Below are 55,052 nucleotides of genomic sequence, written 5' to 3' on the forward strand. Positions count from 1 at the left end.
GAGGCCTGGTCGCTCGAGCCACGGTTGCGCGGCGATGGCGGCGCGGGCCTTCAAGGGGTTGAGGCCGATGAACAGCGCCTCGGCGTCCCCCGGCAGGTCCTCTGGCGACAGGACGGGAATGCCGAAGTGGGTTGCGCCCTTCATGTTTTCGTTGCGATCCAGGAACGCCACGACATCGACGGCCTGGCCGATGCGCCCGTAAATCCAGCTTCCGTAGAAGCCGGCGCCGTAGATCGCGACCTTGCGCTTGGCGTAGCGCTCAACCCCGTCTTTAAGTTTTACCGATGCCTGATCCCAGAAGGCGCAGATGTCACGCGCCTGTTTGGCCGCCTCAACGGCCGCAGCGGACGTGCCTGGAACGTCGAGCGCCGCCGCGGAGCTGCGCGCGACGACGAAAAAGGCGCCGGGAAACGAGGTGTTGTCGACGGTTTCCACCTCAAAGCCTGCGCTTGTGAGGGCATGGACAATCGACGCCTGGCTGAAATGGTTGAGGTGGTCGGCAACCGCCATGTCACCGGGATTGCCCGCAACGTCGGGCACGGAGAACAGGAAGGTGCCACCCGGGCGCAGCAGGTTGTGCACGTCGCGCATGAAGCCGACGGGATCGGCCACGTGCTCGACGACGAAATGGCACATGACCGCCTCAAACGTCTTCTGCCAGGTCTCGGGCACCGTATAGGTTGCCTGTGCCGCTTCCGGCACCCAGCCCTGCCAGGCGGCCGCATAGTCCGAACTGACATCGAAGACGTGGGGGTGAAGGTCGTCGCGCGCCGCAACCATCTTGCGCAACGTGTCCGCCTTGGCGGCACCATAGTCGAGGATCGAAGCGCTCTTGGGAAGGTCAAGCAGGCGGAGTGACAATGCGGCCTGGTGATCGGTGCGATAGATGATCGTGCCATCTGCCGCGATCGCGAAGAACTGGTCGTGGTTCTCGCTGCTGAGAGAGATCCGATAGCCGGTGTCGTAGAAGGCCTCGATATCAGGAATATCGTCGCTTTGCGCATGTCCGCAGACGCCGCACACGTAGACGCGCGTCGGCACGTCGAGCAACGTGGTGCTCGACGTCAGGGCCGGCGCAGGCACTTCATAGGATGGGGCGCCGATGTGGTCGCCACAAACTCGGCAGGCAGTCATGCCGGCTCTCCTTGCGGAGCGACCAGCTCCGGCAGGACGTCGGCGAACTTCACGCCGGCCGCGAACGAGCCCTTCCATCCGATGCGGATGCCCACCGGTTCGGCGAAGTTGAAGTAGCGGAACTGTATGCTCCAGCGCGGGATCTGCGAGACATTGTGGCCCGACTGGTGCAGAGTCAGGAAGTCCATCAGAATGAGGTCGCCGGGCTTGCTGAGCGGCGCGACATGCTTGTAGCGCGCCAGCCGTTCCTCGCCCTTGTGGAGATGCAGCGCATAGGCACCCGTCTTTCCGGCGCCGGCGTCATCCTCATACACGGGCACGAGCCCCTCGGCATGCGAGCCCTCGGCGATCTGAACCGGCCCCATGTCTGCGCTGACTGGCAGCAACGGTGTCCAGAAGACAATGCCGTCGACGCTGCGCAATTGCGACGGGAATTCCTGATGCCACTGTGCGCGGAACTTTTCCTCGCCGGGATTGTCGATACGCATCCCGTAGCCGCCAGCGGCGATACCGGGAATGCTGCCAGGTCGCAGCGCCTTGAAGACCTCGTCGTTGGCAGCGGCGCTGACGAGGCGCATGAAGGCGGGGATCTGCTTCACCGCATCATAGACCTCGCCGCCCCAGGAACGGTTGACGGCAATGAGCCTGCGGTAGGCGATAGACATCGCTTCCTCAGCGGTCCCAGTCGGCGCGTCGACGCCGTACTTCTTGCAAAGCAGTTCGAGGATCTGGCGGACGCCCTCCTGGATGGGGGCGATCTCAGCCTGGATATCGTAGAAGCCCGGCACCAGATGATAGCCGTCGGTCTCGAACTGTTGGCGCGCGCTTTCGGAAATGATGGTGCTGTTCTTCATGATACGCGATCTTCCTCCTTCAGGAATTCCCGCCAAGACACGGTCGTCGGTGACAAATGCTTGCGCGCATCGGGACCGGTGCGCGCGATGAGGTCCAGTACGGATACATAAGGCGTGAAGGTTTCGCGGGGCTGGGGCCACGGCGTGCAGCTATAGCTCATGTACTCGACGTGGACGCCGGCGGCTTCGAATGCGCCGTGATCGAGATAGTTGGCAGCGCCGTGCCCGGTCAGATAGCGCGTGCCTCCAGCCGAAAGCACCAAATTGAGCACGCGCTGCCACGACGTTCCGGTAATCGCCATTTCACTGGAGCGTTGCACGATGCGTTCAGCGCCGATGCCCATGTAGCGGGCAGAGACCTCGATGCTGGCGATCAGCAGATCGCAAACCGTCTCCTTGGCGTAGACCTCGTCGAAGACAGCCAGCGCATCGTCGATGAAGGGCGCTCCGCTCAGTGACTGGCGCAGCAGCGAGCGGTGGCTTGCGCGCCACTCTTCGCCGGTTCCCGATAGGTCACGGATTTTCTGAAAGCTTCCCTTGCCGGCAAGCGGGATCGTCATCCACGCCCGATCGTTGCCGTTCAGCAGTTGGATGCGATTGGTGAAGCTGCCTTTCGAAAACTGGGCATCGTCCAGATAGATGTATCCGTCGGCAACCATCAGTTGCTCAAAGAAGCCCGGCCAGGGAAAAAGCATCGGCTGTGAGATGACGACAGCTGTCACGAGCCCACCTCGCTCAACACATGCTCCAGCAGCGCGACATCATGTTGGTGCCCTTCGGCGTCGACGAAGTGTTTCTCCATCGTGCCGACAATGCGGTAGCCGAGCCCGAGATGAAGCTTCATGGAGGGGTGATTGTCCACCCTGATTTCCGCAAGGAGCTTGCGTAGCCCCAGCTGGATACGGCTGAACGACATTAGTTGTCGCAGCGCCGATTGGCCAAGCCCACGCCCCCGGGCGTGGGCGGCAAGCACGATCCCGCCATATCCGGTTCCGTTCTTGCGGTGAACTTGACTGACCTGAACGTAACCGACGGCTCTTCGGGAAGCGCCATCTTCAATCACAAGGAAGGCCTCGCCTGGTTGGCTTTTCCGCCGATCCACCCATGCTTCCAGGTCGTCGTCGGTCGTTCCGTCTGGCACGGTTAGCAAGAGCGATTGCAGTTCTCGGTCGCGACGCAGCGCAAACAACAGTGGAAAATCACCGGCATCGACGGAGCGCAGGTTTAGGTTGCCCTCCGCCGTGTGGGCAATTCCCGCATCCTCTATTTGCGTACGCACTTCAGGTAGCCCCCAGGCGAGCTCGATAGCACGAGTTTCCCGTTGAGGACGGGATCGGTCTCGAAGCGATCCGTTTCCTTGAGATAGGTGTTCAGCGCCGCATAGGGCTCGTCGCCCGGATACCAGATTTTGGAGCGCTTTGTCGGCGTTTGCGAGGTGTCGCCCCAGCCAAGCAAGGTATCTGCGACAACGATGTACTGGCCTTCGGTTACCAGCGGGCCATAGGTCCGCAGCTCGTCCAGCACATGGTCGCGGCTGTGGTCGCTGTCGAGCACCACCATGACCGAGGCGCCTGGCGGGATTTCGGCCTTGACCTTCGCCAGCGTTTCTTCGGTCGTTGAAGGGCCCTCGATCAGCGTGATGCGCGAGGACATGGGGTGTTGCTCGATCGAGTCACGGTTGTGGGCGCGGATGTCGATGTCGACGCCGATGACCTTGCCCTTGCCGATCAGCTGCAGCATGGCCGCCATGAAGATCACCGAGCCGCCGCGGGCGACGCCTGTCTCGATGATGATGTCGGGCTTGGTGTTCCAGATGACTTCCTGGGTCGCCATGACATCGGCCGGCATCTGGATGATCGGCACGCCCATGAAGGACCACAGGTAGGAGTAGTCGTACTTGTCGAGCGTCACCAGGGTGTCGAGCGATTGCTGGAATGCGCCTTGATCCTGGCCCAGCGCAAGCGCCATTTCCGTCTTGTGGGCCTCGAATGCGAGACGATCGTCTGCTACTGTCATTGCTCCTGACACCCTTTTGAATGCACTCTATGGATGCGCCAACGGTGGCGAACCGTGAACTGTGGCGGTTTCGCCGATTCGCGACGCTTTTCCTGTGAACGCTTTCATGTCGGCAATTGTAAATACGGTCAAGGCCGGTTTCTTAGGGGCGAAAGGGTCGTCCTTGGTTTCCGGCGGAAGGTTTCATGTCGCGCTTCGATCGAATTTCTACACCCATAGCGGGTCTGATGGTTGTCGAGCGGCAGCGCAGGGGCGACGATCGCGGTTTCTTTTCGCGCTTCTTCTGCCGCGACGCGCTTGCCGACTTCGGCGGAGGTGGGACGATCGCCCAGATCAACCATACGCTGACGCAGGCGGCCGGCACGATCCGCGGGCTGCACTTTCAGCGCGCGCCGCATGACGAGGCGAAATTCGTCTCTTGTCTTTCCGGCGCCGTCTTCGACGTCGCGGTCGACCTCAGACCAGGTTCTCCGACCTATCTGCATTGGCACGGCGAAGTGCTGAGTGCGGAAAACGGACGCTCGATGATGATCCCTGGCGGCTTTGCCCATGGATTTCAGACGCTCGCAGACGATTGCGAACTGATCTATCTGCACGACAAGCCCTATGCACCCGAGGCTGAGGGCGGGCTTAATCCGCTCGATCCGCGACTGGCAATCGCCTGGCCGTTGCCGGTCGGGCAGATGTCGGCGCGCGACCAGGCCCTGCCTGTGCTGCCGATCGCGAGCTGATCGCCGAAGCCTCCATCGTTGACTTCGCAGCGGATGGGAGGAGAATGAAGTCTCCGCGCCACCACGACAGAAGGGGTGTCGACGATGACGATCGCCAGAAAACTTCAGAACTACATCGATGGTGCCGGGGTCGCCTACGACACCGTCGACCATCATCGCACGGCCACCACCAGCCAGACCGCCAGGGCAGCGCATGTGCCCGGCAGCAGGCTTGCCAAGTCCGTGGTCGTCCACCATGAGATGGGCTACGTGCTTGCTGTGGTTCCGAGCACGCACCGGGTCGAGCTCTCCACCCTGCAGGATGTGATGGACCGCCGCCTCGGCCTTGCTTCGGAAGAGGAGGTGTGCACGCTTTTTGCCGATTGCGATATCGGCGCGGTGCCGCCTGTCGGATCGGCCTATGACGTGCCGGTGCTGCTCGACGAAAGCCTGGGTGCCGTCAACGACGTCTATTTCGAGGGCGGCGACCACAGAACGCTGGTGCACATGAGCGGACCGAACTTCCGCAACCTGATGAAGGATGCGCGGATCGCCCGCTTCAGCCACCCGGCGTGATCTCAGTTGTTCAGGTCCTCAGGGTCGTCGGTTTCTTCGGCGGCTCCGACCATGGCGCTTGCCCGGCGATATCTCGGGCTCCAACCAGCGGTCGAGACGGGCCACGGCCGGAATGCGCCGGGGAGATCTTGTCAAAGTCCCAACTTGGTTGCACCATCACCGGGATAGGCACCTTTTGATGGGGGTGGGGGCGATGACGCAGACGACGTCCAGAACTTTGACCAACAGGTCCTTGACCAAATCGCTGGCGGTACTGTCGGTTGCAGCCGCGGCCCAGACCTTCGGCTTGGCGGCATTTGCGCAGGCCAACATTTTCGACCAGTTTCCAGTCGTCGTCGCATGCGAATACAAGGGCACGCAGCACGCCTTCTATCTGTCCAAGGTGACGGCCGACGGTACCGCGACCTATGTGGCTTCGGACAATTTTGCCGGCACGATCACGCTGACGGGTGCGGCCAAGGTGGTCGGCGCCGAAGAGGGTGGGAGCTGCCTTGGAAAGACGATCGAGGAGCTCAGGGCGTCGGGGCAGGCGCGCGATATCAAGTAGTCTGGTCGGCGCGCCCGGGCGGCGCGGCGGCCTGGTCCGTCGCCTGCAACGAGAATAGCAAGCTATTGTTGGTACACTGTAAAATGCCGAACAGGACCTGAACGGCGTTCGCGTTGTAATTCGTGTTTGGTGGCACAGCCCCTAAGGCAAAGCGGCGTCAAAACCTGAAGTCTACGGAAAAAGGCTACTTTTCTAAGGTTCGGCGAAAGAACCGCTGCTTTAGAGTTTTCTGTTGTGGCAATCAGAAAATCTGATCTACTGCGACCTCGTTGCTTGGCTTTCGGGGGATATTGCCGATGGAGTTGACGCGCAGGGACATGATGCTTGGCAGTTTGGCGCTTCTCGGCGCCGGTGCGGCTCAGAGGCCGGCTTTTGCCAAGGCGACATCCTATTTTTCCGGCCCGGCCGTCGACAACGGCGTGACCTACCGCAGCACCAACTTCGCCAAGATCGATCCGAAATGGCGGCGCCAGGTCGTCAAGTATTTCAGCAGCGAGCCGATCGGCACCGTCGTCGTCGATACGCGGCACCACTTCCTCTACCTGATCATGGAGAACAAGACGGCCATCCGTTATGGCGTCGGCGTCGGGAAGGAGGGCTTCAAGTGGTATGGTCGCGCAACGATCGACCGCAAGTCGCTCTGGCCGCGCTGGACGCCACCGCCGGAGATGCGCGAACGCCATCCCGAACTGCCTGAATTCGTGGACGGCGGTTCGCCCAAGAACCCGCTTGGTCCCCGCGCCATGTATCTGCTTCGCGATGGCGTCGATACCGGCTATCGTTTCCACGGCACGCTGGAGCCGGGCAGCATCGGCAAGGATGCCTCCAGCGGCTGCATCCGCATGTTCAACGAGGATGCGATCGATCTTTATCAGCGCTGCCCGATCGGCACCGCCGTGCAGGTCCTGCCGCATATCGCCGACAAAGCCCCCGAGGTCAGTCAAGCAACCCCGGCGGCAGTTCCGGTCGCAACCCCGGTCGAATAAGGAATATCACCCCGATGCCCGCTATGCCCGGATTTACGAGGCTGCTGTCTGCTGCGGCCATTCTGCTGACGCTGACCGCCTGCAACACCACCGAGATTGCCGCGGTCGAAGAGCCGGCCGCAGTCCCGATGACCGGAAAGACCGATGACCCGGCGCCCGGTTTCGAGACGGTTTCTGCCGGCACCGAAGAGGACTTCATCCTCAATGTCGGTCGCCGGACCTACTTCACGCAAGACTCCTCCGCACTCGACAGCGTTGCCAAGGCAACGCTCGACAAACAGGCGATCTGGCTCAACAGCAACCCGCGCTGGCTGGTCAAGCTGCAGGGCTTCTCCGACGACAGCGGTTCTGCCTCCAAGATGGAGACGCTGTCGCAGAAACGCGCCGACGCGGTCATGGCCTACCTCGTCTCGAAGGGCGTGGACGCAAACCGCCTGTGGGCGAAGGGCTACGGCAACGATCGCGAGGTCCGCGACTGCACCGAACGCTCCTGCAAGGTGCAAAACCGGCGGGTGGTAACGAACCTCAGGACGGAACGCGACGAGACTTGAGCACGGATCGGTTCACGACGATTTGCCGGTTTGTGTGGCGGTCGGGAGGAACGGTGAAGTGCGGCCTAGTTGTTGCCGCGGCTCGGCTTGTTTCGCGTGAGATCTTGCCGAAGGGTCGGGATCGCAAGTGGGTTCAAGGCTTGACGGCGGCAAACGTTCCACTCTTCCAAGATGGCGCGGTGTTTTTCGGTCAAGCGCTGAACGATACTCCCTGACCAAGTGGCCTATCGTGCGATCTCCCAAGAAATTCGCGACCAGTTCCAGGAATTCGACGCTGCAACACGTCGCATAGTGCTCGACGCTCGACCTGACATCTTGGCAATGAGAATCGGCGAACGGATTTCATGTCAGTCGAGGGAGGCCATCCGCGCAGGTGCCGGGGCAAGATCCTCGCTGCGGAAAGCGACCGCGGGCTCAGCGAACGTTTGTTTTCATTGAAAAAAATGGCGCACCCGACAGGATTCGAACCTGTGACCTTTGGAATCGGAATCCAACACTCTATCCAGCTGAGCTACGGGTGCATCCGTTGGCGGCAGGGCCGCCGAAGCAGGCTGTGAGCGGTTCTTAGCCTAGCTTGCGTGCGGCTTCAATGGCCAATCGCAAGAGATTGTGGTAGAAACAATGATCCTTCGCTGCGCTGTTGTCGTGGCGCATCGTTTCGGGCAAACGATGCGTCGGCTGAAGCGCATTATTGTGAAGCGGCATAACCCGCTTGGTGTAGCTAGAATTGGTCATGCGATCGTCCTTGCGACGACGGATGTCGCATTATAGATTTCATATTATAGAAAATACTAATTTAGATTGCCCGATGCTCCATTAACGTTTTTTAGCGAGGGGGCAGGTTTTTGGCCATTCGAAACCTCACGACCGGAGAACCGGCGTTGGAGAGGCTGCGCTCCGATCCCGCGTTGATGTTACTTCTCGCCTTGTCGGCAGTGCTCTTCGTGCTGAACACCTGGAACGGCATCGGCATCCTTCCGGATTCGACCCGCTATATGCAGATCGTCAGCACGCCCTACGACGCGCCGCTTTACGCGTGGCTTTTGGGCGCCGGCGGATCCCTTGGGCTCGAACTCGAGCATGTCGCGCTGGGCGCTGCATTCCTGCTCTATCTTCTGAACACCTATCTCGTCTTCTCGCTGTTCAAGACGGCGTTGCCGGACCAGCCGTTCTATGTGACCGTTGGGACGCTGCTGATCATCGTCCATCCGACCTTCCTCTGGACGAGCACCATCGCGATGTCCGAGGCGCTGTTCCTGGCGCTGACGTTTCTCGCCGTCCGTTTTTTCATGCGCTACATGCGGGAGCAGGGGCGGGGGGCTTTGCTAGCGTCGTCGGCCTGCATCGGTCTTGCCATGCTCGCCCGTTTCGTGGCGCCACCAATCGGCGCGGCTTTTGCAACCATTGCGCTGTTTTACAATTCGGCGCGCTCCCTGCGCCAGAAGCTGGTTGACGTCGTCATCCTTTTTATCGGCAGCGCCGGTATCTTCCTCGCCTGGGTGATCGTCAGCAAGCTCCTTGTCGGCCGGGCTGTTGGCCGCGCGGTCTGGTTTTATGGCAACGCTGACGCGGAGCGCTGGCTCGCCGGCCTGTCCCTGCTTGCGAGCTTCCTGTTACCAAGTCAGGTGCCGCAGATCATCCGCATTCCGGTGCTGCTTCTGGCGCTTGTCATTGCAACGGCGGTCCTGGTTTTAACCCTCAAGCGGAACTGGCCCGAACGCAAGCCCGACGATCGCGATCTGATCGTGCTCATCTTCGGTCTGTTTGGATATTTCTACCTGCTGTTCGTCGTGCTCGCGGTGCATGTGGAGGCGAACCTGCAGCTCAACTCGCGCTACTCGCTGCCCTTCTATGTCGGGATCATGTTCGTCCTGGTGATTGCAGCGGCAGACTACTGCGGCCGGCGCGCTTCCGCCCCGGTCGCCCGTCGATCGATCGCCATTATTCTGCTTTGCCTTCTCTCCATCCACACGCTGCGCAGTGCCGCGCAAACCACCGAGGCCTTCCGGGACGGCGTCGGCTTTCAAAGTACTGCATGGAAATCGTCGCCGATCGTCGGCGCCGTGCGGGCGCTGCCGGCGGACGCGGTCATTTTCACCAATGCCTGCGACCCGCTGAATTTTCTTACGCGCCGCTGGACGGATTGGATCCCCTCCTACAGCGAGAGGCGGACCGGCCTTGAAAGCGACGCCGGCCCGCTGGATGCGCAGCTCGTGCGCCTGCGCGAGGATCTGGTGAAAAAGAAGGCCTATGTCGTCTTCGTCGATGCGATCGACTGGCGGTTTTATCTGGTGACGGAGAAGGAGCTGGTCAAGCTCGCCAAGCTGAAGCTTGTGCGCTCGGAGAGGGACGGCCGCATCTACCAGGCGGAAGATGCCATCGCGCCATAGGGGGCGCCGGGACAGGAGCATGTGATCTTAATCCAAGGAGAAGGACATGCCTGCAAACCAGGAAAACACGACAAGCATCGAAACGGTCGGCGTTCTGCCGCAGCCGCAGGGACAGATGGCCGATTACCTGTCCCTTGCCCGCTTCGATCACGTCACAAAGCATGTCTTCATCCTGCCAGGGCTCATCCTTGCCTGTGCGCTCACCGCGCCGGATTTCGCCTCCCTCGCCATCAACATCCCCGTTGGGCTCCTGAGCGCGGTGTGCATCGCGTCGGCCAACTATGTCATCAACGAGTGGCTGGATCGGGAAAGAGATGCGGCGCATCCGACCAAGTCGAAGCGCCGCGCCGTGGTCGTCGAGATGCAGCCCCGCATCGTCTACGGCGAATACCTGCTTCTCGCCATTGCCGGATTGCTGCTTGCGGCGGTCATCGGCAAGCTGTTCTTCGCGACCTCGGTGCTCTTTCTGCTTTCGGGCATTGTCTACAATGTCGAGCCGATCCGGGCGAAGGACAAACCCTATCTCGATGTGCTGACGGAGTGCCTCAACAACCCCATCCGGTTCCTTCTCGGCTGGGCAATCGTCGACCAGGTGACCCTGCCGCCGATCAGCGTGCTCGCCGCCTACTGGATGGCCGGCGCCTTTCTGATGGCCGCCAAGCGGCTTGGCGAATACCGCGACATTGCTTCCCATGCGGGCGTTGCCGTGCTGAAGAAGTATCGACGGTCGTTTGAATACTACACGGAGGAGAGCCTCACGGTTTCCTGCTTCGTCTATGCGATGATGACGGCGTTCCTCTTGGGGGTCTTCCTGGTCAAGTACCGGGTGGAATACATCCTCGTCTTTCCGTTCATCAGCGGGCTCTTTGCCGTCTATCTCTGGCTTGCCACCCGCCCGGGCTCGGTGGTGCAACGGCCTGAACGGTTGTTTCACTCGCGCCGGCTGGACGTGATGCTGGCCTTGACCGTCATCGTCTTCCTGTTCGCAAGCTTCGTCGACGTGCCGATACTTGACTTCATGGCCGCCTCGTTCCTCGTGCCGGTATCGTCGCTGTAATGGTGGGCTCCAGACTGCCGAATGGCGCTGTTGACTGGGATCAATTGCGCCTTGTCGTCTTCGATCTGGACGGCACGCTCTACGACCAGCGGCGGTTGCGCAGCGTCATGCTGCTGAGGCTTCTTGCCGATGCGGTACGCACGCGCAGTCTCGACAAGCTTCGCATCTTGAGGGCCTTTCGGGACTGCCGCGAGGAGCTTGGCGAAGCGATGGCAACGGACATCGCCACACGGCAATTCGCGCTTGCGGCCGAGCGTTGCGGACGCCCGGTCGCAACCGTGAAGGCAACGGTCGAGGAATGGATCGAGCGCCGGCCTCTCGATATTCTGCGCTCCTGCCGCTGTCGCGGGGTCGAGCGAGTGTTCGCGGGCCTTGCGGCTGAGGGAAAAACGCTCGCGGTCCTTTCGGATTACCCGGCTGCAAGGAAGCTGAAGGCCCTCGGCCTCGACGCGGACATTGTCGTCTGCGGGACTGACCCCGAGGTCGGCGTTCTGAAACCGCATCCGGCCGGCCTTGCCCACGTGCTCAACCGTGCGCAGGCAACTCCCGAAACGGCGATCATGATCGGCGACCGGGTCGACCGTGACGGGGCTGTTGCCAAGGGCCTCGGCATGCGGGCGCTGATCCGCAGTGCCCGGCCGATTGCGGGTGTCGATACATTCCGCGGCTATGACGACGAAATCTTTCGTCCCCTGACCGAGCGGCTCGGGGTGGCCGCCGCGGCGTCGCCGTCCTCCGTCACGACATCATCTTGAGCAGCCAGAGCGCGCCCTGCTTGATCGGGGTGCGGTGCGGGCTCTTTGCGGTGACGGCGGCTGCGATCTTGGAACTCTTCAGGTACCAGTCGTAGCTCTCCTGCAGCATGGCTTCGTTGGAGTATTTCGGGCGCCACCCCATGGCAAGCAGCGGCTCGACGTCGAAGTAGCACTCCTTGTGGTAGGTCAGGTAGTGCCAGGGCACCAGGGGCGAGACCCGGAGCCAGTGCAGCGTGCGAAGCGTGTTGATGGTGAGGCCCGTCGGCAGGCTTCTCACCTTCGAGGTGCTGCCCGCATAGCGCACCAGGGCCTCCAGATCGTGGCGCAACGTGCCGAAGCGATCCGTGCCGACGTTGTAGGTGCCGCTCCTGCCGGCGTTCAGCGCCAGCATGTAGAAGTCCATGAGGTCATGGGCGTGGACGAACTGGAACTTGATGTTGCCGGATCCGATGACATAGACCGCGCGGTTCTCGGTGATCCATTCGAACAGGATCTGGAAGATGCCGAGCCGGCCGCTGCCGAGCGTCGCGCGCGGGCGGATGGTGATCAGCGTCATGTCGGCCGCCTGGCAGATTGCCTCGGCCAGTTCTTCGCCGGCGCGCTTGGATTTGCCGTAGGGCTCGACCGGGCGAAGGGGCGTGGCTGCCGTGATCGGGCCGGAGGGCGGGATGCCATAGGCGGCGGTCGAGCTGACATGGATCAGCGACCTGACGCCGGCCCTGGCCGCTTCCTCGCAGACGATGCGCGTTCCCTCGACGTTGACGTTCCAGTAGTCGCGGCCGGCATCCGTCTGCGCCACGAGGGCTGCATTGTGGTGCACGACGTCGACATCGCGCATGGCGGCCCGCACGCCGTCGCGATCGAGAACGGAGCAGTTGACGAACTCGATGTCCTTTGGACGGGTCTGATCTTCCCAGACGTCGAGGACCCGCACCTGGTCGCCCTGTTCGCGCAGCCGCCTGGCGGCAAGGTTGCCGATGAAGCCTGATCCGCCGGTGATGAGATGCCGCATATGTCCCTCCAGGCCCTCTAAGGGGAGTGTCTGATCAGATCGCTCGATCCTCGAGCGCGCGGGTGACGTTGCGATGGGCGACCGCCATGACGGTGCCCTGTGGGTTGACGACCGTCGGGCCGCACAGAAGCGAAGCGTCGGCGATGTAGAGATTGGTGGCGCCGTGCACGCGCCCGAACGAATTGGCCGCACACTTCTCGGCGTTCTCGCCCATCGGACAGGAAGAGAAGAGGTGAAGCGCGGTGGCATTCGCCTGCTTGGGTGGCAGCGTTTCGGGAAGCCTGGCGATGTCTGCCAGCGACCGCAGCACCGGGTAGCCAGGGATGCTCGGATAGACGGCAAGCGCGCCGGCGGCAAAGAGAACCTCGGCGAGGCGCGCAAGGCCGTCTGCCAGTTCCTTCAGGTCCGCAGGCTGAAGGCCGACGCGCACCAGCGGGTCGCGAAAGCCGGGCAGGGAGCGTACCTTGCCGGATCCGCCGGTGCTCTGCACGTAGTAGATCGCCATGCGCCGCCAATCCTGGTCGACCGTGTCGATCATGTCAGGGTGCGCAGCCATGGCGAGCGCCAGTGCCGGCCGCTTGCTCATCGAGCAGCCCATGCTGAAACGCGGGTCGAATTCCTTGATCTGGTGCACCGGCTCAAGTTCGCCGGGGGTGTTGAGTTCGTCCGGGAAGACCGCCACCACCTTCAGCATCGGATGGAAGCGCAGGCTGTCGCCCACGTGGCGGGTGATGCCCGAGCGTCGCAGCAGCCAAGGGGTTTGCACCGCGCCGCCGGCGATAAAGACGGTTTTCGCCTTCAGTTCGATCTGGCGCGGTCCGCCCGCGCCGTTGCTGCGCGCCTGGACCAGCCATTGCCCGTTCGACTGGGTGAGTTTGGTGGCGCAGGTCTCGGGCATCAACATGCCGCCGGCCTGCAGGAAGCGCGGCACGAAGGTTTCCGACATGGATTGCTTGCGGCCGGGCGCGCCGCCCGCCGCACCTGCCGCGTAGGCATAAAGGCGCGGCACTTCGAGAGATGACCAGCCGAGCCGCCGTGCTCCCTCATCGAGCCGCACCGAAAGTTGCGGCGCCGGGCCCGGCAGGTACTCGACCCTTGCCACCGCCTCGCAGGCGTCAAAATGCGGGACGAGCTCTTCAAGGCTCAGCGCGTCCACCCGATAGTCCTTGGCCCAGCGGTCAAGAACCGACGATGAGGTGCGGTGATAGAGGCCCCGGTTGATCTCGCTTCCGCCGCCGACGCAACGCCCTTCGACATAGGCGATCTTGGTGGCGCCGAAGCCGATGTTGACGCCGGCGTTGCGGTACTTCTGCAAGATTTCTTCGCGGGAGAAATGCGGGGCCGAGTCCAGGGACAGATGCGGGCCTTCCTCGAGCATCAGCACGGATTTTCCGGCTTCCGCGCATCGGGTGGCGGTCACCGCCCCGCCCGGGCCGGATCCAATGACGATGACGTCGGGGACGAGCCTCTCAGGGGCCGGCCGGCGCTCCGATTGCGACAGGTTCATGCTGATAGTCCTGGCCGTAAAGGTCTGAGTAAATACCGAATAATGCCAATGAAACATGGAACTCGACAAAGCGCCGCTTGAACTCCAGGCGGGACCGCCGCCATTTGTCGAGTTCGCTCAGCCGATTTTCGAGCGGAAGCTGATGAAAAAATTTGCCTCTGCTGAGCAGGGGCCAGGCATTGAAAAGAAGCACGAGAATATGGAAGGGCGGACGCAGATAGTCCGGCATCTGCCGGTGGACACGAAGCAGAAATTCCGCGGCGCGCACGCCCAAGGCGCCCCGCTTGTCATCGACAGAGCCGCGTTCATGGGCAATCGTCTCGCCGAGCGCCAGGATGGCCTGTTGAAAATGCTGCGACATGACCGAGCCCGTTATCAAACCGGCCCCATCTGCGGAGCCTGAGACTGTTCTGATGAATACGGCTGCCTGCTCTTTACTGTTAGTATTTCTATCTGCTCTTATAAGCAAAAGCTACTAAAACATTGGTTCCGGCTGGTCGCCGGTCGTGATCCTCGACTGCCAAATGCTGAGGCAACCGGATGAGACGCCTTCTGGATACGAGCTTTTTCCGCTACTTCGTCTTCGGCTGCATTGCGGCGAGCCTGCAGGTGGCGACGCTCGCCTTGCTTGTGGAGATCGTGCGCCTGGCCCCCGTCTATGCGTCTACCGTCGCCTTCTATTTCGCTGTCGTCGTCAACTATTTCCTGCAGCGACGCTTCACCTTTCGGTCCGACGAGCCGCACCTTCAGGCCCTGCCGAAGTTCCTGGCCGTGTCGACCCTTGGCGCGGGAATAAACGCGGTCGCCTTCAGCCTGCTCACCACCGTCATGCACTACGTGTTCGCTCAGGCGCTGGCGCTGCTCCTCGTCTTCTCGGTGAATTATGCGCTCAGCCGGCTGCTGATCTTCCGCACGCGGCGTGACGATGAAGCGCCTGACACGGGACAGGCTCAAGCGGGCAAATAAAAATGCCGCATCGCGAGGATGCGGCATCGTTGTGATGGTCGGGTTTCCCGACGAAACCGAGCCTCGTCTTAAGCCATCTGCATGGCGCCGGGGCCGGGGATCGCCTTGGGCGGCACCTTGCCCATGATGATCATGCCGAGCACCTCGTCCTTGGTGACGTCCTCGGTGCGGGCCTGGCCGACGACCTGGCCGTTCTTCATGACCGACACACGGTCGGCGAGGTCGAAGACGTCGTGGATGTCGTGGCTGATCAGGAAGATGCCGATGCCTTCGCGCTTCAGCTGCTTGATGAGGTCACCGACCTGGGCGGTTTCCTGCGGCCCAAGGGCTGCCGTCGGCTCGTCCATGATCAGGATGCGGGCGTCGAAGAGGATCGCGCGCGCAATCGCCACCGACTGCCGCTGACCGCCGGAAAGAGCCTTTACCGGCTCCTTGAAGCGCTGGAAGTTGGGGTTGAGACGCCCCATGACCTCGCGGGCTTTCGCCTCCATCGCCACGTCGTCGAGCGTGCCCCAGGGGGTCCTGAGCTCGCGACCGAGATAGAGGTTGGCGGCGGCGTCGACGTTATCGGCGACGGCGAGCGTCTGGTAGATCGTCTCGATGCCGTATTTCTTGGCGTCGCGCGGGTTGTTGATGTCGGCGGCTTCTCCGTTGATCAGGATCTCGCCGGCATCGCGCTTGTAGGCGCCCGAGAGGATCTTGATCAGCGTCGACTTGCCGGCGCCGTTGTGGCCGAGCAGGGCCACGACCTCGCCGGGGTAGAGATCGACGGAGGCGTTATCGACCGCATGGATGCCGCCGAAGGAGATGGAAATGTTCTTCATTTCCACAAGGGGAGTGCGTTGGTCTTTCATGGATCGTACTCCTTACTTGGCGCGGGCGCGGTAGATAGTGTCGAGCCAGACGGCAACGACGAGGACGACGCCGACGACGATGCGCTGGAACGGGCTGTCAATCCCCAAGAGCACCATGCCCGACTGTAGTGATTGCATGACGAGCGCACCGATCATGGCACCGGCAATCGTGCCGACGCCGCCGGCAAGCGAGGTGCCGCCGATGACGGCTGCGGCGATCGTGTAGAGTTCGTCGAGTTCGCCCTGCGCGTTGGTCGCCGCGTTGAGGCGGGCAGTCGAGATCGCCGCGGCGATGGCGCACAGAATGCCCATCAGCGTGAAGATCTTGACGGTGACCCAGCGCGTCTTGATGCCGGCAAGTTCGGCAGCCTCGGGGTTGCCGCCGAGTGCAAAGACATAGCGGCCGAAGCGCAGGCGCGTGGCGATGAAGGTCATGACGATGCCGACGGTAATCGCCATCAGCACCGGAATGGCGATGCCGTGCGAGATCTGCAGTCCGCCGTCCGGCCAGGCGATGCCGTTGGCGTCGGCGTATTTGCGGGCGATGTTGGTCGGCCAGTAGTAGTGGTTGGCAACCGAGATCGCGCCAAGCACCAGCACGCAGCCGAGGATCGACAGGAAGTATTCGGCCCAGACCGGGCGCAGCGGGAAGCCGAAGCGCTTGCGCTGCTTGCGCGAGTTGAGGATGGCGCCGACGATGGCGATGCAGGCGATGATGCCGACGATCCAGCTGGCCGTGGCGCCGATCGAGCCTTCGGTGCCGCCGCCCATGAGGCGGAAGGTGGTGTTCATCGGTGCAACTGTCTGGCCGCTCGTGACGAACCAGGTGGCGCCGCGCCAGACGAGCAGGCCGCCGAGCGTGACGATGAAGGCGGGCACGTTGAGGAAGGCGATGATCGAGCCCTGGACCGCGCCGATGGCGGCGCCGACGGCGATGCCGCAGGCAAGCGTGATGATCCAGATGGCCGGATGTTCAAGGCCTAAGAACTGCGGCAGGAACTTCACCTGCATGACGCCCATGACCATGCCGCAGAAGCCGAGCACGGAGCCGACCGACAGGTCGATGTTGCGGGTGACGATGATCAGCACCATGCCGGTCGCCATGACGGCGACGGAGGAGGTCTGGACCGTCAGGTTCCAAAGGTTGCGCGGCGTCAGGAACAGGCCGCCGGTCATGATCTGAAAGCCGGCCCAGATGATGACGAGCGCGCCGACCATGCCGAGCAGCCGGGTGTCGATTTCGGTTGCGCGGAAGAACCGCTTCACCGGGTTTTCGTCCGCGACACGGGCACGGTTTGCCTGTGCACTTTGTGTCTTGCCCTGAGTTTTACCTTGTGTGATGTCGGCCATGGACGTGCCTTCCCCCCACGTATGTTGTTGATGTCATCGCGTCAGGCGGCACCAAGAGCCGGAGTGGACGCGACAAGTCCGGTGCGACGGCAAAAGCCGAGCGATCCCCTGAACTGCGGTGGTTACGCATGCGGGCATTGTCCGCCGCGTCCGCACCTTGTGCAAGCGCCGCAACGGGGTGCGTTGCGGCGCTTGTCTCAGTCAGCGCTTGATTTTGCCGATGCGGCTTACTTGCAAGCCGCTACGTCGCCCTTGACGCCCTGGCACGCTTCAGCCTTGGAGATCCAGCCCGCGTCGATGACGACGTTCAGGTTGTCCTTGGTGATCGGCAGCGGTGCGAGGAAGACCGACTGCATGGCCACGCCCTTCGGGCCGCCGTTGAAGGCGGTGACGCCGGCGATTTCTTCCATCTTCTTGCCGCTTGCAAGCTCGGCTGCGATTTCAGCCGCGCGCTTGCCGAGTTCTCGGCTGTCCTTCCAGACCGAAACGGTCTGCGTGCCGAGTGCCACGCGGTTCAGCGCCGCCTTGTCGGCGTCCTGGCCGGAAACCGGAACGGAGCCGGCGAGACCCTGTGCATCGAGGGCAGCGATTGCGCCGCCGGCGGTGCCGTCGTTGGAGGCGACGACCGCATCGACCTTGTTGTCGCTGGCGGTCAGGAACTGCTCCATGTTCTTCTGGGCGTTTTCGGGCTTCCAGCCGTCGGTGTAGGCTTCGCCCACATTCTTGATCTTACCGGCGTCGACGGCTTCCTTCAGCACTTCCATCTGTCCGGAGAAGAGGAAGTCGGCGTTCGGGTCGGAAGACGAGCCCTTGATGAAGACGTAATTGCCTTCCGGCTTCACCTTGAACACTTCGCGGGCCTGCATGCGGCCGACTTCCTTGTTGTCGAAGGTGATGTAGAAGGCGGCCGGGTTTTCGATCAGGCGGTCGTAGCCGACGACCGGAATGCCTTCGGCGGCAGCCTTTTCGATGGCCGGGCCGATGGCGTCGCTGTCCTGGGCAAGCACGATCAGCGCGTTGGCGCCCTGGGCAATCAGCGACTCGATGTCGGTCAGCTGCTTGGCGGCGGACGACTGTGCGTCAGCGGAGATGTACTTGTCGCCGGAAGCTTCGAGCGCTGCCTTGATGGCGGCTTCGTCGGTTTTCCAGCGCTCTTCCTGGAAGTTCGACCAGGAAACGCCGACGACCAGGTCTTTCGCCTGGGCAACGGAATGCAGGGAAACGATGACGGCAACGCCTGCCATCAGCTTCAAAACGGATTTCATTTTATCCTCCCGAGTGACGGCCAGCCGAGCGTGCGAACCTCCCGCACCATCCTCCACCGGCCCTAGAACGCTGTCGTAGATTGCGCCGCAGCAGGGTGCGGAATTATTTTCTCGACAGTCGAGAAAATGAATGTCATGGATTTTTCGGGCTGTCAACACGGCGGTGAACGCGCTGGTTGCGGCTTCAACAGGCGCTGCGCCTGCGGCCTTATCCGCTGGCTCTCGACGGTCGGGATAAACGATGCCACAGAAGGCTGTCGACAAGGCCGGCCGTACCTTGTTTCACCGCTCAACAGATGCTTTGGGAGGGGCATGTGTTTGAAGGATCCGCCACTGACAGGGACGTCTCATGCTGACCAAGTCCAGCACTGAGCTTGTGCGTCAGCAAAACAGCGCGCTGGTGCTGGCGGCGCTCCGGCGTGCCGGAAATCTGTCTCATACGGAGATCTCGACGGAAACGGGGCTTGCTTCCGCGACCGTCTCAGCGATTACGGCCGAACTCGAGAAGGCAGGTGTGCTGGCAAAGGCGGAGCAGCAGGTTCAGGGCGGGCGAGGGCGGCCGCGCGTCCTGTTTACGCCGCGCCGGGACTACGGCCATCTCGTCGTCGTCAGGATCTCGTCCGACATCGTGCAATATTCGCTGATCGACTATGGCGGCACGCTGCTGGACCGGTTTGACGAAACGCGGAACCACGACGAGCGCGGCACGGCGCCGTTTGCCCGTGCCTTTGTTGAGGCGCTTGAACGCCTCTTGCAACGCTCAAGGCTCGACCGGGACCGGGTGCTTGCCGTCTCGATCAGCAGCAAGGGGCTGGTGGACGGCGAGACCGCCAGGCTCCTGTGGTCGCCGGTTTTCGGCCGCGAGGAGCTGGATTTCTCAAGGCTGCTTGCGCCGCAGTGGCGCGCGAAAGTCATGCTCAGCAACGAAACCTTGCTGGTCGCGCAGGCGCTCGCCGCGCAAGCCGCGCGTAAGCCGGAGACCGGATTCAGGGCGCTTGCGGCAATCTCGCTCGGTCACAGCATCGGCCTTGGCGTCGCACGCAGGAGCCAAGGCGGCGAGATGGATGTCAGCGCGCCGAACTTCGGCCACATGCTGCACGCGCCCTCGGCAGGCCTTTGCCGCTGCGGCGCCTATGGCTGCATCGAGGCGGCCGCCGGCTTTTACGGCATCCTGCGTGCCGCCTTCGAAGTGCCGCCGGACACGATCCCCGCCAAATTCGTTCCGGTCACCGAACTCGACAAGATCGCTGCCAGCGCGCGGCAAGGCCACCGTATGGCCGGCTACGCGTTTCGCCAGGCAGGCGTCGCTCTCGGCAACGGCATCTCGCGCATGCTGAGCCTCTACGAGCGCATGCCGGTTCACGTCACGGGGCCTGGCATCCGCTATCTTGATCTTATGCGGCCGGGGATAGACGAGGGGCTCGCGCAGTCCATGCAGGTGCGCCTTCAGGGGGCTCCGGAAATTTCGATCGTGGCCGATGAGCAGCGTCTCGTCTTCGAGGGGCACCTGGAGCGCGCCCTGGGCGTCATCGACGGTGAAATCGCCAGCGCGGGCGCCACGCTCATGCACGGTTGAGGCGTACTCCGTCGCGCAACCATTTTTGGGGTTGTGCCGAAGGCGAACAATTCCAGCAATGCAATTTACAGTTATTTAGCGACTCCTTGTCAATGTGGCGGTGACGCGGGAGACGCTCATGTTTTCAGTGATTGCATGCATACGCGACGATCATGACTGGCGCCTTATCCTGGCTGCCGCGGTCGTCTGCCTTGCAGGCAGCGTCGCGACGATGCTCCTCTTGCTGCGCGCTCAGCGAAGCGAAGGCAGTCAACGCGGTCTCTGGACTGCCGCCTGCGGGTTTGCCTGTGGCATTGGCGTCTGGTCGACGCACTTCATTGCAATGCTTGCCTATGACGGCGGCGTTCCGGTTGCCTATGGCAGCTGGGGCACGGCGCTTTCTGTGGTCGTCGCGATCGCCTCCTCCTGGCTCGCCTTCGCGGTCGGGCTCCATGGGGGCTCCCGCGTTTCGATGACCACCGGCGGGGCCCTGCTTGGTGCCGGCGTTGCGGCGATGCACTTCACCGGCATGCGGGCGATCGAAATCCAGGGGCATATTTCCTACCAGGCCGAAGCGACCGTCTCGGCGGTGCTGGCCGGAACGCTGCTTTCGGGCGCAGCACTCTACGCCTTCCAGGTCCTGCGCAGCGTCCGGCGTCTGGTCGTGTCCACGCTGCTTCTGGTGCTCGGCATTTGCGCCCTGCATTTTACCTCCATGAGCGGCATCACCCTGGTGCCCGAGGCCAATGTCGCGGTTGCCGGAACAATCCACCCGGCCTGGCTGGCTGGAGGCGTGATCGTCGCCTCGACGACGCTGATCGTGCTCGCCTTCGGCGCTCTCTTCCTCGATCGGCACCTGACTGACCTGCGCGGGCTTGCCAACGCCTCGCTTGAAGGCATGGCGATTGTTTTCGACGGCGTCATCGTCGAGGCGAACGAGCGGTTTTGCGATCTGACCGGCCGGCCGCTATGGGAGCTTTCCGGGCGAGGTCCCGGAGAGATATTTGTCTTCGGCGACGAGGGCCTTGAAGGGCACAGGCGCGGCGATGGCCCCGGCGAGATCGAACTTCTGAATGCCGATGGGAAGACGATCCCGGTCGAGTTCATGTGCCGGAGGATCGAGTATCGCGGCCGCGAATGCGAGGTGATCTTCGTGCGCGACTTGCGCGCCCGCAAGGAAGCGGAACGCACCATCGAGCACCTGGCGCATCACGACGCTCTCACCGACCTGCCGAACCGCGCGTTTTTCGACCGGCGCCTTGCCCAAACGCTGGCGGCGACCTCCGTCAGGGAAGACGAGCTGGCCATCCTTTGTCTTGACCTCGACCGCTTCAAGGCGGTCAATGACATCTTCGGCCATGGAGAGGGTGACCGTATCCTGCGCAAGGTTGCCGACATCCTGCGTGAGGCGGCTGGCGAGCACGACACGGTCGCCCGGCTCGGCGGCGACGAATTCGCGATCATCCAGGTCGGCGGCAAGCAGCCGGCGGCGGCGCGCCAGCTGACGGATCGCATCCTGGCGCTGTTTGCCGCCGAGATGGACACCAACCGCGACCCGACAGCTGTGGGGGTCAGCATCGGCGCCGCGATCTTTCCGGCCGACGGACAGGTCGCAGATCAGCTGCGCAACAATGCCGATACCGCGCTCTACCGCGCCAAGCAAAGCGGCAAGGGTACCGCCTGCTTCTTCGATCGAGCGATGGATGAAGCGGTGCGCACCCGCCGGCAGATCGAAAATGATCTCCGCCACGCGGTTCTGCGGCGCCAGTTCTTTCTCGAATACCAGCCGCTGGTCGAGGTGCAGAGCGACCGGATCATCGGCTATGAGGCGCTTTTGCGCTGGAACCATCCGCAACGCGGGCTGATCGGGCCCGACGTGTTCATCCCGATCGCCGAGGAAAGCGGCTCGATCATTCAGATCGGCGAATGGGTGCTGGAGCAGGCCTGCGCGGAGGCCGCCAAATGGAACGAGCCACTGCCGATCTCGGTCAACATTTCCCCAGTTCAGTTCCTCTTGCCCAATCTTTTTGACCACGTCGCGGGCATATTGCGCCGGACCGGGCTCGACCCGTGGCGCCTGGAGCTCGAGATCACCGAAAAGGCGCTGATGCACAATCGCGACGATGTGCTGGCGGTGCTTGTTCGGCTGCGGGTCCTCGGTGTCCGGATCGTCATGGACGACTTCGGCACCGGGCATTCTTCGCTCAGCAATCTGCAGACATTTCCCTTCGACAAACTCAAGATCGATTGCAGCTTCACCGCAGCGCTTGAAAAGGATCCTTCGGCGCAGGCGATCGTGCGCGCGATCATCGCGCTTGGCCACAGCCTCAGGCTCGCGGTCGTGACGGAGGGTGTCGAAACCGAACGGCAGCGGCAGATCCTGACGGAAGAAGGTTGCCTGCAGATACAGGGGTTCCTCCCGGGACGCCCGGGGGCAGCGCCGAGCACCGGTCAGACCGACGCGGCGCACCAGAGGGAGCCGGCGCGGGCCGACGGCTGACGGGCAGCTGCAAATGCAATGAACAAAGGCCGGGCGCATGGCGCCCGGCCTTCTCTTGTTGTTACTGGCGATGCGCGGTCAGGCGACGCTGATCTGCCGCTTTTCGGTGACCGATTTCACGGCGGCGTCGGCCAGCGCCAGCGCGGCCAGGCCGTCCTTGCCCGACGGCGTGATCTCTGCGCCCTTTTCGATCGCAGCGATGAAGCTCTCGATCTCGTTGGCATAGGCTTCGGTGTAGCGGGTCATGAAGAAATCGTGCAGCGGCGGGCGGGTATAGCCTTCGCCGTTCGCGATCTCGATCGAGACCGGGCGCTGGTTCTCGGCCGAAACGACACCCTTGGAGCCGTGCACTTCGATGCGCTGGTCGTAGCCGTAGGTGGCGCGGCGGGAGTTGGAGATGATCGCCTGGCGGCCGGAGGCCGTCTGCAAGATGACCGAGACGCTGTCGTAGTCGCCAGCTTCGCCAATCGCCTTGTCGACGAGAACGGCCGCGGTTGCCGTCACCGAGACCGGCTCTTCGCCGAGCAGGAAGCGGGCCATGTCGAAATCGTGGATGGTCATGTCGCGGAAGATGCCGCCGGAACGCTTGATGTAGTCGACCGGCGGCGCGCCCGGGTCGCGCGAAGTGATCGTCACCATTTCCACATCGCCGATCTTGCCGGCGTCGATCGCCTTCTTCACGGCCATGAAATGCGGGTCGAAGCGACGGTTGAAGCCGACCATCAGCTTGGCCTTGGTTTCAGTGACGACCTTGAGGCAGGCCTTGACGCGCTCGGCGTCGAGATCGACGGGCTTCTCGCAGAAGATCGCCTTGCCGGCGCGGGCAAAGCGCTCGATCAGGTCGGCATGGGTGTCGGTCGGGGTGCAGATGACGACGGCGTCAATGTCCTTGGCCGCTTCGATCGCCTCGATGGTACGGACCTCGCAGCCATACTGCTTGGCAATGGCGTCGGCAGCGGCCGGGAAGGCGTCGGCGACGGCGACGAGCACGGCGTCCGGATTGCCGCTGACGGCTTTCGCGTGAACCTTGCCGATGCGGCCGGCGCCCAGAAGACCAAATCTCACTGTCATCTCTGTTTCTCTCGAATTCCGGTTCGCGACCGGGAAGGGGCGTGATGATTGGCGCTCATCGCGCAAAGGCGCCGCGGAACGCTTTATCCGCGAATGGGTCGAAGAAATGCGGCGATGCGATTGCGCGCTGTAACGCTCGCGCCGGCGTCTCTCCCTTGATACCTCCACCTCCACATCGCGGTCCCGCAGCATCTGCATTCGGAACGAAATAACTGATGTGAAGTATTTCGGAATTTTTATTCCATTTTTGTTGTGCGCGTCAAGGGGGCGAGGCGTGCCTTGGGCTTGCTGTTGGCGATGATCTTCCCGTAAATGGGTCACACAAGAACAAGGCCGCCAGAGGACAGCATGCGCAAGTTCATCGACCCGGACCACCCCTTTTACCGCCCGCTGTGGATCCGTCTGCTGATCGTCATTTTCTGTGCCGTCTGGACGGCGGTTGAATTCTGGCATGAGCAGCCGATGTGGGGAATGATCTTCCTGGCGGTCACAGCCTATACCTCGGCCGCGCTCCTGGTGTTTTACAAGCCGAGCGACAAGGATGCTGAAAAGCTCGAAAACGGCGAAACAGGCGGAGGCAAGGGCGACGAGGGCGGTAGCGCCGGCTGACCGTCACGACGCCATGCCGGCTTCGCGAACCTGGCGCGCAGCTTCATCGATCAGCATGTTGGCAAGTTTCATCCGGATCGTCGCATTGGCGCGGAATTCAGCGGGCAGGCGGTCGGGATGATTGTCTGCGGCGAACATGCGCCTTCGCGCCGCAAGCGTCGCTGCCGTTTCATCGTCGGTGAGGGCCAGTTCTTCTGCCACTTCGGCAAGGCTGGTCCGGTGAAGATGCTCCGGCATGACGGGTGGCGGCGGCGGTTCGACGAAGGCGGCGTCGAAATAGGCGCGCTCAACGGCTCCGAAGGCGGCAGCACCGATGCTCTCGGCGGCAAATGCAGGTGCAAACGCGCGCGCGCGCGGCGCCGCGACGGGCGCGTCGTCCATCGATGTGAGCTCGCCATCCTCTTCCGTCTTCAGCCGTTCGAGCACCGACTGAAACACCGACATTCCAAACATGCGGCCTCCGATTGGAGCGGCACTATGGCGTCCGGAGATTATCCCAGGCTGATCGTTTAGATCATGCCCAGGCTGATCGCTTCGATCATGCTGAGGCTGATCGAGGCGATAATGCCGGGCTGATCAGGCGCGGCCCTGTTTCAGGATCAGGTCGTAGAGCAGCTTGGCGCTCGGCGGCAGCGCGCGGCCTTCGGCGGTGATCAGGCTGTAAGGCTTGATACGGATCGGGATTTCCGTTTTCAGGATGCGGATCTCGCCGGCCGGCGTGCCGTTGCTGGCGATAAGGTTGGCGACGTCGAGTGCCACCGGCGCGATGGCATTGGTGTTGCGCACGATCGACAGGGTCAGGATGATCGACGAGGTGTTGATGACGGTCGCCGGCAGCCTGACGCCGGCCGACATGAAACTGTCTTCGACGGCGCGGCGCAGAAGCGTGCCTGGCGGCTGGAAAACCCAGTCGTAGGAGGGCAGGTCCTCCGCGCCCACCATGGGCTTGTCGAGCAGCGGGTGGCCGTCGCGCACGATCAGGCAGACTTCCTCGTAACCGATCTCAACCATGTTGAAGAGTCGCGGCGACTGATCATCGGGAATGCGACCGATGATGAAGTCGTGCCGTGCGGCGAGCAGTTCTCGCGCCAGCACGTTGCTGTTTTCGATCTGGACGTTGATCTCGATGCCGGGATAGGCGGTGATGACCTGGCGGATCGCAGGGACCGCCAGATTGAGCGCCGGGCCGGTGACGGAGCCCAGCGACACCGAGCCGCCGCTGCCGGTCTTCAGTTCGCTGATCTCGCGCGACGCTTCCCGAAGCTCAAGGAAGATGGTGCGCGCGCGCCGCGCCAGCGCCTCGCCATAGGGGGTCAATTCGACGCCGCGTGCGACGCGCTCGCAGACCGGCGCCTTCAGCATGATCTCGATTTCCGAGAGCATGCGCGAGGCGGCCGGCTGTGACATGCCGAGCACTTCTGCGGCGGCGCTGATGCGCCTGTGATCGTCGATCGCGAGAATCAGCCGGAGATGGCTGATCTTCAGGCCTGAGCGGAACAGCGCGGAATCGAAGAGCTCTCCTGACATGCCGGGTTTCTGATCACGCATCCCCAACCTTTCTCGATTTCGTCGGTTTTCAAGGATTTTCAAAAATCACACTGTTTAGGCATGCTATATCATTTTTGGTATATCTTTAAAGCTATATTGCATTTGACAGTTATAGGTTTTGATTCCAGTTTTTGCTTATGTGCCAGCGCGTGTGGGAGCATGCGAGGCGGGGAGGGTAATCCTTCACGTTGATCCGCCGCCGGAGACGACGATCTCTGGCTGCGGATTGCTGCGCATAGACGGGAAGGCATAGCCTGCCGGCTTCAACTTTATTGGGAGAGAACTGATGAAACTGATGACTTCGCTTCTCGCAGCCGCCGCGATCTCGATCGCGTCCTTCGCTGCGCCGGTGTTTGCTCAGGACAAAGGCACGGTCGGCATTTCCATGCCGACGAAGACGTCGACCCGCTGGATTTCCGACGGCGAGACCATGGAGAAGCTGTTCAAGGACGCCGGCTACACGCCGGACCTGCAGTTTGCTGACGACGACATTCCGAACCAGCTCGCCCAGATCGAAAACATGGTGACCAAGGGCGCCAAGGTCCTGGTCATCGGCGCCATCGACGGCACGACGCTGTCCGACATTCTGCAGAAGGCCCACGACGCCGGCGTCAAGGTCATTGCCTATGACCGTCTGATCCGCGATTCGGGCAATGTCGACTACTACGCCACCTTCGACAACTTCCAGGTCGGCGTGCAGCAGGCAACGTCGCTGGTCCAAGGCCTGAAGCTCGACGGTGCAACCGAACCGAAGAACATCGAGCTGTTCGGCGGTTCGCCTGACGACAACAACGCCTTCTTCTTCTACGACGGCGCGATGTCGGTCCTGCAGCCGCTGATCGACAGCGGCAAGATCGTCGTCAAGTCCGGCCAGAAGGGCATGGACCAGGTCGGTACGCTGCGTTGGGACGGTGCCGTTGCCCAGGCCCGCATGGAAAACCTGCTGTCGTCGAACTACACCGACGCCAAGGTTGACGGCGTTCTTTCGCCCTATGACGGTCTCTCGATCGGCATCATCTCGGCGCTGAAGGGCGTCGGCTACGGCTCGGGCGACATGCCGATGCCTGTCGTTACCGGCCAGGACGCAGAACTGCCGTCGGTCAAGTCGATCCTTGCTGGCGAACAGTATTCGTCGATCTTCAAGGACACGCGCGAACTCGCCAAGGTCACCGTCGGCATGGTCAACGCGATCATGGAAGGCAAGGAGCCGGAAGTGAACGACACCAAGACCTATGAAAATGGCGTCAAGGTTGTTCCGTCGTACCTGCTGAAGCCGGTCGCCGTTGACAAGTCCAACGTCAAGGACGTGCTCGTCAGCTCGGGCTACTACACCGAAGATCAGATCAACAACTGATCTTTTTGAACGCCAGAGGGCCCGTGCTGACGCGCGGGCCCTTTTATCCAGATGACGGAGCCGGTACTCTCTTCAAAGACTGCCGCTGGAATGACTGAACATGGACAATATCATTCTTGAAATGCGGGGCATCACCAAGACGTTTCCGGGCGTCAAGGCGCTGGACAATGTCAGCTTCAAGGTCCGCGAGGGCGAAATCCACGCACTCGTCGGCGAAAACGGTGCTGGCAAGTCGACGCTGATGAAGGTGTTGAGCGGCGTCTATCCCGCCGGCACCTATGAGGGCGAGATCCATTACGGCGGCGAAGCCCGTCGCTTCTCGACCATCTCCGACAGTGAAGACCTTGGCATCATCATCATTCACCAGGAACTGGCACTGGTGCCACTCCTGTCGATTGCCGAAAACATCTTCCTTGGCAACGAGATCGCCAGCAACGGCGTGATCCACTGGCCGCAGACCTTTGCCCGCACGCAGGAACTCCTGAAGAAGGTGGGCCTGAGCGAAAGCCCGGCGACGCTGATCACCGACATCGGTGTCGGCAAGCAGCAGCTGGTCGAAATCGCCAAGGCACTGTCGAAGAAGGTACGGCTGCTGATCCTCGACGAGCCGACCGCCTCGCTCAACGAAACCGATTCCGACGCGCTGCTGAAGCTCCTGATGGAGTTTCGCACCCAGGGCATGACGTCGATCATCATCTCGCACAAGCTGAACGAGATCCGCAAAGTCGCCGACCAGATCACCATCCTGCGCGACGGCGGAACGGTCGAGACGCTCGACTGTCATGGCGAAGACATCAGCGAGGACCGGATCATCAAGGGCATGGTCGGCCGCGCGATGGAAGACCGCTATCCGCCGCGCGAGCCCAAGGTCGGCGAGACGCTGCTCGAAGTGAAGAACTGGAACGTCTTCCACCAGCAGCACCGCGACCGGCAGTTCCTGCACGACGTCAATTTCACCGTTCGCGCCGGCGAAGTCGTCGGCATTGCCGGCCTGATGGGAGCGGGACGCACCGAGACTGCGATGAGCCTCTTCGGCAAGTCCTGGGGCCACAAGATCACCGGCGAAGTGTCGATGCGCGGCAAGCCGGTCGATGTCAGCACCATCCCGCGGGCGATCGATGCCGGTCTTGCCTACGTCACCGAAGACCGCAAGCAGCTCGGCCTCGTGCTGATCAACAACATCAAGGAGAACACGACGCTCTCCAATCTGAAGGCGGTTGCTTCGAACGGCGTCATCGACGACCGCAAGGAGGCGAAGGTCGCCTCCGACTATCGCGCGAAGCTGCGCATCCGTTCGCACTCGATCTATCAGGAAACGGTCAATCTCTCAGGCGGCAACCAGCAAAAGGTGGTGCTGTCGAAGTGGCTGTTCACCAATCCGGAGGTTCTCATTCTCGACGAGCCGACGCGCGGCATCGATATCGGCGCGAAATATGAGATCTACACCATCATCAACCAACTTGCCGCCGAGGGTAAAGGCATTCTGATGATATCATCGGAAATGCCGGAGCTGCTTGGAACCTGTGATCGCATCTACGTCATGAACGAGGGCCGCATCGTTGCCGAGCTCTCGAAGGCGGAGGCGAGCCAGGAATCCATCATGCGTGCCATCATGCGTTCAGGGGAGAAACACTAATGGTCGCCGATACGAGCACCCAAGCCAACAAACCCTCGATCGGGGATTATCTGAAGAACAACATCCGCGAATACGGCCTGCTGGTCGCGCTCGTGGTGATCATGCTGTTCTTCCAGTTCGTCACCAACGGCGTCCTGTTCAAACCGGTCAACATCACCAACCTGGTGCTGCAGAACTCGTTCATCGTGATCATGGCGCTCGGCATGCTGCTGATCATCGTTGCCGGGCATATCGACCTTTCGGTCGGCTCGATCGTCGCCTTCATCGGCGCGATCTCGGCGATCATGCTGGTCAAATGGGGGCTTCCGGCCATCATCGTCATTCCCGCCTGTCTTGCCGTCGGCGGCATCATGGGGGCGGCGCAGGGCTACTGGGTCGCCTACCAGAAGATCCCGTCCTTCATCGTGACGCTGGCCGGCATGCTGGTTTTCCGCGGGCTCACCTATGTGGTGCTCGGTGGCCGCCCGATCGGTCCGTTCCCGAAGGAGTTCCAGCTGCTGTCGACGGGCTTTGTTCCGGACTTCCTCTATTTCCTCAACCCGGCGCCTGAAATCATTCAGAACATGGTGGCGCTCGTGGCGGTCATCGCCCTCGTCGGCTACGCGATCTATGCGGGCCTTCGCGATCGCAAGATCAACGAGCAGCACGGCAGCGAGAACGAGCCCTTCGTCTTCTTCGCAGTGCAGATGGCCGTGATCGCCGCCGTGGCGCTGTTCATCGGCTTCCAGCTTGCGACCTATCGCGGCCTGCCGAACGTGCTGATCGCCATGGCCGTGCTGATTGCGCTCTACACCTTCGTCACCACGCGCTCGACCATCGGCCGGCGCATCTATGCGATGGGCGGCAACGTCAAGGCGACGAAGCTATCGGGCATCAACACCGAGCGGCTGACCTTCTACACCTTCGTCAACATGGGCGTGCTGGCGGCACTTGCCGGCATGATCATCACGGCCCGCCTCAACTCGGCAACGCCGAAGGCCGGCGTTGGCTTCGAACTCGACGTGATCGCGGCCTGCTTCATCGGCGGCGCTTCGGCGTCGGGTGGCGTCGGCAAGATCATCGGTGCCGTCATCGGCGCCTTCATCATGGGCGTCATGAACAACGGCATGTCGATCATGGGTATCGGCATCGACTACCAGCAGCTGATCAAGGGCCTCGTGCTGCTCGCTGCCGTGTTCTTCGATGTCTACAACAAGAACAAGGGTTGAGCGGAAAGCCATAAGACCCGGCGTAAACCAGTAACATTCACCGGCAGCCGCGGCTGCCAGGATCGGCGGCTCGGACCGCCGGAATTGGGTGGCGAGAGCCACCCACGGGGACGATTTTGCCTTGAAATGGCGAAGACTGGACCCGAACGACGACAGGAAGGATAGCATCGTGCTGATTTCGCAGATCAGGAACGAAGACGGATCGATCGTGGTTGCGGTGCGTGCGCCGGGTGAAACCGCGCATGTGGTCAACGGCGCTGCAAGCGTATACGCGCTGGCGCTGGAAGCGGCCAATGCCGGACGCAGCCTGAAGCAGACGATCGAGGCCAAGGGACTTGGCGCTGCCATCGACCTCGACAAGGCCTATGCGGAGGGACGCTTCCTGCCGCCGATCACCCATCCGGACCCGGCGCACCTGCACCTGACGGGCACCGGCCTTACGCATCTCGGCTCGGCGGCCACCCGCGACGCCATGCACAAGAAGACCAGCAAGGCGGCCGAGGAGACCCTGACGGACTCGATGAAGATGTTCCGCATGGGCCTCGAGGGCGGCAAGCCCAAGGCCGGCGAAACCGGCGTGCAGCCGGAATGGTTCTACAAGGGCAACGGCACCAGTGCCGTTGCACCCGGTGATGCCCTCGTTTCGCCCGCCTTTGCCGAGGACGGCGGCGAGGAGCCGGAAATGGCCGGGATCTACGTGATCTCCGACACTGGCGTGCCGTTCCGCATCGGCTTTGCCGTTGCCAACGAGTTCTCCGACCACAAGACAGAGCGGGTCAACTATCTCTGGCTGGCACACTCGAAGCTGCGTCAGGCAAGCTTCGGTCCGGAAATCCGCATCGGGGTTGCTCCTGACGATATCCGCGGCATGTCGCGCATCCTGCGCGGCGGCAAGGTGCTCTGGGAAAAGCCGTTCCTGTCGGGAGAAGCCAACATGTCGCACAGCTTCGCCAATCTCGAGCATCACCACTTCAAGTACGGCCTGTTCCGCCAGCCGGGCGACGTGCACGTTCACATGTTCGGCACGGCGACGCTGTCTTTCGGCGACGGCATCCGCACCGAGGAAGGCGATGTGTTCGAGATAGAGGCTACGGGCTTCGGCCTGCCGCTGCGCAATGCGCTTGCGATTGCCGCCGACGAGCCGGTCGCCATCCAGCAGCTCTGATCGTAGCAACGGCCGTCAGGGGCCGACCTGCGCTGATATCAAGGAGGCCTGAAGGCCATGACATTGCACCAGAACCTGATTGCCGGCGAATGGGTCGGCGGTGACGGGGTCGCCAACATCAACCCCTCGAACACCAACGACGTGGTCGGCGACTATGCGCGTGCGTCGGCCGATGATGCGCGCATGGCGATCGCCGCTGCCAAGGCGGCCTTTCCCGCCTGGTCGCGTTCCGGCATCCTCGAGCGCCACGCGATCCTCAGGAAAACCGCCGACGAGATCCTCGCCCGCAAGGACGAGCTCGGAAAGCTGTTGTCGCGCGAGGAAGGCAAGACGCTCGCCGAAGGCATCGGCGAGACCGTGCGCGCCAGCCAGATCTTCGACTTCTTCGCCGGCGAATGCCTGCGGTTGGCAGGCGAAGTCCTGCCGTCGGCGCGCCCAAACATTGGCGTCGAGATCACCCGCGAGCCGGTCGGCGTCGTCGGCATCATCACGCCCTGGAACTTTCCGATCGCCATTCCCGCCTGGAAGATCGCGCCGGCGCTTTGCTACGGCAACACCGTCGTCTTCAAGCCGGCGGAATTGGTGCCGGGCAGTTCCTGGGCCATCGTCGACATTCTCCATCGTGCCGGCCTGCCGAAAGGCGTGCTGAACCTTGTCATGGGCAAGGGCTCCGTCGTCGGCCAGGCGATGCTCGACAGTCCTGATGTGCACGCGATCACCTTCACCGGCTCGACCGGCACCGGCAAACGCGTCGCGATGGCCTCGGTCGAGCACAATCGCAAATATCAGCTGGAGATGGGCGGCAAGAACCCCTTCGTCGTGCTCGACGATGCCGAGCTCAACATTGCGGTCGAGGCGGCGGTCAATTCCGCCTTCTTCTCCACCGGCCAGCGCTGTACCGCGTCGTCGCGCATCATCGTCACCGAGGGCATCCACGACCGTTTCGTCCAGGCAATGGGCGATCGGATCCAGGGCCTCGTCGTCGACGACGCCTTGAAGGCCGGCACGCAGATCGGCCCTGTGGTCGACGAGAGCCAGCTCAACCAGGACACCGACTATATCGCCATCGGTCGCCAGGAAGGCGCCAAGCTCGCCTTCGGCGGCGAGCTTCTGAAGCGCGACACGCCCGGCTTCTATCTGCAGCCGGCCCTGTTTACCGAGGCGACGAACCAGATGCGGATTTCCCGAGAGGAGATCTTCGGCCCGGTCGCAGCCGTCATCCGCGTCAAGGATTACGACGAGGCGCTTGCCGTTGCCAACGACACGCCCTTCGGCCTGTCGTCGGGTATCGCCACGACCAGCCTCAAGCACGCGACCCATTTCAAGCGCAATGCCGAGGCCGGCATGGTGATGGTCAACCTGCCGACGGCGGGCGTCGATTTTCACGTGCCGTTTGGCGGCCGAAAGGGTTCGTCCCACGGCTCGCGCGAACAGGGGCGCTACGCCGCCGAATTCTACACCACCGTCAAGACGGCCTACACGCTCGCCTGAAGCGTGCCGTCACGGGCCCGCGTGATAACGCGGGCCGCATAAGGAAGGACAAAATGAAGAAGAAAGCTGAATGGCCGCGCAAGCTGCGGTCGCAGGATTGGTTCGGCGGCACCGGCAAGAATGCCATCATGCATCGCTCCTGGATGAAGAACCAGGGCCTGCCCGCCGACACCTTCGACGGTCGGCCGATCATCGGCATCTGTAACACCTGGTCGGAACTGACGCCCTGCAACGCGCACCTGCGCGATCTCGCCGAGCGGGTGAAGCGCGGCGTCTATGAGGCCGGCGGCTTCCCGGTCGAGTTTCCGGTCTTCTCCGTCGGCGAAAGCACGCTCAGGCCCACGGCGATGATGTTCCGCAATCTGGCGGCTATGGACGTCGAAGAGGCGATCCGCGGCAATCCGGTCGATGGCGTCGTGCTGCTTGGCGGCTGCGACAAGACCACGCCGAGCCTGCTGATGGGCGCGGCCAGCGTCGACATCCCGGTCATTCTCGTCTCCGGCGGCCCGATGCTGAACGGCAAGTGGCGCGGCAAGGATGTCGGCTCCGGCACGGCGATCTGGCAGTTCTCCGAAATGGTGAAGTCCGGCGAGATGTCGCTTGAGGAGTTCATGGATGCGGAGCAGGGCATGGCGCGCTCCGCCGGCAGCTGCATGACTATGGGCACGGCTTCCACCATGGCGTCGATGGCCGAAGCGCTTGGCATGACCTTGCCCGGCAATGCGGCGATCCCCGCGGTCGACGCCCGTCGCCGGGTGATCTCGCAGCTCTCCGGTCGCCGTATCGTCGACATGGTGAAAGAGGACCTGAAGCCCTCGGACATTCTGACCAAGGAAGCCTTCGAAAACGCCATCCGCGTCAACGGTGCCGTCGGTGGCTCGACCAATGCCGTGCTGCACCTTCTGGCGCTGGCCGGACGTGTCGGTATCGATCTTAGCCTCGATGACTGGGATCGCCTCGGCCGCGACGTGCCGACGATCGTCAACCTGCAGCCATCGGGCAAGCACCTGATGGAGGAATTCTACTATGCCGGCGGCCTGCCTGTTGTCATCAAGGCGGTCGGCGAAATGGGCCTGCTGCACAAGGATGCGCTCACCGTCACCGGTGAGACGATCTGGAACGGCGTCAAGGATGTGGTCAACTACAACGACGACGTCATCGTGCCGCGCGAAAAGGCGCTGACGAAGTCGGGCGGCATCGCGGTACTGCGCGGCAATCTTGCGCCGAAGGGCTGCGTGCTGAAGCCGTCTGCCGCTTCACCGCACCTGATGCAGCACAAGGGTCGTGCTGTCGTGTTCGAGAGCATCGAGGACTACCACGCCCGCATCAACCGCGACGATCTCGACATCGACGAGACCTGCGTGATGGTGCTGAAATATTGCGGTCCGAAGGGTTATCCCGGCATGGCCGAGGTCGGCAACATGGGCCTACCGCCGAAGGTCTTGAAGAAGGGCGTGACCGACATGATCCGCATTTCGGATGCGCGCATGTCGGGGACTGCCTATGGCACCGTCATCTTGCACACGGCACCGGAAGCTGCCGACGGTGGACCGCTGGCGCTGGTTCAGAATGGCGACATGATCGCCGTCGACGTGCCCGCCCGCACCATCCATCTCGACGTCTCCGACGAAGAGCTTGCACGCCGTCGTGCGGCCTGGGTGTCGCCGGTACAGCCGCTCAAGGGCGGTTATGCCGGCCTCTACGTCAAGAGCGTGATGCAGGCGGATACCGGTGCAGACCTCGACTTCCTCGTCGGTCCGCGCGGCGCCGAAATCCCGATGAACCGCGACAGCCACTAATGCTGTCGGCGTGCGAGCGGCGTGTCCGCTCGCGCCGCGTCATTTCAGGCGCGCAAAGGTCGATCGTCGCACCGTGGTTGCGGTGCGACGGTCACCAAGTGCGGCATCAGGGATGCCGCCGTCAGGCTGCGCAGGGTCGGCGCACGCACCCGCAGACATCGTCGCCCGATGCGAGTTGTCCAGCGACATAAGCCTCGTGTGGGCACTTCCCTGCGACCATCCTCATGGGTGCTTTGAAGCCCTTGTCCGCCGACTTGTTCATCTCGCTTACCTGCGGGTAACCACTTACCGCGCCGTATGTATTGGCGTCACGCCGTCCCCGTCATAGTTTCCCCCAGCGACGTGCGTGCCTGCTGCATGGGCGGCCGCGGTGGTGTTCCGAGTGGCTACCGGCCTGGTCGCAAGGGCCGTTCAGTACCTATGATCTACGGGAGTGAAGAAGCGTGACGTTAACAGATCTCATCGATTCCTATTGTGCTGCCTGGTCGTCGGAGGACGCCGGACAGAGGCGGGCGCTGTTGATGCCGATCTGGGCCGATGGCGCAACCTACACGGATCCAACGGTTCATGCCGCCGGCGCAGAAGAACTGCTCGCGCACATAGCAGGAATTCAGGCCAAGCATCCGGGCGCACGCATCACGCGGACAAGTGACGTGGACGTTCATCATGGGGTTACACGCTTCGCATGGCGATTTGTCATGCCCGATGGATCATCCTTTCCAGAGGGTCTGGACATAGCATTCCTCGATCCAGGCCAGACCCGAATAACACGTGTCATCGGCTTTTTCGGTCCATTGGCCAGCCTCAGGTGAGTTGGCGCCGCGTGGCGGCTGTCGCATCGACCATCGCGCATACTTGCAAAAGCACGTCCGTGCCGGCGGTCTGCCGGTTGTCGTCGCGACAGCCAATAACTCAGTGGCTCAGAGCTCGTCGTTTCGAAAAGGCACGCATCCGGCCGCATCTTCGCCTCGTGTTATCCACGACGGGTGAAAGCCTCCATTTCCAGCGCGTCCGCTGCAACCGGCAGCAATCCTCCGACGTATCCCATTTGCCGGGGCCATTCCGGCCCTGAGCCTGAATAGGAGGACGATCATGCGGAGGAATGTTCTTGCGTTGTCGCTCGGTCTTCTTGCGACGGTTACTTTTTCTGCCCCCGTGCTTTCTCAGAATGCCAACGGTCTCGGCATCGGCGTGTCCGTCGGTGGTTCGAACGGACTGAACGCCAATGTCGGACTTGGCGGCTCGACCGGACTTAAGGCCGACGTCGACGCGTCGCTTGGCGGTGCGAACGGGGTGAATGCTAACGCCAACGCGTCTGTCGGCGGTTCGCAAGGGGTCGACGCCGACGTGCGGGCGAGCGCCGGCGGAAGCGGCGGTATCAACGCCGATGCGGATATCGGTCTCGGCGGCGGCGAAGGGCTCAATACGTCGGTCAACGCCGGCGTCGGCGGCAAGAACGGCCTGACCGCAGGCATCAACGCCAAAGCAGGTGGCGGCAACGGTGTCGGGCTTGGGCTCGGCCTGGGGCTTGGAACAGGCTCCGGCGGCGGGAGCTCCGGGGGTGGCGGCAGCGTCGGCGGCGGCACGGGCAGCGGTTCCGGCGGTGTGGTTTCTCCGCGCGCTTCGATGGCTGCCTTCAACGCACTGCCCGCCAGCGAACGGGTGAAACTGATCAAGCGTTGCCGCGATGTCGTTGGTGGCGGTTATGACAGCAGTCTGGTTTCGCTCTGCCGGATCCTGCAGGCGAGTGCCTCGCGGTAACGGGCAGCCTTGATTTGGAGCGACGGGACGCGACCTGCGTCCCGTCAGGCACCTACTGGCTTTGCGACTGGCTCTGGCTTTGATGCTGCTTTTCGACGGTGACCGACACCTTCAGCGTTTCCTTTGCCTCGCCATGGACGAGGCCGGAGATCGGGGCGGCGTCGCGATAGCAGAGGCCGGAGGCGATGCGGACATAGCGATCATCCGGGCAAATCTTGTTGGCCGCGTCGAAGCCGACCCAGCCGAGGCCGTTGAGATGCACCTCGGCCCAGGCGTGGCTGGCGGTCTGTTCCGGATGCCCTTCCATCATCAAATAGCCCGAGATGTAGCGTGCCGGCAGATCGAGCGAGCGCGCTGCCGCAATCAGGATATGGGCGTGGTCCTGGCAGACGCCGCTGCCGCTTTCGAGCGCATCCTCGGCGGTGGTCTCCGCGTGGGTCTCGCCGGGCTTGTACTCCACCGCCTCGTGGATCGACCCCATCAACGCGTGCATGCGCGCAAGGTCGGTTTCGCCTTCCGCGGATTTGGCCAGTTCCCGGACCAGCTTGCCGGCCTTGGTGAGCGGCGTTTCGCGCGCAAACAGCCAGAGCGGCACATAGGACTGGTGCGGTCCGAACACGCCGGCGCGGTCTTCGGTATGAACCTCACCTGACGCAGTGATGCGGATCGCCTCGCGATCGCCGTCGATGCTGACGAGGTGAACCCGATTGCCGAAGTGGTCGTCGTAGCTCACTTCGATCGCCGCGCCATCGACGAGGGTCTCCCAGCCGAGCACGGTCTGGCCCACTTGAGTCAGCGGCGTCAGCCGCAGGCGCTGAAGCGCATACTGCACGGGCTCGTCATAGTGATATTCGGTCGTGTGGCTGATCTTCAGGTGCATGCCATCCCTCCGAACTCAATAGAACCGATAACCGTCGGAGATTTCCTGTCCCAGACGGTTGTTGTGGCTGATGAAGTCCTCAAGATACTCGTGCAGCCCCTGGTCCATGATGTCCTTGATCGATTGGCTGCGCAGCGATGCGAGCGTGCGGTCGGCCGTCTCATGGGCGGCGTGGCGTTCACCGTATTCGCGCTCGAGATAGCCGAGGTTGCTGGCGATCTTCTCGTAGCAATAGGCGAGCGAGCGCGGCATGCGGCCGTTGGAAATCAGGAAATCGGCGATATTGGCGGGACGAAGCTCGGCATCATAGACCCAGCCATAGGCGCGGTGCGCCGAGACCGAGCGCAGGATCGATTCCCACTGCACGTTGTCCATCGACGAGCCGACGGCGGCGACCGCCGGCAGAAGCACGTAGTACTTCACGTCGAGGATTCGGGCGGTGTTGTCGGCACGCTCGATGAAGGTGCCGATGCGCGAGAAGTTGAAGATCTCGTTCCTGAGCATCGTGCCGTGGAAGGCGCCGCGGATGAGGCCGGCGCGCCGCTTGATCATGTCGATGATCTCGGGCATGTCGGCCGGGCGCGCCTTCTTGGAAAGCATCGCCTTCATCTCGAGATAGCACTCGTTGGTCGCTTCCCAGGTCTCGCGCGTCAGCGCCGTGCGCACCATGCGGGCATTGTGGCGGCCCGCCTCAATGCAGGACATCACGCTCGACGGATTGGCGCGGTCGCGCAGCAGGAAGTCGATCGCATCGATGCTCGTCAGCTTCTCGTGCACTTCGTCATAGAGTTCCCGGACGCCGGCGCTCTGCAGCACCCCGTCCCAGTCGTCTTCGGCCGCTTCACTGCGGGTCAGCGACATGCGCAGGCCGGCATCGATCAGCCGGGCGCTGTTTTCCGCCCGCTCGATGTAGCGGAACATCCAGTAGAGGCCGTTTGCAGTTCTTCCAAGCATGTCTCAGTCCTCCAGCACCCAGGTGTCCTTGGTCCCGCCACCCTGGCTGGAGTTCACGACGAGCGAACCGGCTTTCAGCGCCACGCGCGTCAGGCCGCCGGGGATGATCTGGACCTTGTCGGAGACGAGGACATAGGGGCGAAGGTCGACGTGCCGGGGCGCAATGCCCTTGTTGACAAGGATCGGCACGGTGGAAAGGGAAAGCGTCGGCTGGGCGATGTAATTGGTCGGGCGGGCTTTCAGCTTCTCGGCGAAGATGGCGCGTTCCTTCCTGGTCGCCGTCGGGCCTACCAGCATGCCGTAACCGCCGGAGCCGTGCACTTCCTTGACCACCAGCTCTTCCAGGTGCTCGAGCACGTATTTCAGGCTCTGCGGTTCGGAACAGCGCCAGGTGGGCACGTTTTCCAAGAGCGGCTTGCGGCCGGTGTAGAACTCGACGATCTCGGGCATGTAGGAATAGATCGCCTTGTCGTCGGAAATGCCGGTGCCGGGGGCGTTGGCAATCGTGATGTTGCCGGCGCGGTAGACGTCCATGATGCCGGGAATGCCAAGGGCCGAATCCGGGCGGAAGGTGAGCGGGTCAAGGAAGTCGTCGTCGACGCGGCGGTAGAGCACGTCGATCGCCTCGTAGCCGCGGGTGGTGCGCATCTTCACCTTGCCGTCGATGACGCGCAGGTCCGATCCCTCGACCAGTTCGACGCCCATCTGGTCGGCGAGGAAGGCGTGTTCGTAGAAGGCGGAGTTGTAGATGCCGGGTGTCAGTACCGCCACGCGCGGTTTGCCGCTGCAGCCGGGAGGGGCAAGCGACGCCAGGCTCTGGCGCAGGAGATAGGGGTAGTTTTCGACCGGGCGCACGCGGTTCTGATGGAAGAGTTCCGGGAACATCTGCATCATCGTTTCGCGGTTTTCCAGCATGTAGCTGACACCGGACGGGGTGCGGGCATTGTCTTCCAGCACATAGAACTGGTCTTCGCCGGTCCTCACGATGTCGGTGCCGACGATGTGGGTATAGACGCCGCCCGGCGGACGGAAGCCGATCATCTGCGGCAGGAAGGCCACGTTCTTTTCGATCAGGTCGCGCGGGATGCGGCCGGCGCGGATGATTTCCTGCTTGTGGTAGATGTCGTCAAGGAAGGCGTTGAGCGCGATGACCCGCTGTTCGATGCCTTGGGCGAGCTTGCGCCATTCGCGGCCGGAAATGATGCGGGGGATGAGGTCGAAGGGGATGAGCTTTTCGGAGGAGTCCGCGTGTCCGTAGACCGCAAAGGTGATGCCGGTTTTCCGGAAGATGTTCTCGGCTTCCCGGGATTTCGCTATGAGCCGATTTTTGTCCTGGCTGGCATACCAATCATGATAGGTCGAATATGGCTGGCGCGGACTGCTGTCCGCATTCATCATTTCGTCAAATGCCAAAGGCGTGGTCCCCTTATTTTTGACCATTTGAGTACAACGCTGGTTGCAATGCAAGAAGCGTGCTCAGTCGCCCGAAAAGAAAGTTGGCGCGCCTCCTTTCGCTCCTCCAAGGCAAAAACTGCCCAATGACAGGGCAACGGTCCTCGCCCGCCGAAAGGCAAGGCGGCCGACCGGTCAGAAAATATGCATATGCTCTAAAGTTAAGCGGGGGTCCGGCGCCTAGCCGAGACCCAGGCAGGCGATCGCCAATGCCGAGAGAATGCACAAGAGCAGCAGCGACAGTATGGCCGCGGCACTGGCGCGCGGGCCGGCATGGGCCAGTGAGCGGATGTCGACCTCAAGCCCAAGGGCGGCCATGGCGATGACGGTCAGCCAGGTGGAGATCTTTACCGCACCCGTTGCGACCGCATCGGGGATCGCGCCGCTGTTACGGGCGATCGCGATCGCGAGGAAGCCGAGGATGAACCAGGGAACGAAGTGGGTGACGGTGGCAAGCAGCCCCTTTTTCCGGCAATCGCCCTCAATGGGATGCTGATTGCGCCCGCTGATCAGCGAGAAGCAGAAGACGACGGGGCCGAGCATCAGTACGCGCACGAGCTTGACGAGCGTCCCGACCTGAACCGAGAGCGCACTGAAGGGGCTGGCCGCTGCCAGCACCTGCGGCACCGCATAGACCGTCAGACCGGCAAAGACGCCGTAGCCCTGTGGCGTCATGCCGAGCCAGCCGCCGACAAAGGGCAGCGTCAGCACGACGGCGATGCCGAGGATGGCGGTGAAGGAAATGGCGGCCGCCACTTCCTCGCCGCGGGCGCCGATCGCCGGGGCGACGGCAGCAATTGCCGAGTTGCCGCAGATCGCATTGCCGCAGGCGATCAGCGTCGCCAGGCGTTTCGGCAGGCCGAGCACCCGGGCGATCAGGTAGCCCGTCGCGATCGACAGCAGAACCATGGCGACGATGGTGACGAGCAGCGTTGGTCCGCTCGCTGCGATCGCATCGAAGCTCAACATCGCGCCGATCAGCACGATCGCCGCTTCCAGCAGATATTTGGCGGAGAAGTGAATGCCAGACTGGAAGCGGGCGCCGGGTGTCCAGAGCGTGCGGACGATGGCGCCAAGCAGGATCGCGAGCACCAGTGCTTCGAGCCACGCCCGGCCCGTCAAACGCCATTCGAGCCATTCCAGGGTGAGGGCGGCAAGCGCGAGGAGAGAGCAGAGAATGAGGCCTGGGAAAATGCCGGCCAGACGGGAGAGGGCGGATGGAAGAACGGTCTGGGAAGTAGGATGTGAACTGGACATGACCGCACCCTACGCCGATCCATAAATCAGTCTAACGGATTATTCTTGTCATTCTGATCGATTTTTGCGATTGATTTGACATGACACTCGACCAGCTCAGAATTTTCGTCGCGGTCGCCGAGCGCCTGCATATGACCAAAGCCGCCGAGGCGATGAACGTCACCCAGTCGGCTGCGAGTGCGGCAATCGCAGCGCTTGAGACACAGCACGACGTGCGGCTGTTCGATCGTGTTGGGCGCGGCCTGACGCTGACGGAGGCGGGAAAGGTCTTCCTGCCGGAGGCGCAGGCCGTGCTTGCCCGCGCGCGGGCTGCCGCAGCCTGTCTCAGCGATCTGTCTGAGTTGCGCCGTGGTGAGCTTTCGATTGCCGCCAGCCAGACGGTCGCGAGCTACTGGCTGCCCGCGCGGCTTGCCCGTTTTACCCACGACTACCCGCAGGTCGACGTCAAACTGACCGTGCGCAACACGGCCGTCGTCGCCGAGGCAGTGGAGGAGGGGACAGCGCAGCTCGGTTTCATCGAGGGCCGCGTTGACGGCGTCAAGCTTGACCACCGCCGTGTCGCTGTCGACCGCATCGCCGTCTATGTTGCGCCCGGCCATGCGCTTGTCGGCGCTCCGGTCAGTGTCGAAGCGCTGCTCCATGCGCGCTGGGTGCTGCGCGAAGAAGGATCCGGCACCCGGGCGATGTTCCTGCAGGCGATGGAAGATCGAGGGGCGGACGTCGACAGGCTCAAGATCGAGCTTGAGCTACCGTCGAACGAAGCGGTTCTGACGGCGGTTGGCAGTGGCCCTTTCGTCACCGCCGTCTCCAGGCTTGCCGCCCAGCCCTTCGTCGACAGTGGTCGGTTGGTCGAGCTGCCGTTCGAGCTGGCGGAGCGGAGCTTCGAATTGCTGACACACCGCGAAAGGCAGTTCAGCCATGCGGCGCGCGCCTTTGTGGAACTGCTTTGAAGCGAAACCGTTCTGTTTGCGTGATGGTCGACACCGGCGAACCATGCAGCTCGAAGAGGTAGCGATGACCTTCGAAATCGTGGAAAGACCGGCCGAGCGCATCGCCGGCGCGTTCTGGGAAGGGACCTTCGGCGAAGCCGCAGATGGTGCCGTGCGCCGGCTGATCGCCGAGATGCAGGCGCATCACCAGCACCTTCATCCCGCAGACCACGCGACGCTTATCGGCCTCTCCTGGAACGATCGGCCGGACGGGTTTCGCTACCTCGTCGGCTACGTCTCAGACAAGGCTGAGACGACGGTCCATCCCGGCCACGTTGACCTGCCGTCCATGCGTTTCGTCACCGCGCTGCATCATCCTGATCACGGCGACGTCTTTGCGCATTACCAGAGAATGTTTGACTGGATCGCAGCTGAGGGGCATGCGGCCGATACCCGAGTGCTGCACTTTCGCGAGGAATACGAACCCGGCTTCGTGTCGTTGTCGCTTTCCTCACTCAGGCTGATGGTTCCGATCGGCTGATCCTTTCCATCAGAAAAATTGCTTTGACCATCAGCGCGTGCGCCTCTACTTGCGTGAATGCTTAAATCATCAGGATTTGGGCCGAATTCACTTAGTAGATCAACGTATTACAGCGACTTGAAGCCGTCTTCGGCGAGCGGGCTGTAGGCGCCGATCTGCCCGTTGCCCGGATATCCCCATGCTCGCCCGTCTGGCTCCCGCCATCTTCGTTCTGCTCTGGTCGACCGGCTGGGTCGTGGCGAAATATGCTGCCGTCTATGCCGATCCGCTGACCTTCCTGGTGCTGCGCTACACGCTGGCGATCGTGCTTTTCATTCTCTTCTGCCTCGCCACCGGTGCGCGGTGGCCCAAGTCCTTCGCAATGGCAGGCCACGCCGTGGTGTCGGGCATGTTCCTGCACGGGCTCTATCTCGCCTCCGTCTGGTGGGCGATCGGGCAGGGGGTGCCTGCCGGTATCTCCGGCATCATTGCCGGGTTGCAGCCGCTGATGACGGCCGTCGCTGCCGCCTTCGTCATCGACGAGAGGCTGAGCACGCAGCAGAGGCTCGGTCTGGTTCTCGGCTTTTTCGGCATCGCGCTTGCCGTGTTGCCGAAGGTGCTGGCGATCGATACGGGTGCGACGCCGATCCACATGCTGCCTGTTGTCCTCAACGTGCTCGGCATGGGGGCCGTCACCTACGGCACGCTCTACCAGAAGCGCCACCTGCAGAGCGGCGACATTCGCACGATCGCAGCACTTCAATATCTGGGCGCGCTGATCGTCACGGTCCCCTTGGCCTTGATGCTGGAGGACTTGCACGTGACCTGGAACCTCCAGGTCGTGCTTGCGCTCGCCTGGTCGGTGCTGGGGCTTTCGATGGGGGCGATCGCGCTGTTGCTCTACCTCATCCGGCGCGGCCAGGTGTCGCGTGCGGCATCGCTCATCTACCTCGTGCCGCCGCTTGCCGCCGTGCAGGCGTGGCTCTTCTTCGGCGAGGCGCTGACGCTGCCGATGGTCATCGGCACGGTGATTGCCGTTGCCGGTGTCTACCTCACCAACCGCAAGCAGCGGACATAGGGCATGTCTCGCAAAACGGTGCGGCGGATTTTGCGATAGCGATTTGCGCGTAAGCAAAAACAGAAACGGCGGGCCGCAAGGACCCGCCGTCTGTCTGCATCAGCTATGTCTAAAGATCAGCCCTGGTGGCCGCGGTTGCCGCCGTTGCCGCGACGCTGGCCCTGGCCGCCTTCGCGACGCTCGCCGCCACCGCGGTTCTCGTTGCGGCCGCCATGGCCGCGGCGGTCGCCCTGCTTCTGGCCGGGGCGTCCGTGGTGCTTCTTGCCTTCGTGGTTGCGGTTGCCCTCGCCACGGCCGTCGGTCTGCGGATGGCCGTGATCGCGGCGCTCCTGGCGCTGCGGGCGACGCTCGTCGCGCAGAAGGTCGTCGCCGGTAAAGCCGCTGGTCGCTGCTACCGGTTCGCCGGCCGGGCGCTCGCGGCGCGGAGGACGGCCGCCGTTCTGGTGCTGGCCGCCGCCGTTGCCCTTGCGGTGGCCGGCGCCGTTGTTGCCACGGCCGCTGCGGCCCTTGGCAGGACGCGCCTGGTCGGCCGGCGCTTCGCCGCTGGCAACGGCGATGTTGATGCCCATCAGCTTTTCGATGTCACGCAGCAGGCGGATTTCGTCCGGCGCGCAGAACGCAATGGCGATGCCGTCGCGGCCGGCACGGGCGGTACGGCCGATGCGGTGAACATAGGCGTCCGGAACTTCCGGCAGGTCGTAGTTGTAGACGTGGGTAACGCCCGGGATGTCGATGCCGCGCGCAGCGACGTCGGTGGCGACGAGCACGCGGATCTCGCCGTCACGGAAAGCCTTGAGCGCACGCTCGCGCTGGCCCTGGCTCTTGTTGCCGTGGATCGAGGCGGCCTTGAAGCCGACGTGGTCGAGATGCTTCATCAGCTTCTCGGCGCCGTGCTTGGTGCGGCTGAAGATCAGCGACAGACCGTCCGGGTTCTCGGTCAGCGTCTTCTTCAGAATGGTCGTCTTCAGGTCCTTGCCCGGAACGAAGTGAACATACTGCTCGACCTTGTCGGCAGCCTTGCCCGGAGGCGTGACCTGAACCTTGACCGGGTCGGTCAGATATTCGCCGGCGAGTTCGGCGATCTGCTTCGGCATGGTGGCCGAGAACAGAAGCGTCTGACGGTTCTTCGGTACGAGCTTGGAAATCTTGCGCAGATCGTGGATGAAGCCGAGGTCGAGCATCTGGTCGGCTTCGTCAAGCACCAGGTAGCGCCCCTGGGTGAGGGTCACTGCCTTGCGGGCGACGAGGTCGAGCAGGCGGCCGGGGGTCGCGACGAGGATGTCGACGCCGCGGGCGAGCTGTTCGGTCTGCTTGTTGATCGAGACGCCGCCGACGACAACGCCGATCTTCAGCGGCGACTTCTTGACGAACAGCTTGAGGTTGGCAGCGATCTGGTTGACCAGTTCGCGGGTCGGCGCCAGCACGAGCGCGCGAATGTTGCGCGGATCGGGGCGCTTGCCTTCGGCAACGAGCTTTTCGATCATCGGCAGGCCGAAGGCGGCCGTCTTGCCGGTGCCGGTCTGTGCGAGACCGATGAGATCGTTGCCCTTCAGGACGAGCGGGATAGCCTGGGCCTGGATCGGCGTCGGCTTTTCGAAGCCGTTGGCAGACAGGGTCTCCAGAATGTGTTCGGAAAGACCAAGATCTTTAAAGGTGGACAAATGCATATACCTTTTGGGGGCGCCAAACGCATTCGCCGGAACCGCATCCTTGCTGTTCCGGTATCGTTCGACGTCAAGAACCCCGCGTGAATTGGGAACTTGTGGGTTAAGAAAAAGTCGTCAAGCGCCTGTGCTGTCGCCGCTTACGGCGTATGGGTGCGCTTATCCTTCTTCACGGCTTTCTGTGTTGCCGAGGGCGCGCTCACGCGGCGGCCGGAAGGTGACGCTGGGCACCATGTCGTTGTTTTGGACGAAAAAGTCAAGGTACATCTTTTCGCAGGTGCGAAATGGGGCCTATTCCAGCGCGAGATCGAAGCCGGCTTCGGCCGCTTCCTGTCCGTTGACGAGAACGACGATGCGATGCGCGCCGGGGTAATAGCGGCGGGTGGTGATCGGCCGGATGGCATGGCGTTTCTCGATCTCGATCGCGCCGCCGGGTGCAAGTGTCGCCGATGTCCACTTGAACACTTTCGGCGATGTCGTGCCGTTCGCCTTGCGATGGTGCACGGCGTAATCGATCATCACCGTCTGGCTCGTATCGGCATCATGGCTGACGGCAAGGCGCAGGCCGAGGCTCTCGCCGAGCACGATTTTCGCGCGGTCGAGCGAGAGGCTGGCATCGATGCCGGAAGGGGCTGCAAAACCGAAATTTGCGAGCGCAGCCGAATGCCCCTGTTTTAACAGTGTGCGCGAGGCGTGGCGCAAAAGCTGGCGGCGTTCCGCCGAGGCGCTGCCGATGTGCTCGGCAACGAAGGCGGCCACCCGGTCGGGATGGTCCTTGGCGATGTCGTTGAGGCTGTTGGCGACCGAACGGCGCACATAGTCCTCGGGATCGTCGAGAAGCGCCGTCAGGATCGGCAGGATCGGGCCCGGATCACGGACAAGCTTCGGCAATCGCATCGCCCAGGGCAAGCGCGGGCGCGTACCTTCGCTGGCCAACCGCCGGACATGGTGGTCGGCGTCGTCCGTCCAGGAGCGGATCGTTGCAAGCGCGCGATCCTGGTCGCGGTCGATGAAGACGCGGATGCCGAACTCGGCCGTGAAATGCGGGGTCAGGGCACGCAGCAGCGACAAGGACAGGTCGAAGTCGTCAAGGCCACGCAAGGCAATGTACTGGCTGACCGGCAGCAGAGCCCAGCCGCTGATGCCGGCCCTGCCGTCGTGCGGCAGGCACGCCTCGATAATGGCCCCGGCTTCACGAAAGCCCTGCGGCAGGGTTTCGACCAGCGCATCGCGGATTTTCAGCGACCGCTGCATCAACTCCAGCGCCTCAAGTCCGTCTCCCGCGAGCGCCAGGAACATGTCCCGGTCGAAGTCGGCGAAGTTCCGACCGATGGTCGCGGCAATGCCCGTGACGACGCCGGGGTGTAGCAGGTTCTTCAGCGGTTCGGGCATGCTCAGGCGCTTCCTCTCAGATCTTCTGACCGGCGTTAAAATGCTGCACCAACATGACCGCGCTGATCGTGGCGGCATAGGGTGCGAAATCCGGGTCGATGCGAACGCGGTCGCCAGCCGATTGCGCGGCCTCCAGCGTTTCCCACTCGACCAGATCCGCAAGCATGCCCGACGTCTCGCAGGAATCAACGGCCCGCCAGGAAATGAAGCCGGGATAGCGCGAGACGGCCTGCATCGCCCGGCGGCGAGCCGCAAGCGCGGCCGGTTTGTCGATTACGATGCAGACGGCAAGTTCGAGGATGTTGTCGCTGGTCATGTCCTGCTCCATTCGGTTGCCTCTTGATTTAACATGAGGCAACTGACAGCCTTATGGCCATTACCGATGGTTACGTACCTTGTCGACGCTCAAAACCCGCGGTAACGCTATGAAATCTGGATGTTTTTCCGAAGGTCGTTCACGCCTTGGGGATCACGTAGCAGGGAGTTCCGTGTCATGAGACCCGCCGATCGACTGTTCCGGATCATCCAGCTGATGCGCGCCACCGGCCGGGTGATGACGGCGCGGGAAATTGCCGAGAAGATGGAGGTGGCGCAACGCACCATCTACCGCGACATGGAGCATCTGATCGCGTCGGGCGCGCCGATCGACGGCGAGCGCGGCGTTGGCTACCTTCTGCGCGAGGCCTTCGATGCGCCGCCGCTTGCCTTCACTTTCGAGCAGCTCGAGGCGCTCGCCTTCGGCACCCGCGCAGTGCAGATGCTCGGTGACGGGCGGCTTGCCCAGGCGGCGCGCGAGGCGATGGAGAAGATCGCCCATGGCCTGCCGCCCGAACATCGCCAGCGGCTGACGGCGGCACCGCTGCGGGCTTTTCGCTCCGCGCTGCAGCCGGAACCGCCGGTCCTGCTGGGCGAGGTGCGCCAGGCGATCGCCGAGCGTCGCAAGCTTCACCTTGGATATGACAGCCTCAAGGACGAGCACTCGGAACGCACAATCTGGCCGCTGGGTTTGAGCGTTTTCGGTCATGCCTGGCTGCTGACCGGTTGGTGTGAGCTGCGCCAGGACTTTCGCGATTTTCGGGTCGACAGGATCGGCTCGTTGCGCGTTTCGCGTGAACGCTTCAAGCCGACGCCGGAGCGCAGTTTCGAGGCCTATCTGGCGCGGATGTGATCGTCGTTTCAATCGCAAATAATTTGTGTCGCGCGGTGCCGCGTGGGAACCGAACCAGGCTTCGCGCGTTTCTTTTAAAGGGCCTCTTCGGCCCGCCACGATCCACACCAATCATTGGGAGACAATCGTGCAGAACCGGACATGGATATTGGCCGCGGACGGCAATACCGCGCGCATCGTCAAGGGCGTCAACCTGTTGAAGGAGGAGCGCCAGCGGCCGGACGAGGAAACCTTTCACACCGAACCCAAGCGCGTTCAGGACATCATGGCCGACAAGCCCGGGCGGTCGCATTCGTCCGTTGGCCACGGCCGCTCCGCCATGGAATACAAGAGCGACCCCGTTCGCGAGGAGCAACAGCGTTTCGTTGCAGACGTCGCCGAGAGGCTCGAAAGTTATGCCGCCGACCACGCTTTCGACAGCCTGGTCATCTGCGCCGCACCGCGGACCCTCGGCGATCTCAGAAAACAACTCTCCGCCCATGTCAGGGACCGGACCGTTGCCGAAATCGACCGCAATTGCGTGGCCGCGACCACGGAGCAACTGATCGCCACGGCGCGAGCTGCTGTCTTTCCTTAAGCGGTTGCCCTGGGCTGGCCGCGAGGCTCGAGAGGGCGGGGTTTTGCCGAATGGCGATAGCCTCCGCCACTTCAGCGGTGTCCCGTCAGAAATCCGTCGGGACGCCGCCTTCCGCCTTACGCTTGGCAACGAAGGCGTCGAGTTCTTCCTCGATTGCCGGATCGAGTGGTGGACGCTCATACTCGTTGAGCTTCTGCTTGAAGATCCGGTTGGCATGGTCGTAGGTCGTCGGCCGGCCGGCTTCCGTCCAGGTCTCGAAGTTGCGCCAGTCCGACAGGATCGGCGAATAGAAGGCGGTCTCGTAGCGCTGCAGCGTGTGCAGCGTGCCGAAATAGTGGCCGCCGGGGCCGACGTCACGCACGGCGTCAAGGCCCAGCGCATCCTCGCTGACATCGAGCGGCGTCAGGTACTCCGCCACCATCTGCAGCATGTCGACGTCGAGGATGAACTTCTCGAATGAGGCCGTCAGCCCCCCTTCGGTCCAGCCCGCCGCATGCATGACGAAGTTGCCGCCGCCTTGCGTCAGGGCCCAGAGCGACATGGCGGACTCGTAGGCTGCCTGCGCGTCGAGCGTATTGGCGGCGTTGGTATTTGAGGTGCGGTAGGGGATGTTGTACCTGCGGGCGAGCTGGCCGCCGGCGATCACCGCCTTCATGTATTCCGGCGTGCCGAAGGCGGGTGCGCCGGTCTTCATGTCGACGTTCGAGGTGAAGCCGCCGTACATCACCGGTGCGCCGCGCCGGACCATCTGGGTAAAGGCGATGCCGCAGAGCGCCTCGGCATTCTGTTGGACAAGGGCGCCGGCGATCGTGACCGGGGCCATGGCGCCGGCCAGCGTGAAGGGGGTGACCACGACCACCTGGTTGCGCGAGGACATCTCGATGATGCCCTGCAGCATCGGCCCGTCGAGGCGCAGCGGCGAGGAGGTGTTGATGATGGTAAAGAGCGAGGGCTCGCGCTCCATCTGCTCCATCGAGATGCCACGACCGATCCGGGCGATCTCGATGCCGTCGGTGTTGCGCTGCTTCCCCAGCGAATAGACGTGGAACACCTTGTCGGTGAGCTTCACCATGTCCGACAGGCAGTCGAGGTGGCGCACCGAGGCGTGGATGTCGACCGGCTCCACGGGGTAGCCGCCTGTCGTGTGGACGATGTCGTAGGACTGCGCGAGCTTCACCAGCTTGCGATAGTCCTCCTGGTTGCCGGTGCGACGTCCGCCTTCACGGTCGGCCACGAAGGGGGCGCTGGCGATCTGGGCGAAGACGAGATTGTTGCCGCCGATCTGAACGTTGCGCGCAGAGTTGCGGGCATGCATGGTGAAGGCTGATGGCGCGTGTGCGATCATCTCCATGATCAAGCCGCGGTCGAAGCGCACCCGGTCGGTGCCCGGCGTCACGTCGGCGCCAGCGGCCTTCATCCGGTCTCGCGCCTCCGGCAGGATGACGTCCATGCCGATCTCTTCAAGGATCGTCAGCGACGCCTCATGAACCGCTTCAAGCGCATCGTCCGAAAGGACCGTGGACTTCGCCAGCGTATTGACAAGATTGAGATATTTGCCACTGAGGGTTTTGCGGGATCTGTCGGCGCCGCGCCCGCCAGGGCGGCGTCGCCGCTCCAGTGGCGTCGAGGCTGCATCACCCGTTGCTGCGTCCGGAAACTGATCGTCGTTCATGGAGGACCCACCGCGTTGCCGATGCGTGTGTGTCGCAGATTCTGGCCGAGGATGGCCCGCCATTTGCGACAGTTCAGGCCTCTTGTGGAGTAAAGCGCTTGGCTGACACATTCTCGCAGGCCTTCGGCGCGGTCGGTCAGAGTGTGACCGCAGGGGGCGGGCGGTGTCTAGCGCTTGTCGCCGCGCAGCATCTCCCGCTTGCCGGCAAAGCCTTTGCGCTTCTCGACGACAAAGCCGGATGCCTGAAGATTGCGGCGCACGAAGCCGGCAGCGGCGTAGGTGGCAAAGCTACCGCCGGGCGCGGTCTTTTCGAAGACGAGCCGCATCAGTTCTTCTGACCACATATCGGGATTGCGCGAGGGCGCGAAGCCATCGAGATACCAGGCGTCAAACCGGAGTTCGGTCTCGGCGACGCCTTTGAGTGCCGGGCCGCACACGACGGTCAGGCGCACGCCATCGTCGAACTCGATGTGGACATTGCCGTCGCGCTCAGCTGGCCAGCGGGCGACCAGCGCCTGGCGTTCGGCCTCGATTTCCGGCCACTGGCTGAGTGCGCGCGAGATCTCGTCGGCCGCCATCGGGAACCGTTCGAAGGACACGAAATGCAGCCGGTCACCGGCGGTGGCCGTCGTCTTCCACTGCCGCCAGGTCTCGCAGAAATTGAGGCCGGTGCCGAAGCCGAGTTCGCCGATCGTGAACCCACCAGTACCGGTCCAACGATCGGGCAGGCCGTTGCCGGACAGGAACACGTGGCCGCACTCCAGCCGGCCGTCGGTGCGGCAATAAAAGTGATCGCCAAACTCCCGGGAATAGGGCATATCGCCCTCGTGCCAATCAAGGTTCTGGTGCGACGGGGGCTCGATCGGGTCTGCGGGTGCTGTCATGGCAGAGGCGATAATCCGCCCGCCGGAGAAGGTCAATCGATGAGCGAGCTTTTGGTCGTCGGCGGTGGCATCATGGGGCTTTGGGCCGCCCTGACGGCTGCGCGTGCGGGCATGACCGTGCATCTCGTCGAGCGGGAACGCCTCGGATCTGGCGCAAGCGGCGGGCTGCTTGGGGCCCTCATGCCGCATATGCCCGACCGCTGGAACGCCAAGAAACAATTTCAGTTTGATGCCCTGGTTTCGCTGGAGCGGGAGATAGCCGAGCTCGAAGCCGAGACGGGAACGTCGACCGGCTACCGGCGTACCGGCCGGCTGATGCCGCTTGGCAGGCCGCATCTGCGTGACATCGCACTCGGCCACGAGCAGGACGCCCTGACGAATTGGCGTGCAGCCGACCGGCAGTTCCACTGGCATGTCCGGGACCAGGGGGGTGACGGTTGGCTGAGCGCGAATGCTGCCGAGCACGGTGTGGTGTTCGATACGCTGGCTGGCCGGGTGTCGCCACGGCGCGTGCTTGCGACCTTGCGCACGGCGCTCATGGAAAGACCCAACGTCCGTATCGATGAGGGTGCGGGTATCCGCGCGATCGATCCGGCGCACGGCCGGGCTGAGCGCGAGGACGGCAGCCGCGTGACGTTCGACCACTGCATCATTGCCGCTGGCGTCGGCAGTTTCCCGCTGCTTGATGCCTTGTCCGTTCCTTTGAAGACTGCAAGCGGCACCGCAGTCAAGGGCCAGGCAGCGCTGCTGAAGGCGGATGTCGATCCGGAACTGCCGGTGATTTTCACGGATGGCGTCTACATCATCGCCCATGACGACGGCCATGTGGCCGTGGGCAGCACCAGCGAGAACCGTTTCGCCGATCCGTTGGCGACGGACGAACAACTCGACGACCTGCTGCGCCGGGCCACGATACTCGCTCCTTGCCTTCAGCATGCCCCGGTTGTGGAACGCTGGGCCGGCCTGCGGCCGAAATCGGCGGGTCGGGAGCCGACCGTTGGACGACACCCGGATCACCCGAACCTCTTTTTATTGACGGGCGGATTCAAGGTGAGCTTCGGTATCGCGCATCGGCTCGCGCAGTTCGTCGTCGACGAAATCGCCGAGCGGGACACGATCGAAATCCCGGAATCCTTCTTGTGCCGGAATCACATAGCGGCGCTTCGCGAGAAACATCTTTAAGCCATTAAGGCGGGATGTCAGGCAAAGGGCCCCGCCGCCGGCGGAGCCCCGATCTCGAACATGCCTTTTCTGATCAGTCCTTACATCCAGTAAGGCGGCACGCCGTAATAGTCGTACACGCGACGCCCGTTCTCCTGGTTCCAATTGTATTCCTCGGTGCCGTGGTACTTCGGCGCGCGCTCGACCTGATCTCGGGTCACATCCGTGCGGTAGCCGCCGAGTTTCTCGTCATAGGTCAGCTTCGCCCATGGCAGCGGGTAGTGGTCTTCACCGATGCCGAGGAAGCCGCCAAAGCCGAGCACGGCATAGGCGACACGGCCGCTGCGCTTTTCGATGATCACCCGCTCGATCGAACCGATGTGCTTGTCGTCAGCGCCGTAGACCTTCGTGCCTTCAACCTTGTCGCTTGCAATCAGGTCATGGGTTTCCTTGATGCGGGCGTCCTGAAGGTTCGCATTGTGATAGGTCACGCTTTTTCTCCATCCTTGTTGTTACCTCTTGGGAACGGCTCGTCGCCGGGATGGTTCCGAAAAACTTGGCGCAAAAACTTGGCGCATCGCGGCGGCCGGGACGGCATGACGCGCCGCCCACTTCGTCAATCTGTCACGCAAATCACCTATTACGCGGCCATGGATCACGATGATGCGGGTCAAGGCGACCGACAATCAGGGGCGTGATCGATTGTTTCAAATCGCAGCGGAATGCGGGCGGAAAACCGAAAGGCGCTTTTCCTCATCCCGCTCAGACGGACCATCCGGAGCCAATTCATGCGCTACGCCATTTGTTTCACGCCGCCGATGGCCGACCCGCTTTCCGCGGTGGCTGCAAGCTGGCTTGGGCGCAACGTGTACTCCGGCGATCCCGCCGAGCTGCCCTCGGTCGCGGGCTTGAGTGCCGCTGATATCGCCTATCACACGGCCGTCCCCCGCCGTTTCGGCTTCCATGCGGTGATGATGTCGCCCTTTCGGCTGCATCCCGACATGACGGAATCGCAGCTGTTGAAGGCGCTGATGCATTTTGCCGGTGCCCAAACGCCCTTCGAAGTCGATCGCCTCGAGATCGCGCGCATCGGCCGGTGCTGGGGTCTGATGCCGCCGGTGCCGAGCACCGCCATGCATCTGCTGGCGGCCAATGTCGTCCAGGAATTCAGCGTCTTTCGTGCGCCGCTCTCGGAGGACGAGATCGAGCGCTCCGATCCGGATCGGCTCACGGCGCCGCAGTTTTCCAACCTGCACCGCTGGGGCGATCCGCATGTCATGGACGAATATCGATTCCACATGATGTTGACGGGACCGCTTGCCAACGACGCCCTGCGCCAGGTGGAGGCACCGTTGCGCGCACTGTTCGATCCGTGCCTGGCCGCACCGTTGTCCATTGGCAGCCTCGCGCTTTTCGTCGAGCAGGAGACCGGCGCGCCGATGCGGGTGCATTCGCAGCATCCGCTCGGCAAGATCGCGACGAAGGCGCGCGCCGAGCGGGCAAAGCGTGCCGCCGCCGATCCGTCGCTCAACTCGGGTGCGACCCGTCCCCTGCCGCTGATCGTTGCGGCGCTGATGGCGCACCGTCAGGTCGCGGATCTACCTCCCAAATAGGGCCGAGCGTGGATAGGGCAGCGCCAGAGGCGGCATGTCCGTGGGCGAAAAATACCGGAGCGATTTCGTTTCGTTGTCCGCGATCGGGTTCTGCGGGCCGGTAATCCGGCATTGGAACAGGGTCACGACATACTCGACCTGGTCGCCATTCGGGTAGGTGTAGCGAAACGCCGTTCCTCCGTAGACGCCGAGGATCCTGTCTATCGAGACGGGGAAGGCCGGTCTCTTCCATGACTTCCCGCATCACGGCTTCGTCAGGCGTTTCACCGGGCTCGATCGCGCCTGCCGGCAGGCTCCAGCCTTCGCCGCTTGCCTTCTCCTGCAACAAAATCTGCCCATCGGCGTTGTGTATGACGGCAGCGACGGATGGGCAGAGCAAGAGGCCGGACCCGATCTTTTCGCGAATACTCTGGATGTAGGTTTTCATCGCCTGATGCCGTTTGGTTGAAGCCATCCGGTAACTAAGACCGTTTTGCCACGCATCTCAACTCCGATCGTGAACGAGCGTCGCCATGGCGGTAAACGTCGCCCCCAACGGGCAGATTTCAGTATCGACAATCCGGTTGGCGATGATACCGTCCCCAAAAATACCGAAGGATGATTTGATGTCTGAGACCAGCTATCCGCGCGACCTCGTAGGCTACGGCCGCAATCCGCCAAAGGCGAATTGGCCGGGTGACGCGCGTATCGCCGTGCAATTCGTGCTGAACTACGAGGAGGGCGGCGAAAGCTGCATTCTCGATGGCGACCCGGCTTCCGAGTGCCTGCTGTCGGAAATCGTCGGCGCGCAGCCCTGGGCCGGTCAGCGCAATCTCAACATGGAATCGATCTACGAATACGGTTCCCGTTCCGGTTTCTGGCGGTTGTGGCGCATGTTCACCAGCCGCAACGTGCCGCTCACCGTCTATGGCGTGACGCAGGCCATGGCGCGCAACCCGGAGGCTGTCGCCGCCATGAAGGAAGCGGGCTGGGAAATTGCCAGCCACGGCCTGCGCTGGCTCGAATACAAGGATTTCCCCGAGGAGGTCGAGCGTGAGCACATCCGCGAAGTGGTGCGGCTGCACACGGAACTGACCGGCGAGCGGCCGCTCGGCATCTACCAGGGCAAGCCTTCGGCGAACACGCTGAAGCTGGTGCTGGAGGAGGGCGGGTTCCTCTATTCCTGCGACAGCTATGCCGACGAACTGCCCTATTGGGTGCCGGGCTTGCCGGCCGACAAGCCGCATCTGATCATTCCCTATACGCTTGACGCCAACGACATGCGCTTTGCGACCAACCAGGGCTTCAACTCCGGTGACCAGTTCTTCACCTATCTGAAAGACACGTTCGACGTGCTCTATGAAGAGGGCCGCCAGGGCGAGGCCAAGATGATGAACATTGGTCTGCACTGCCGTCTCGTCGGTCGCCCGGGCCGGGCCGCGGCCCTTGCGCGCTTCATCGACTACGTCATGTCGCACGACAAGGTGTGGGTGCCCCGGCGCATCGATATCGCCAACCACTGGTACCAGCACCACAAGCCGCAAGGGGCGCTCTGATGTCCGACCGTGACGACTTTGTCGCCCGTTTTGGTGGCGTGTTCGAACACTCGCCCTGGGTCGCCGAGCGCGCCTTCGACCGCGCCGCG

The 55,052-nt window shown here is 62.8% G+C and carries 55 protein-coding genes and 1 tRNA gene (2 of these 56 cut by a window edge); 29 read left to right on the forward strand and 27 right to left on the reverse strand.

Annotated features, from left to right (window positions below; all coding sequences use genetic code 11):
• The 5 genes in view from VGO04_RS15410 to VGO04_RS15430 are tightly spaced (each overlapping or abutting the next) and all read right to left on the reverse strand, a layout consistent with a single transcriptional unit that may run on beyond the window.
• Positions 1-1,134: the 5' portion of a class I SAM-dependent methyltransferase gene (locus VGO04_RS15410; protein ID WP_327496833.1), read on the reverse strand. It extends 18 nt beyond the left edge of the window; the window shows 1,134 of its 1,152 coding nt (coding positions 1-1,134); it begins with the start codon at positions 1,132-1,134; its stop codon lies off the left edge, out of view.
• Positions 1,131-1,988: a phytanoyl-CoA dioxygenase family protein gene (locus VGO04_RS15415; RefSeq protein ID WP_327496834.1), complete on the reverse strand. Its 858-nt coding sequence runs from the start codon at positions 1,986-1,988 to the stop codon at positions 1,131-1,133. The genes VGO04_RS15410 and VGO04_RS15415 overlap by 4 nt, the downstream gene beginning before the upstream one ends.
• Positions 1,985-2,710, reverse strand: coding sequence for a WbqC family protein (locus tag VGO04_RS15420; RefSeq protein ID WP_327496835.1), 726 nt, complete (start codon positions 2,708-2,710; stop codon positions 1,985-1,987). Before VGO04_RS15420 ends, VGO04_RS15415 begins: the two co-directional genes overlap by 4 nt.
• Positions 2,707-3,267 carry a GNAT family protein gene (locus VGO04_RS15425; protein WP_327496836.1) on the reverse strand — a complete coding sequence of 187 codons (561 nt, stop codon included), beginning with the start codon at positions 3,265-3,267 and terminating at the stop codon, positions 2,707-2,709. The genes VGO04_RS15420 and VGO04_RS15425 overlap by 4 nt, the downstream gene beginning before the upstream one ends.
• Entirely contained in the window at positions 3,252-4,004 is a 753-nt protein-coding gene (locus VGO04_RS15430) for a cephalosporin hydroxylase family protein (RefSeq protein WP_327496837.1), read from the reverse strand. Before VGO04_RS15430 ends, VGO04_RS15425 begins: the two co-directional genes overlap by 16 nt.
• Positions 4,005-4,189: 185 nt before the next feature.
• Between VGO04_RS15430 and VGO04_RS15435 the strand changes: the two genes are divergently transcribed.
• The 5 genes from VGO04_RS15435 to VGO04_RS15455 all read left to right on the forward strand — a co-directional run bounded on the left by VGO04_RS15435 (position 4,190) and on the right by VGO04_RS15455 (position 7,374).
• A complete protein-coding gene (locus tag VGO04_RS15435) occupies positions 4,190-4,735 on the forward strand; it encodes a dTDP-4-dehydrorhamnose 3,5-epimerase family protein (RefSeq protein ID WP_327496838.1) in 546 nt (181 codons plus the stop codon).
• 84 nt (positions 4,736-4,819) lie between these two features.
• The gene (locus VGO04_RS15440; protein ID WP_327496839.1) at positions 4,820-5,290 is read left to right on the forward strand and encodes an aminoacyl-tRNA deacylase; all 471 of its coding nucleotides are present in this window, start codon (positions 4,820-4,822) and stop codon (positions 5,288-5,290) included.
• A gap of 193 nt (positions 5,291-5,483) precedes the next feature.
• Positions 5,484-5,837, forward strand: a complete 354-nt coding sequence (locus VGO04_RS15445; RefSeq protein ID WP_327496840.1) for a hypothetical protein — start codon at positions 5,484-5,486, stop codon at positions 5,835-5,837.
• 296 nt (positions 5,838-6,133) lie between these two features.
• On the forward strand, positions 6,134-6,823 hold the full coding sequence (locus VGO04_RS15450) for a L,D-transpeptidase (protein ID WP_327496841.1): 690 nt from the start codon (positions 6,134-6,136) through the stop codon (positions 6,821-6,823).
• A gap of 14 nt (positions 6,824-6,837) precedes the next feature.
• A complete protein-coding gene (locus tag VGO04_RS15455) occupies positions 6,838-7,374 on the forward strand; it encodes an OmpA family protein (RefSeq protein ID WP_327496842.1) in 537 nt (178 codons plus the stop codon).
• 444 nt (positions 7,375-7,818) lie between these two features.
• On the opposite strand, the gene VGO04_RS15460 is transcribed toward VGO04_RS15455, so the two are convergent.
• Positions 7,819-7,895: transfer RNA gene (locus VGO04_RS15460), tRNA-Arg, on the reverse strand.
• Between the two features lie 43 nt (positions 7,896-7,938).
• Entirely contained in the window at positions 7,939-8,109 is a 171-nt protein-coding gene (locus VGO04_RS15465) for a hypothetical protein (RefSeq protein WP_327496843.1), read from the reverse strand.
• 176 nt (positions 8,110-8,285) lie between these two features.
• Between VGO04_RS15465 and VGO04_RS15470 the strand changes: the two genes are divergently transcribed.
• The 3 genes from VGO04_RS15470 to VGO04_RS15480 are packed head-to-tail and all read left to right on the forward strand — an operon-like array spanning position 8,286 to position 11,576.
• Positions 8,286-9,764, forward strand: coding sequence for a glycosyltransferase family 39 protein (locus tag VGO04_RS15470; RefSeq protein ID WP_327496844.1), 1,479 nt, complete (start codon positions 8,286-8,288; stop codon positions 9,762-9,764).
• Between the two features lie 46 nt (positions 9,765-9,810).
• Positions 9,811-10,821 carry a UbiA family prenyltransferase gene (locus VGO04_RS15475; RefSeq protein ID WP_327496845.1) on the forward strand — a complete coding sequence of 337 codons (1,011 nt, stop codon included), beginning with the start codon at positions 9,811-9,813 and terminating at the stop codon, positions 10,819-10,821.
• Positions 10,821-11,576 (forward strand): HAD family hydrolase, encoded by a 756-nt coding sequence (locus tag VGO04_RS15480; protein ID WP_327496846.1) that lies wholly within the window; start codon positions 10,821-10,823, stop codon positions 11,574-11,576. Before VGO04_RS15475 ends, VGO04_RS15480 begins: the two co-directional genes overlap by 1 nt.
• Here VGO04_RS15480 and VGO04_RS15485 read toward each other — a convergent pair.
• From VGO04_RS15485 to VGO04_RS15495, 3 genes are read right to left on the reverse strand one after another with little or no spacing between them, the layout of a single operon-like run.
• Entirely contained in the window at positions 11,560-12,588 is a 1,029-nt protein-coding gene (locus tag VGO04_RS15485) for an NAD(P)-dependent oxidoreductase (RefSeq protein ID WP_327496847.1), read from the reverse strand. The two genes, VGO04_RS15480 and VGO04_RS15485, sit on opposite strands and share 17 nt — an antisense overlap.
• 34 nt (positions 12,589-12,622) lie before the next feature.
• Positions 12,623-14,095 carry a GMC family oxidoreductase gene (locus tag VGO04_RS15490; RefSeq protein ID WP_327496848.1) on the reverse strand — a complete coding sequence of 491 codons (1,473 nt, stop codon included), beginning with the start codon at positions 14,093-14,095 and terminating at the stop codon, positions 12,623-12,625.
• Positions 14,058-14,456 carry a hypothetical protein gene (locus VGO04_RS15495; protein WP_327496849.1) on the reverse strand — a complete coding sequence of 133 codons (399 nt, stop codon included), beginning with the start codon at positions 14,454-14,456 and terminating at the stop codon, positions 14,058-14,060. The genes VGO04_RS15490 and VGO04_RS15495 overlap by 38 nt, the downstream gene beginning before the upstream one ends.
• 179 nt (positions 14,457-14,635) lie before the next feature.
• Here VGO04_RS15495 and VGO04_RS15500 point away from each other — a divergent pair, with 179 nt between their 5' ends.
• Positions 14,636-15,061: a GtrA family protein gene (locus VGO04_RS15500; RefSeq protein WP_327496850.1), complete on the forward strand. Its 426-nt coding sequence runs from the start codon at positions 14,636-14,638 to the stop codon at positions 15,059-15,061.
• Between the two features lie 68 nt (positions 15,062-15,129).
• Here VGO04_RS15500 and VGO04_RS15505 read toward each other — a convergent pair whose 3' ends face one another.
• The 3 genes from VGO04_RS15505 to xylF all read right to left on the reverse strand — a co-directional run bounded on the left by VGO04_RS15505 (position 15,130) and on the right by xylF (position 18,530).
• The gene (locus VGO04_RS15505) at positions 15,130-15,915 is read right to left on the reverse strand and encodes an ATP-binding cassette domain-containing protein (protein ID WP_065773423.1); all 786 of its coding nucleotides are present in this window, start codon (positions 15,913-15,915) and stop codon (positions 15,130-15,132) included.
• Between the two features lie 12 nt (positions 15,916-15,927).
• The gene (locus VGO04_RS15510; RefSeq protein WP_327496851.1) at positions 15,928-17,265 is read right to left on the reverse strand and encodes a sugar ABC transporter permease; all 1,338 of its coding nucleotides are present in this window, start codon (positions 17,263-17,265) and stop codon (positions 15,928-15,930) included.
• A gap of 227 nt (positions 17,266-17,492) precedes the next feature.
• Positions 17,493-18,530: a D-xylose ABC transporter substrate-binding protein gene (gene xylF, locus VGO04_RS15515; protein ID WP_327496852.1), complete on the reverse strand. Its 1,038-nt coding sequence runs from the start codon at positions 18,528-18,530 to the stop codon at positions 17,493-17,495.
• Positions 18,531-18,879: 349 nt separating this feature from the next.
• On the opposite strand from xylF, the gene VGO04_RS15520 reads away from it, so the two are divergent.
• Together VGO04_RS15520 and VGO04_RS15525 are read left to right on the forward strand one after the other, a co-directional pair.
• Positions 18,880-20,106, forward strand: a complete 1,227-nt coding sequence (locus VGO04_RS15520; protein ID WP_327496853.1) for an ROK family transcriptional regulator — start codon at positions 18,880-18,882, stop codon at positions 20,104-20,106.
• Positions 20,107-20,224: 118 nt separating this feature from the next.
• Positions 20,225-22,585 (forward strand): bifunctional diguanylate cyclase/phosphodiesterase, encoded by a 2,361-nt coding sequence (locus VGO04_RS15525; RefSeq protein ID WP_327496854.1) that lies wholly within the window; start codon positions 20,225-20,227, stop codon positions 22,583-22,585.
• Between the two features lie 78 nt (positions 22,586-22,663).
• Here VGO04_RS15525 and iolG read toward each other — a convergent pair whose 3' ends face one another.
• A complete protein-coding gene (gene iolG, locus VGO04_RS15530) occupies positions 22,664-23,656 on the reverse strand; it encodes an inositol 2-dehydrogenase (protein WP_327496855.1) in 993 nt (330 codons plus the stop codon).
• A gap of 348 nt (positions 23,657-24,004) precedes the next feature.
• On the opposite strand from iolG, the gene VGO04_RS15535 reads away from it, so the two are divergent.
• Entirely contained in the window at positions 24,005-24,265 is a 261-nt protein-coding gene (locus VGO04_RS15535) for a hypothetical protein (RefSeq protein WP_327496856.1), read from the forward strand.
• A 3-nt stretch (positions 24,266-24,268) separates the two neighbouring features.
• Here VGO04_RS15535 and VGO04_RS15540 read toward each other — a convergent pair whose 3' ends face one another.
• The gene (locus tag VGO04_RS15540; protein ID WP_327496857.1) at positions 24,269-24,718 is read right to left on the reverse strand and encodes a hypothetical protein; all 450 of its coding nucleotides are present in this window, start codon (positions 24,716-24,718) and stop codon (positions 24,269-24,271) included.
• Positions 24,719-24,841: 123 nt separating this feature from the next.
• On the reverse strand, positions 24,842-25,813 hold the full coding sequence (locus tag VGO04_RS15545; RefSeq protein WP_327496858.1) for a LysR family transcriptional regulator: 972 nt from the start codon (positions 25,811-25,813) through the stop codon (positions 24,842-24,844).
• A gap of 286 nt (positions 25,814-26,099) precedes the next feature.
• Here VGO04_RS15545 and chvE point away from each other — a divergent pair, with 286 nt between their 5' ends.
• The 8 genes from chvE (at position 26,100) to VGO04_RS15585 (ending at position 36,227) form a co-directional block, all read left to right on the forward strand.
• Positions 26,100-27,167 carry a multiple monosaccharide ABC transporter substrate-binding protein gene (gene chvE / locus VGO04_RS15550; RefSeq protein ID WP_327496859.1) on the forward strand — a complete coding sequence of 356 codons (1,068 nt, stop codon included), beginning with the start codon at positions 26,100-26,102 and terminating at the stop codon, positions 27,165-27,167.
• A 100-nt stretch (positions 27,168-27,267) separates the two neighbouring features.
• Entirely contained in the window at positions 27,268-28,803 is a 1,536-nt protein-coding gene (mmsA, locus tag VGO04_RS15555) for a multiple monosaccharide ABC transporter ATP-binding protein (protein ID WP_327496860.1), read from the forward strand.
• On the forward strand, positions 28,803-30,011 hold the full coding sequence (mmsB, locus tag VGO04_RS15560) for a multiple monosaccharide ABC transporter permease (RefSeq protein WP_327496861.1): 1,209 nt from the start codon (positions 28,803-28,805) through the stop codon (positions 30,009-30,011). The genes mmsA and mmsB overlap by 1 nt, the downstream gene beginning before the upstream one ends.
• A 169-nt stretch (positions 30,012-30,180) precedes the next feature.
• The gene (araD1, locus tag VGO04_RS15565; protein WP_327496862.1) at positions 30,181-31,176 is read left to right on the forward strand and encodes an AraD1 family protein; all 996 of its coding nucleotides are present in this window, start codon (positions 30,181-30,183) and stop codon (positions 31,174-31,176) included.
• Positions 31,177-31,233: 57 nt separating this feature from the next.
• Positions 31,234-32,667: an aldehyde dehydrogenase family protein gene (locus tag VGO04_RS15570; RefSeq protein WP_327496863.1), complete on the forward strand. Its 1,434-nt coding sequence runs from the start codon at positions 31,234-31,236 to the stop codon at positions 32,665-32,667.
• Between the two features lie 53 nt (positions 32,668-32,720).
• Positions 32,721-34,466: an L-arabinonate dehydratase gene (gene araD, locus VGO04_RS15575; protein WP_327496864.1), complete on the forward strand. Its 1,746-nt coding sequence runs from the start codon at positions 32,721-32,723 to the stop codon at positions 34,464-34,466.
• Between the two features lie 443 nt (positions 34,467-34,909).
• A complete protein-coding gene (locus VGO04_RS15580) occupies positions 34,910-35,278 on the forward strand; it encodes a nuclear transport factor 2 family protein (RefSeq protein WP_327496865.1) in 369 nt (122 codons plus the stop codon).
• A gap of 280 nt (positions 35,279-35,558) precedes the next feature.
• Positions 35,559-36,227 (forward strand): hypothetical protein, encoded by a 669-nt coding sequence (locus tag VGO04_RS15585; protein WP_327496866.1) that lies wholly within the window; start codon positions 35,559-35,561, stop codon positions 36,225-36,227.
• A gap of 52 nt (positions 36,228-36,279) precedes the next feature.
• On the opposite strand, the gene VGO04_RS15590 is transcribed toward VGO04_RS15585, so the two are convergent.
• The 4 genes from VGO04_RS15590 to VGO04_RS15605 all read right to left on the reverse strand — a co-directional run bounded on the left by VGO04_RS15590 (position 36,280) and on the right by VGO04_RS15605 (position 40,770).
• Positions 36,280-37,107 (reverse strand): transglutaminase family protein, encoded by an 828-nt coding sequence (locus VGO04_RS15590; protein WP_327496867.1) that lies wholly within the window; start codon positions 37,105-37,107, stop codon positions 36,280-36,282.
• 15 nt (positions 37,108-37,122) lie between these two features.
• Positions 37,123-38,061 (reverse strand): alpha-E domain-containing protein, encoded by a 939-nt coding sequence (locus tag VGO04_RS15595; protein WP_327496868.1) that lies wholly within the window; start codon positions 38,059-38,061, stop codon positions 37,123-37,125.
• A gap of 3 nt (positions 38,062-38,064) precedes the next feature.
• Positions 38,065-39,459, reverse strand: coding sequence for a circularly permuted type 2 ATP-grasp protein (locus VGO04_RS15600; protein WP_327496895.1), 1,395 nt, complete (start codon positions 39,457-39,459; stop codon positions 38,065-38,067).
• Between the two features lie 234 nt (positions 39,460-39,693).
• Positions 39,694-40,770, reverse strand: a complete 1,077-nt coding sequence (locus tag VGO04_RS15605) for a YeiH family protein (protein WP_327496869.1) — start codon at positions 40,768-40,770, stop codon at positions 39,694-39,696.
• Between the two features lie 80 nt (positions 40,771-40,850).
• On the opposite strand from VGO04_RS15605, the gene VGO04_RS15610 reads away from it, so the two are divergent.
• The 3 genes from VGO04_RS15610 (at position 40,851) to VGO04_RS15620 (ending at position 43,297) form a co-directional block, all read left to right on the forward strand.
• Positions 40,851-41,720 (forward strand): LysR family transcriptional regulator, encoded by an 870-nt coding sequence (locus VGO04_RS15610; RefSeq protein WP_327496870.1) that lies wholly within the window; start codon positions 40,851-40,853, stop codon positions 41,718-41,720.
• Between the two features lie 64 nt (positions 41,721-41,784).
• On the forward strand, positions 41,785-42,240 hold the full coding sequence (locus VGO04_RS15615) for a GyrI-like domain-containing protein (RefSeq protein ID WP_327496871.1): 456 nt from the start codon (positions 41,785-41,787) through the stop codon (positions 42,238-42,240).
• 178 nt (positions 42,241-42,418) lie between these two features.
• Entirely contained in the window at positions 42,419-43,297 is an 879-nt protein-coding gene (locus tag VGO04_RS15620) for a DMT family transporter (protein WP_327496872.1), read from the forward strand.
• Positions 43,298-43,413: 116 nt separating this feature from the next.
• Here VGO04_RS15620 and VGO04_RS15625 read toward each other — a convergent pair whose 3' ends face one another.
• The 3 genes from VGO04_RS15625 to VGO04_RS15635 all read right to left on the reverse strand — a co-directional run bounded on the left by VGO04_RS15625 (position 43,414) and on the right by VGO04_RS15635 (position 46,669).
• Positions 43,414-44,958, reverse strand: coding sequence for a DEAD/DEAH box helicase (locus tag VGO04_RS15625; RefSeq protein WP_327496873.1), 1,545 nt, complete (start codon positions 44,956-44,958; stop codon positions 43,414-43,416).
• A 294-nt stretch (positions 44,959-45,252) separates the two neighbouring features.
• A complete protein-coding gene (locus VGO04_RS15630; protein ID WP_327496874.1) occupies positions 45,253-46,353 on the reverse strand; it encodes a DNA alkylation repair protein in 1,101 nt (366 codons plus the stop codon).
• Between the two features lie 16 nt (positions 46,354-46,369).
• Entirely contained in the window at positions 46,370-46,669 is a 300-nt protein-coding gene (locus tag VGO04_RS15635; protein ID WP_327496875.1) for a hypothetical protein, read from the reverse strand.
• 177 nt (positions 46,670-46,846) lie between these two features.
• Between VGO04_RS15635 and VGO04_RS15640 the strand changes: the two genes are divergently transcribed.
• Positions 46,847-47,521, forward strand: coding sequence for a YafY family protein (locus VGO04_RS15640; protein ID WP_327496876.1), 675 nt, complete (start codon positions 46,847-46,849; stop codon positions 47,519-47,521).
• Positions 47,522-47,648: 127 nt separating this feature from the next.
• On the forward strand, positions 47,649-48,098 hold the full coding sequence (locus tag VGO04_RS15645) for a host attachment protein (RefSeq protein WP_327496877.1): 450 nt from the start codon (positions 47,649-47,651) through the stop codon (positions 48,096-48,098).
• Positions 48,099-48,183: 85 nt separating this feature from the next.
• Here the strand turns inward: VGO04_RS15645 and VGO04_RS15650 are convergent, their stop codons facing one another.
• A complete protein-coding gene (locus VGO04_RS15650; protein ID WP_327496878.1) occupies positions 48,184-49,770 on the reverse strand; it encodes a trimethylamine methyltransferase family protein in 1,587 nt (528 codons plus the stop codon).
• Between the two features lie 167 nt (positions 49,771-49,937).
• Entirely contained in the window at positions 49,938-50,654 is a 717-nt protein-coding gene (gene mnmD, locus VGO04_RS15655; RefSeq protein WP_327496879.1) for a tRNA (5-methylaminomethyl-2-thiouridine)(34)-methyltransferase MnmD, read from the reverse strand.
• A 39-nt stretch (positions 50,655-50,693) separates the two neighbouring features.
• Between mnmD and VGO04_RS15660 the strand changes: the two genes are divergently transcribed.
• Positions 50,694-51,836, forward strand: coding sequence for an FAD-binding oxidoreductase (locus VGO04_RS15660; protein WP_327496880.1), 1,143 nt, complete (start codon positions 50,694-50,696; stop codon positions 51,834-51,836).
• An 80-nt stretch (positions 51,837-51,916) separates the two neighbouring features.
• Here VGO04_RS15660 and VGO04_RS15665 read toward each other — a convergent pair whose 3' ends face one another.
• Positions 51,917-52,306 carry a PRC-barrel domain-containing protein gene (locus tag VGO04_RS15665; protein WP_327496881.1) on the reverse strand — a complete coding sequence of 130 codons (390 nt, stop codon included), beginning with the start codon at positions 52,304-52,306 and terminating at the stop codon, positions 51,917-51,919.
• Between the two features lie 297 nt (positions 52,307-52,603).
• Here VGO04_RS15665 and VGO04_RS15670 point away from each other — a divergent pair, with 297 nt between their 5' ends.
• A complete protein-coding gene (locus VGO04_RS15670; RefSeq protein ID WP_327496882.1) occupies positions 52,604-53,428 on the forward strand; it encodes a DUF1045 domain-containing protein in 825 nt (274 codons plus the stop codon).
• Here the strand turns inward: VGO04_RS15670 and VGO04_RS15675 are convergent.
• Positions 53,343-53,882: an NUDIX domain-containing protein gene (locus tag VGO04_RS15675; RefSeq protein ID WP_327496883.1), complete on the reverse strand. Its 540-nt coding sequence runs from the start codon at positions 53,880-53,882 to the stop codon at positions 53,343-53,345. The two genes, VGO04_RS15670 and VGO04_RS15675, sit on opposite strands and share 86 nt — an antisense overlap.
• Positions 53,883-54,033: 151 nt before the next feature.
• Between VGO04_RS15675 and puuE the strand changes: the two genes are divergently transcribed.
• Together puuE and uraD are read left to right on the forward strand one after the other, a co-directional pair.
• Positions 54,034-54,963, forward strand: a complete 930-nt coding sequence (gene puuE, locus VGO04_RS15680; RefSeq protein WP_327496884.1) for an allantoinase PuuE — start codon at positions 54,034-54,036, stop codon at positions 54,961-54,963.
• On the forward strand, positions 54,963-55,052 hold the beginning of the coding sequence (gene uraD, locus VGO04_RS15685) for a 2-oxo-4-hydroxy-4-carboxy-5-ureidoimidazoline decarboxylase (RefSeq protein WP_327496885.1). The gene runs 414 nt beyond the window's last position; the window shows 90 of its 504 coding nt (coding positions 1-90); it begins with the start codon at positions 54,963-54,965; the stop codon falls past the right edge of the window. The genes puuE and uraD overlap by 1 nt, the downstream gene beginning before the upstream one ends.

The organism is Ensifer sp. (genome assembly GCF_035999185.1).
GTDB lineage: Bacteria > Pseudomonadota > Alphaproteobacteria > Rhizobiales > Rhizobiaceae > Ensifer.

Bases quoted from the DNA above. Each gene is read 5' to 3' on its own strand.
- VGO04_RS15415 (WP_327496834.1), bottom strand. From the start codon at position 1,988: ATGAAGAACAGCACCATCATTTCCGAAAGCGCGCGCCAACAGTTCGAG.
- VGO04_RS15430 (WP_327496837.1), bottom strand. From the start codon at position 4,004: ATGACAGTAGCAGACGATCGTCTCGCATTCGAGGCCCACAAGACGGAA.
- VGO04_RS15435 (WP_327496838.1), top strand. From the start codon at position 4,190: ATGTCGCGCTTCGATCGAATTTCTACACCCATAGCGGGTCTGATGGTT.
- VGO04_RS15440 (WP_327496839.1), top strand. From the start codon at position 4,820: ATGACGATCGCCAGAAAACTTCAGAACTACATCGATGGTGCCGGGGTC.
- VGO04_RS15445 (WP_327496840.1), top strand. From the start codon at position 5,484: ATGACGCAGACGACGTCCAGAACTTTGACCAACAGGTCCTTGACCAAA.
- VGO04_RS15450 (WP_327496841.1), top strand. From the start codon at position 6,134: ATGGAGTTGACGCGCAGGGACATGATGCTTGGCAGTTTGGCGCTTCTC.
- VGO04_RS15455 (WP_327496842.1), top strand. From the start codon at position 6,838: ATGCCCGCTATGCCCGGATTTACGAGGCTGCTGTCTGCTGCGGCCATT.
- VGO04_RS15465 (WP_327496843.1), bottom strand. From the start codon at position 8,109: ATGACCAATTCTAGCTACACCAAGCGGGTTATGCCGCTTCACAATAAT.
- VGO04_RS15470 (WP_327496844.1), top strand. From the start codon at position 8,286: ATGTTACTTCTCGCCTTGTCGGCAGTGCTCTTCGTGCTGAACACCTGG.
- VGO04_RS15475 (WP_327496845.1), top strand. From the start codon at position 9,811: ATGCCTGCAAACCAGGAAAACACGACAAGCATCGAAACGGTCGGCGTT.
- VGO04_RS15480 (WP_327496846.1), top strand. From the start codon at position 10,821: ATGGTGGGCTCCAGACTGCCGAATGGCGCTGTTGACTGGGATCAATTG.
- VGO04_RS15485 (WP_327496847.1), bottom strand. From the start codon at position 12,588: ATGCGGCATCTCATCACCGGCGGATCAGGCTTCATCGGCAACCTTGCC.
- VGO04_RS15490 (WP_327496848.1), bottom strand. From the start codon at position 14,095: ATGAACCTGTCGCAATCGGAGCGCCGGCCGGCCCCTGAGAGGCTCGTC.
- VGO04_RS15495 (WP_327496849.1), bottom strand. From the start codon at position 14,456: ATGTCGCAGCATTTTCAACAGGCCATCCTGGCGCTCGGCGAGACGATT.
- VGO04_RS15500 (WP_327496850.1), top strand. From the start codon at position 14,636: ATGAGACGCCTTCTGGATACGAGCTTTTTCCGCTACTTCGTCTTCGGC.
- VGO04_RS15505 (WP_065773423.1), bottom strand. From the start codon at position 15,915: ATGAAAGACCAACGCACTCCCCTTGTGGAAATGAAGAACATTTCCATC.
- VGO04_RS15510 (WP_327496851.1), bottom strand. From the start codon at position 17,265: ATGGCCGACATCACACAAGGTAAAACTCAGGGCAAGACACAAAGTGCA.
- xylF (WP_327496852.1), bottom strand. From the start codon at position 18,530: ATGAAATCCGTTTTGAAGCTGATGGCAGGCGTTGCCGTCATCGTTTCC.
- VGO04_RS15520 (WP_327496853.1), top strand. From the start codon at position 18,880: ATGCTGACCAAGTCCAGCACTGAGCTTGTGCGTCAGCAAAACAGCGCG.
- VGO04_RS15525 (WP_327496854.1), top strand. From the start codon at position 20,225: ATGTTTTCAGTGATTGCATGCATACGCGACGATCATGACTGGCGCCTT.
- iolG (WP_327496855.1), bottom strand. From the start codon at position 23,656: ATGACAGTGAGATTTGGTCTTCTGGGCGCCGGCCGCATCGGCAAGGTT.
- VGO04_RS15535 (WP_327496856.1), top strand. From the start codon at position 24,005: ATGCGCAAGTTCATCGACCCGGACCACCCCTTTTACCGCCCGCTGTGG.
- VGO04_RS15540 (WP_327496857.1), bottom strand. From the start codon at position 24,718: ATGTTTGGAATGTCGGTGTTTCAGTCGGTGCTCGAACGGCTGAAGACG.
- VGO04_RS15545 (WP_327496858.1), bottom strand. From the start codon at position 25,813: ATGCGTGATCAGAAACCCGGCATGTCAGGAGAGCTCTTCGATTCCGCG.
- chvE (WP_327496859.1), top strand. From the start codon at position 26,100: ATGAAACTGATGACTTCGCTTCTCGCAGCCGCCGCGATCTCGATCGCG.
- mmsA (WP_327496860.1), top strand. From the start codon at position 27,268: ATGGACAATATCATTCTTGAAATGCGGGGCATCACCAAGACGTTTCCG.
- mmsB (WP_327496861.1), top strand. From the start codon at position 28,803: ATGGTCGCCGATACGAGCACCCAAGCCAACAAACCCTCGATCGGGGAT.
- VGO04_RS15570 (WP_327496863.1), top strand. From the start codon at position 31,234: ATGACATTGCACCAGAACCTGATTGCCGGCGAATGGGTCGGCGGTGAC.
- araD (WP_327496864.1), top strand. From the start codon at position 32,721: ATGAAGAAGAAAGCTGAATGGCCGCGCAAGCTGCGGTCGCAGGATTGG.
- VGO04_RS15585 (WP_327496866.1), top strand. From the start codon at position 35,559: ATGCGGAGGAATGTTCTTGCGTTGTCGCTCGGTCTTCTTGCGACGGTT.
- VGO04_RS15590 (WP_327496867.1), bottom strand. From the start codon at position 37,107: ATGCACCTGAAGATCAGCCACACGACCGAATATCACTATGACGAGCCC.
- VGO04_RS15595 (WP_327496868.1), bottom strand. From the start codon at position 38,061: ATGCTTGGAAGAACTGCAAACGGCCTCTACTGGATGTTCCGCTACATC.
- VGO04_RS15600 (WP_327496895.1), bottom strand. From the start codon at position 39,459: ATGATGAATGCGGACAGCAGTCCGCGCCAGCCATATTCGACCTATCAT.
- VGO04_RS15605 (WP_327496869.1), bottom strand. From the start codon at position 40,770: ATGTCCAGTTCACATCCTACTTCCCAGACCGTTCTTCCATCCGCCCTC.
- VGO04_RS15610 (WP_327496870.1), top strand. From the start codon at position 40,851: ATGACACTCGACCAGCTCAGAATTTTCGTCGCGGTCGCCGAGCGCCTG.
- VGO04_RS15615 (WP_327496871.1), top strand. From the start codon at position 41,785: ATGACCTTCGAAATCGTGGAAAGACCGGCCGAGCGCATCGCCGGCGCG.
- VGO04_RS15620 (WP_327496872.1), top strand. From the start codon at position 42,419: ATGCTCGCCCGTCTGGCTCCCGCCATCTTCGTTCTGCTCTGGTCGACC.
- VGO04_RS15630 (WP_327496874.1), bottom strand. From the start codon at position 46,353: ATGCCCGAACCGCTGAAGAACCTGCTACACCCCGGCGTCGTCACGGGC.
- VGO04_RS15635 (WP_327496875.1), bottom strand. From the start codon at position 46,669: ATGACCAGCGACAACATCCTCGAACTTGCCGTCTGCATCGTAATCGAC.
- VGO04_RS15640 (WP_327496876.1), top strand. From the start codon at position 46,847: ATGAGACCCGCCGATCGACTGTTCCGGATCATCCAGCTGATGCGCGCC.
- VGO04_RS15650 (WP_327496878.1), bottom strand. From the start codon at position 49,770: ATGAACGACGATCAGTTTCCGGACGCAGCAACGGGTGATGCAGCCTCG.
- mnmD (WP_327496879.1), bottom strand. From the start codon at position 50,654: ATGACAGCACCCGCAGACCCGATCGAGCCCCCGTCGCACCAGAACCTT.
- VGO04_RS15660 (WP_327496880.1), top strand. From the start codon at position 50,694: ATGAGCGAGCTTTTGGTCGTCGGCGGTGGCATCATGGGGCTTTGGGCC.
- VGO04_RS15670 (WP_327496882.1), top strand. From the start codon at position 52,604: ATGCGCTACGCCATTTGTTTCACGCCGCCGATGGCCGACCCGCTTTCC.
- VGO04_RS15675 (WP_327496883.1), bottom strand. From the start codon at position 53,882: ATGGCTTCAACCAAACGGCATCAGGCGATGAAAACCTACATCCAGAGT.
- puuE (WP_327496884.1), top strand. From the start codon at position 54,034: ATGTCTGAGACCAGCTATCCGCGCGACCTCGTAGGCTACGGCCGCAAT.